The organism is Persicobacter psychrovividus, from assembly GCF_036492425.1.
In the GTDB taxonomy this organism is placed as follows: domain Bacteria; phylum Bacteroidota; class Bacteroidia; order Cytophagales; family Cyclobacteriaceae; genus Persicobacter; species Persicobacter psychrovividus.
In genome coordinates, this window is record NZ_AP025292.1 from 403,700 (window position 1) to 461,370 (window position 57,671).

At 44.6% G+C, this 57,671-nt stretch carries 44 protein-coding genes (2 of these 44 running past the window's edge); 23 read left to right on the forward strand and 21 right to left on the reverse strand.

The window, feature by feature from the left end; translation table 11 throughout:
- Nucleotides 1-1,040 carry the 3' portion of an adenosylhomocysteinase gene (gene ahcY / locus AABK40_RS01760; protein ID WP_332919722.1) on the forward strand. It extends 268 nt beyond the left edge of the window, so the window shows 1,040 of its 1,308 coding nt (coding positions 269-1,308); the start codon falls outside the window, past its left edge; its stop codon occupies nucleotides 1,038-1,040.
- A gap of 306 nt (nucleotides 1,041-1,346) precedes the next feature.
- Nucleotides 1,347-2,885 carry an MltF family protein gene (locus AABK40_RS01765; protein WP_332919721.1) on the forward strand — a complete coding sequence of 513 codons (1,539 nt, stop codon included), beginning with the start codon at nucleotides 1,347-1,349 and terminating at the stop codon, nucleotides 2,883-2,885.
- A 54-nt stretch (nucleotides 2,886-2,939) separates the two neighbouring features.
- On the opposite strand, the gene crtD is transcribed toward AABK40_RS01765, so the two are convergent.
- The 5 genes from crtD to AABK40_RS01790 all read right to left on the reverse strand — a co-directional run bounded on the left by crtD (nucleotide 2,940) and on the right by AABK40_RS01790 (nucleotide 7,736).
- Complete coding sequence (gene crtD, locus AABK40_RS01770; protein WP_338397482.1) at nucleotides 2,940-4,403, reverse strand: 1-hydroxycarotenoid 3,4-desaturase CrtD; 1,464 nt, start codon at nucleotides 4,401-4,403, stop codon at nucleotides 2,940-2,942.
- A 78-nt stretch (nucleotides 4,404-4,481) separates the two neighbouring features.
- The gene (locus AABK40_RS01775) at nucleotides 4,482-5,210 is read right to left on the reverse strand and encodes a CPBP family glutamic-type intramembrane protease (RefSeq protein WP_338397483.1); all 729 of its coding nucleotides are present in this window, start codon (nucleotides 5,208-5,210) and stop codon (nucleotides 4,482-4,484) included.
- A gap of 1 nt (nucleotide 5,211) precedes the next feature.
- The gene (gene rsmG, locus AABK40_RS01780; RefSeq protein WP_332919718.1) at nucleotides 5,212-5,847 is read right to left on the reverse strand and encodes a 16S rRNA (guanine(527)-N(7))-methyltransferase RsmG; all 636 of its coding nucleotides are present in this window, start codon (nucleotides 5,845-5,847) and stop codon (nucleotides 5,212-5,214) included.
- Between the two features lie 147 nt (nucleotides 5,848-5,994).
- Entirely contained in the window at nucleotides 5,995-6,609 is a 615-nt protein-coding gene (locus AABK40_RS01785) for an RNA polymerase sigma factor (protein WP_332919717.1), read from the reverse strand.
- Nucleotides 6,567-7,736, reverse strand: a complete 1,170-nt coding sequence (locus tag AABK40_RS01790; RefSeq protein WP_338397484.1) for a glycosyltransferase — start codon at nucleotides 7,734-7,736, stop codon at nucleotides 6,567-6,569. Before AABK40_RS01790 ends, AABK40_RS01785 begins: the two co-directional genes overlap by 43 nt.
- A 162-nt stretch (nucleotides 7,737-7,898) precedes the next feature.
- Here AABK40_RS01790 and tgt point away from each other — a divergent pair, with 162 nt between their 5' ends.
- From tgt to AABK40_RS01810, 4 genes are all read left to right on the forward strand, one after another.
- On the forward strand, nucleotides 7,899-9,029 hold the full coding sequence (gene tgt / locus AABK40_RS01795; RefSeq protein WP_332919715.1) for a tRNA guanosine(34) transglycosylase Tgt: 1,131 nt from the start codon (nucleotides 7,899-7,901) through the stop codon (nucleotides 9,027-9,029).
- A 78-nt stretch (nucleotides 9,030-9,107) separates the two neighbouring features.
- On the forward strand, nucleotides 9,108-10,184 hold the full coding sequence (locus AABK40_RS01800) for an LptF/LptG family permease (protein WP_338397485.1): 1,077 nt from the start codon (nucleotides 9,108-9,110) through the stop codon (nucleotides 10,182-10,184).
- Nucleotides 10,185-10,186: 2 nt separating this feature from the next.
- A complete protein-coding gene (locus AABK40_RS01805; protein ID WP_338397486.1) occupies nucleotides 10,187-11,125 on the forward strand; it encodes a DMT family transporter in 939 nt (312 codons plus the stop codon).
- A gap of 55 nt (nucleotides 11,126-11,180) precedes the next feature.
- A complete protein-coding gene (locus tag AABK40_RS01810) occupies nucleotides 11,181-11,717 on the forward strand; it encodes a DUF4269 domain-containing protein (RefSeq protein WP_338397487.1) in 537 nt (178 codons plus the stop codon).
- A 75-nt stretch (nucleotides 11,718-11,792) separates the two neighbouring features.
- Here the strand turns inward: AABK40_RS01810 and AABK40_RS01815 are convergent, their stop codons facing one another.
- Nucleotides 11,793-12,968, reverse strand: coding sequence for a BamA/TamA family outer membrane protein (locus AABK40_RS01815; RefSeq protein ID WP_338397488.1), 1,176 nt, complete (start codon nucleotides 12,966-12,968; stop codon nucleotides 11,793-11,795).
- Between the two features lie 206 nt (nucleotides 12,969-13,174).
- Between AABK40_RS01815 and AABK40_RS01820 the strand changes: the two genes are divergently transcribed.
- Nucleotides 13,175-13,534, forward strand: a complete 360-nt coding sequence (locus AABK40_RS01820) for a T9SS type A sorting domain-containing protein (RefSeq protein WP_332919710.1) — start codon at nucleotides 13,175-13,177, stop codon at nucleotides 13,532-13,534.
- Between the two features lie 54 nt (nucleotides 13,535-13,588).
- On the opposite strand, the gene AABK40_RS01825 is transcribed toward AABK40_RS01820, so the two are convergent.
- Complete coding sequence (locus tag AABK40_RS01825) at nucleotides 13,589-14,203, reverse strand: Ezrin/radixin/moesin family protein (protein WP_332919709.1); 615 nt, start codon at nucleotides 14,201-14,203, stop codon at nucleotides 13,589-13,591.
- 247 nt (nucleotides 14,204-14,450) lie between these two features.
- Entirely contained in the window at nucleotides 14,451-17,069 is a 2,619-nt protein-coding gene (gene clpB / locus AABK40_RS01830) for an ATP-dependent chaperone ClpB (protein WP_332919708.1), read from the reverse strand.
- Between the two features lie 402 nt (nucleotides 17,070-17,471).
- Between clpB and AABK40_RS01835 the strand changes: the two genes are divergently transcribed.
- The 6 genes from AABK40_RS01835 (at nucleotide 17,472) to AABK40_RS01860 (ending at nucleotide 23,821) form a co-directional block, all read left to right on the forward strand.
- On the forward strand, nucleotides 17,472-17,720 hold the full coding sequence (locus AABK40_RS01835; RefSeq protein ID WP_332919707.1) for a type B 50S ribosomal protein L31: 249 nt from the start codon (nucleotides 17,472-17,474) through the stop codon (nucleotides 17,718-17,720).
- Nucleotides 17,721-17,861: 141 nt separating this feature from the next.
- Entirely contained in the window at nucleotides 17,862-19,070 is a 1,209-nt protein-coding gene (locus AABK40_RS01840) for a GlmU family protein (protein WP_338397489.1), read from the forward strand.
- A 57-nt stretch (nucleotides 19,071-19,127) separates the two neighbouring features.
- Entirely contained in the window at nucleotides 19,128-20,249 is a 1,122-nt protein-coding gene (locus AABK40_RS01845; RefSeq protein ID WP_338397490.1) for a DNA polymerase III subunit, read from the forward strand.
- 40 nt (nucleotides 20,250-20,289) lie between these two features.
- Nucleotides 20,290-21,213: a hydroxymethylbilane synthase gene (hemC, locus tag AABK40_RS01850; RefSeq protein WP_338397491.1), complete on the forward strand. Its 924-nt coding sequence runs from the start codon at nucleotides 20,290-20,292 to the stop codon at nucleotides 21,211-21,213.
- 462 nt (nucleotides 21,214-21,675) lie between these two features.
- Nucleotides 21,676-23,073, forward strand: coding sequence for a group II intron reverse transcriptase/maturase (gene ltrA / locus AABK40_RS01855; protein WP_338397021.1), 1,398 nt, complete (start codon nucleotides 21,676-21,678; stop codon nucleotides 23,071-23,073).
- A 181-nt stretch (nucleotides 23,074-23,254) separates the two neighbouring features.
- Entirely contained in the window at nucleotides 23,255-23,821 is a 567-nt protein-coding gene (locus tag AABK40_RS01860; RefSeq protein WP_338397492.1) for a GNAT family N-acetyltransferase, read from the forward strand.
- Between the two features lie 10 nt (nucleotides 23,822-23,831).
- On the opposite strand, the gene AABK40_RS01865 is transcribed toward AABK40_RS01860, so the two are convergent.
- The 3 genes from AABK40_RS01865 to AABK40_RS01875 form a co-directional block, all read right to left on the reverse strand.
- Entirely contained in the window at nucleotides 23,832-24,704 is an 873-nt protein-coding gene (locus tag AABK40_RS01865) for a diacylglycerol/lipid kinase family protein (protein WP_332919702.1), read from the reverse strand.
- 106 nt (nucleotides 24,705-24,810) lie between these two features.
- Nucleotides 24,811-25,632 carry an enoyl-ACP reductase FabI gene (locus AABK40_RS01870; RefSeq protein ID WP_332919701.1) on the reverse strand — a complete coding sequence of 274 codons (822 nt, stop codon included), beginning with the start codon at nucleotides 25,630-25,632 and terminating at the stop codon, nucleotides 24,811-24,813.
- Between the two features lie 164 nt (nucleotides 25,633-25,796).
- Entirely contained in the window at nucleotides 25,797-27,032 is a 1,236-nt protein-coding gene (locus AABK40_RS01875) for a DnaJ domain-containing protein (RefSeq protein WP_332919700.1), read from the reverse strand.
- A gap of 202 nt (nucleotides 27,033-27,234) precedes the next feature.
- Between AABK40_RS01875 and AABK40_RS01880 the strand changes: the two genes are divergently transcribed.
- A complete protein-coding gene (locus tag AABK40_RS01880; protein WP_338397493.1) occupies nucleotides 27,235-29,409 on the forward strand; it encodes a S46 family peptidase in 2,175 nt (724 codons plus the stop codon).
- A gap of 254 nt (nucleotides 29,410-29,663) precedes the next feature.
- Here AABK40_RS01880 and AABK40_RS01885 read toward each other — a convergent pair whose 3' ends face one another.
- Together AABK40_RS01885 and AABK40_RS01890 are read right to left on the reverse strand one after the other, a co-directional pair.
- Complete coding sequence (locus tag AABK40_RS01885) at nucleotides 29,664-30,695, reverse strand: DUF481 domain-containing protein (RefSeq protein ID WP_332919698.1); 1,032 nt, start codon at nucleotides 30,693-30,695, stop codon at nucleotides 29,664-29,666.
- Nucleotides 30,696-30,791: 96 nt separating this feature from the next.
- Nucleotides 30,792-31,232, reverse strand: a complete 441-nt coding sequence (locus tag AABK40_RS01890) for an RrF2 family transcriptional regulator (protein WP_332919697.1) — start codon at nucleotides 31,230-31,232, stop codon at nucleotides 30,792-30,794.
- A 278-nt stretch (nucleotides 31,233-31,510) separates the two neighbouring features.
- On the opposite strand from AABK40_RS01890, the gene ric reads away from it, so the two are divergent.
- The 6 genes from ric (at nucleotide 31,511) to AABK40_RS01920 (ending at nucleotide 43,435) form a co-directional block, all read left to right on the forward strand.
- The gene (gene ric / locus AABK40_RS01895; protein WP_332919696.1) at nucleotides 31,511-32,230 is read left to right on the forward strand and encodes an iron-sulfur cluster repair di-iron protein; all 720 of its coding nucleotides are present in this window, start codon (nucleotides 31,511-31,513) and stop codon (nucleotides 32,228-32,230) included.
- Between the two features lie 345 nt (nucleotides 32,231-32,575).
- The gene (locus AABK40_RS01900; RefSeq protein WP_338397494.1) at nucleotides 32,576-34,864 is read left to right on the forward strand and encodes a nitric-oxide reductase large subunit; all 2,289 of its coding nucleotides are present in this window, start codon (nucleotides 32,576-32,578) and stop codon (nucleotides 34,862-34,864) included.
- A 344-nt stretch (nucleotides 34,865-35,208) separates the two neighbouring features.
- Entirely contained in the window at nucleotides 35,209-36,750 is a 1,542-nt protein-coding gene (locus tag AABK40_RS01905; protein WP_338397495.1) for a PepSY domain-containing protein, read from the forward strand.
- Nucleotides 36,751-37,057: 307 nt separating this feature from the next.
- The gene (gene ispE, locus AABK40_RS01910; protein WP_338398055.1) at nucleotides 37,058-37,879 is read left to right on the forward strand and encodes a 4-(cytidine 5'-diphospho)-2-C-methyl-D-erythritol kinase; all 822 of its coding nucleotides are present in this window, start codon (nucleotides 37,058-37,060) and stop codon (nucleotides 37,877-37,879) included.
- A 336-nt stretch (nucleotides 37,880-38,215) separates the two neighbouring features.
- Nucleotides 38,216-42,919, forward strand: coding sequence for a tetratricopeptide repeat protein (locus AABK40_RS01915; RefSeq protein ID WP_338397496.1), 4,704 nt, complete (start codon nucleotides 38,216-38,218; stop codon nucleotides 42,917-42,919).
- 69 nt (nucleotides 42,920-42,988) lie between these two features.
- Nucleotides 42,989-43,435 (forward strand): hypothetical protein, encoded by a 447-nt coding sequence (locus AABK40_RS01920; RefSeq protein ID WP_332919691.1) that lies wholly within the window; start codon nucleotides 42,989-42,991, stop codon nucleotides 43,433-43,435.
- Nucleotides 43,436-43,671: 236 nt separating this feature from the next.
- Here AABK40_RS01920 and AABK40_RS01925 read toward each other — a convergent pair whose 3' ends face one another.
- The 6 genes from AABK40_RS01925 to AABK40_RS01950 form a co-directional block, all read right to left on the reverse strand.
- The gene (locus tag AABK40_RS01925) at nucleotides 43,672-44,322 is read right to left on the reverse strand and encodes a hypothetical protein (RefSeq protein WP_338397497.1); all 651 of its coding nucleotides are present in this window, start codon (nucleotides 44,320-44,322) and stop codon (nucleotides 43,672-43,674) included.
- Between the two features lie 162 nt (nucleotides 44,323-44,484).
- Nucleotides 44,485-45,252, reverse strand: a complete 768-nt coding sequence (locus AABK40_RS01930) for a LytR/AlgR family response regulator transcription factor (RefSeq protein WP_338397498.1) — start codon at nucleotides 45,250-45,252, stop codon at nucleotides 44,485-44,487.
- On the reverse strand, nucleotides 45,245-46,294 hold the full coding sequence (locus tag AABK40_RS01935) for a sensor histidine kinase (RefSeq protein WP_338397499.1): 1,050 nt from the start codon (nucleotides 46,292-46,294) through the stop codon (nucleotides 45,245-45,247). Before AABK40_RS01935 ends, AABK40_RS01930 begins: the two co-directional genes overlap by 8 nt.
- Before the next feature lie 245 nt (nucleotides 46,295-46,539).
- On the reverse strand, nucleotides 46,540-47,955 hold the full coding sequence (locus AABK40_RS01940) for a TolC family protein (protein WP_338397500.1): 1,416 nt from the start codon (nucleotides 47,953-47,955) through the stop codon (nucleotides 46,540-46,542).
- Nucleotides 47,942-51,109 (reverse strand): efflux RND transporter permease subunit, encoded by a 3,168-nt coding sequence (locus AABK40_RS01945; RefSeq protein ID WP_338397501.1) that lies wholly within the window; start codon nucleotides 51,107-51,109, stop codon nucleotides 47,942-47,944. Before AABK40_RS01945 ends, AABK40_RS01940 begins: the two co-directional genes overlap by 14 nt.
- A 30-nt stretch (nucleotides 51,110-51,139) precedes the next feature.
- Nucleotides 51,140-52,258: an efflux RND transporter periplasmic adaptor subunit gene (locus tag AABK40_RS01950; protein ID WP_338397502.1), complete on the reverse strand. Its 1,119-nt coding sequence runs from the start codon at nucleotides 52,256-52,258 to the stop codon at nucleotides 51,140-51,142.
- A gap of 216 nt (nucleotides 52,259-52,474) precedes the next feature.
- On the opposite strand from AABK40_RS01950, the gene AABK40_RS01955 reads away from it, so the two are divergent.
- The 3 genes from AABK40_RS01955 to AABK40_RS01965 all read left to right on the forward strand — a co-directional run bounded on the left by AABK40_RS01955 (nucleotide 52,475) and on the right by AABK40_RS01965 (nucleotide 54,309).
- Complete coding sequence (locus tag AABK40_RS01955) at nucleotides 52,475-52,969, forward strand: hypothetical protein (RefSeq protein ID WP_332919684.1); 495 nt, start codon at nucleotides 52,475-52,477, stop codon at nucleotides 52,967-52,969.
- On the forward strand, nucleotides 52,947-53,822 hold the full coding sequence (locus AABK40_RS01960; RefSeq protein WP_338397503.1) for a DUF6048 family protein: 876 nt from the start codon (nucleotides 52,947-52,949) through the stop codon (nucleotides 53,820-53,822). The genes AABK40_RS01955 and AABK40_RS01960 overlap by 23 nt, the downstream gene beginning before the upstream one ends.
- 157 nt (nucleotides 53,823-53,979) lie before the next feature.
- Nucleotides 53,980-54,309 carry an MGMT family protein gene (locus tag AABK40_RS01965; protein WP_338397504.1) on the forward strand — a complete coding sequence of 110 codons (330 nt, stop codon included), beginning with the start codon at nucleotides 53,980-53,982 and terminating at the stop codon, nucleotides 54,307-54,309.
- A 142-nt stretch (nucleotides 54,310-54,451) separates the two neighbouring features.
- Here AABK40_RS01965 and AABK40_RS01970 read toward each other — a convergent pair whose 3' ends face one another.
- Complete coding sequence (locus tag AABK40_RS01970; protein ID WP_338397505.1) at nucleotides 54,452-56,917, reverse strand: TonB-dependent receptor; 2,466 nt, start codon at nucleotides 56,915-56,917, stop codon at nucleotides 54,452-54,454.
- A gap of 233 nt (nucleotides 56,918-57,150) precedes the next feature.
- A protein-coding gene (locus tag AABK40_RS01975; protein WP_332919680.1) for an arginine deiminase crosses the window boundary here: on the reverse strand, nucleotides 57,151-57,671 show its final stretch. It continues 700 nt past the right edge of the window; only the last 521 of its 1,221 coding nucleotides appear in the window; its start codon lies beyond the right edge, outside the window — the gene reads right to left on this strand; it ends in the stop codon at nucleotides 57,151-57,153.

The following is a 57,671-nucleotide window of genomic DNA, read 5'->3' on the forward strand; positions in this document are numbered from 1 at the left end:
CCGCAGCGATTGCAGCAGCTGGTATCCCTGTTTATGCCTGGAAAGGAATGAACGATGAGGAGTTCGACTGGTGTATTGAGCAAACTTTGACAGCCTTTGAAGGTGGCAAGCCGTTGAATTTGATTTTGGATGATGGAGGGGATTTGACCAATATGGTTTTTGATCGTTTCCCTGAATTCGTAAAAGATATTCGTGGTTTATCAGAAGAGACAACAACAGGTGTTCACCGCCTTTATGAGCGTGAGCGCATGGGTACATTGGTGATGCCTGCGATTAATGTGAATGATTCGGTAACGAAATCAAAATTTGATAACAAGTATGGTTGTCGTGAGTCGTTGGTGGATGGTATCCGCCGTGCAACTGATGTAATGATTGCTGGAAAAGTAGCCGTAGTTGCTGGTTTTGGTGATGTAGGTAAAGGTTCTGCAGAATCTTTGCGAGCAGCAGGTGCGCGTGTAATTGTTACTGAAATTGACCCAATCTGTGCATTGCAGGCCGCGATGGAAGGTTTCGAGGTGAAGAAAATGGACAATGCCGTAGGAGAAGCCGACATCGTTGTAACAACTACAGGTAATAAGGATATCGTGGTTGGTCGTCATTTCGAAGCGATGAAAGACAAAACGATCGTTTGTAACATTGGTCATTTCGATAATGAGATCGACATGGCTTGGTTGAACGGCAAATATGGTGATACCAAAGATACGATTAAGGATCAGGTGGATATGTACACTGTAAATGGCAAAAATATTATTATTCTTGCTGAAGGTCGTTTGGTGAATTTGGGTTGTGCAACTGGGCACCCATCTTTTGTAATGTCTAACTCATTCACTAACCAGACATTGGCTCAGATCGAGTTGTGGACCAATGGTGACGCCTATGAAAACAAAGTTTATACCTTGCCTAAGCATCTGGACGAAAAAGTAGCACGCTTGCACTTGGCTAAAATCGGTGTGGAGTTGGATACACTTTCAGAAGATCAGGCTTCTTATATTGGTGTAACTGTTGAAGGCCCATTCAAGCCAGAATATTATAGATATTAATACAAGTAGCGATCCAGCAGGATTGTGAAGGTTGTAAAAAAGAGCTCCAAATCGGGGCTCTTTTTTTATTTTTATAAGGATTTATATAAACTCTATAAGTTGGGGAATAGTTATAACTAAAATTTATATAATTAAAATAGCGGATTTCATCCATTAATCGCTCATTTCGTGTATGAATACACACCTACATGAATATTAATGGAAATAATTGAAATGTTTTTCCGTATACTTGCTCAAGTAATGAATGCGCGAGTTTCAAAGAATAATTTGGATTTAACCCATGTTGTTCACTTTTAAATTCAGCAGATGAAACGAGATCGTTTATTTGTGAGTATTCGAAAGCAAAATTATATGAATATTGCCCATTACATCAATAGTTCTTTTAATCGCGGTGCCCGATTTCTTTACGCAGCAGTAATGCTGAGTTTGATTCCTACGGCTTGTCGGCAGACGTCCACCAACACGATCAAGGCAGAAGTGCTCGAACATCAGTTGGTAACGCATACTCCGATGGTGGAAATCGATCTGAAAGAGATCAAAGACCGAGGATACCTGACGGCAATTCTTTATGGGAACCGTTCAAGTTACTACCTGTATAAAGGAACACCACGAGGTTATGAGTATGAATTGTTACAGAGCCTTTCCAAATCCCTTGATGTGGACCTGAAGGTGAAAATGACAGATTCATTTGCTTCGGCAATGAAATTGCTGAACGCAGGAGAAGGAGATGTCATTGCTCATAATCTTTCCCAGACCAACCGTCGCAAACTTCTGGTTAATTTTACAGATGCCCTGCGTGAAGAAGCACCTGCTTTGGTGCAGCGTAAAGTGGGTAGAAAAAATCCTGTGAGTCCAGAGCAGCCTACCGAATTTTTGGTGAAGCGAGTGGAGCTGGCCAACAAAACGGTTTATGTGGCAAAAAATACTGTTTATGCGAATATGCTGCATCGGTTGTCGCTGATCTGTAAAGCTCCTGTGGATGTTCAGGTCGTGGATAAGTCTACTGATGAACTGATCCGCGAGGTTGCCGAGGGGTTAATCGATTATACCATTGCAGATCAATATATCGCCAATTCCAAAGCCGTTTATTTTGGTAATTTGGATACGGAGATGGCGATTGATGAAGCACAACCTTTATCCTGGGCGGTGCGAAAAAATTCCCCTGAGCTATTGGCCGCTACCAACGACTGGCTGACGCAAATCAAACGTACCTTCCGTTTCAATGGTATTTATAATCGGTACTTCATGGATGAGAAACGCCTGAAGTTGCGTAATGATTCGGAGTTCTCATCACTGAATGGTGCCCGCCTGAGCCCTTATGACGAACTGATTCGTGAAGGGGCGGAAAATATCCGATGGGATTGGCGCCTGCTGGCAGCTCAGATTTATCAGGAGTCGCTCTTTAACCCACATGCAAAATCGTGGATGGGTGCCGAAGGGCTGATGCAGGTCATGCCAAATACGGCCAAATTCTTTGGGAAGGATTCAGAAAAACTTTATGATCCTCACCATAATATTGAAGCGGGAACAGAATACCTGAATTGGCTTAATAAATTTTGGGCAAAACGGGTAGAGAATCCTGAAGAGCGAATTAAGTTTATTCTGGCAAGTTATAATGCTGGGCAGGGCCATGTTTTGGATGCGCAGCGATTAGCAGAGAAATATGGTAAGGATACCAAAACATGGGATGATAATGTGGAGGTTTTCATGCTGAAGAAGTCTGAAGCGGAATACTACAAAGACCCTGTGGTGAAGTCGGGTTATTGCCGAGGTCGTGAGCCTGTTGCTTATGTGAAGAATATCATGAGCCGTTATGAATCTTACCAGCAGTTAATTCCAAGCTAAAAATATAATCCTTATAAAAAATAAGGCACCTGTTGATTCAGGTGCCTTATTTTTTTATTCAGACATAAATTCATGAGCTAATTTCCCACTGAGAATGGAGAGTGGAATGCCGCCTCCAGGGTGGACGCTCCCTCCGCAGAAATAGAGGTTTTTTATTTTGGAAGAATAGTTTGCATGGCGGAGGAAAGCCGAGAACTTATTGTTGGAGCTGTTGCCATAAAGCGCTCCTCCAAAGCTGCTTGTCCGCGCTTCAATCCGCCTTGGATCCAGGTAATCTTCTTCTACAATATGAGGGCGGATATCGGTCTGTAATAAACGACTGAGCTTATCGATAATGTTATTTCGGGCTTCATAAATCAACTGATTCCAATCTTGTCCTTCGTTGTGTGGGACATTAATCATCGTGAACCAGTTTTCACTTCCAATTGGGGCGTCTCCAGGGGTGTATTTTGAACTGATATTGACATAGATGGTCGGATCAGCATAGGTTTTTTTCTGATGGAAGATATGGTTGAACTCTTCTTTATAGTTTTTGCTGAAGAAAATATTGTGCACATCGAGCTCCTCAAAACTGCGATTTATTCCCCAATAGAAGATTAATGCAGAGCTTGATTTTGGCTGCTTCAGTAATCGCTCAGGAGCTGGAATTTGAGGGAGCAACTTTTGGTAGGTGTTCACCACATCCATATTGCTAATCACCTGATCAAAAAAATGCCTTTCATCATTACTGACAATACCAATGGCTTTTTTCTGCTGAACAATGATTTGAGTGACCTTTTGCTTAAAGTGAAAATGCACGCCCTTGCGTTGGGCAAGTTCAAATAACGATTGTGTGATGGAAATCATTCCCCCTTTTGGCGCATAAGCCCCTAAATGGTACTCCAGGTGTGGAATAATATTCATGGTTGCAGGAGTTTGATAAGGGTCGGAACCATTATAAGTGGCATAACGGTCAAAAAGCTGTACGAGTGCAGGGTGTTTATACAATGCAATATTGGCCTCATGCATGGTTTTCAGGAAGTTCAGCTTATGCATATTGGGGTAGGCGCAAAGGGCTTTCTTACTTAAAAATGTGCTTGCCCGATGGATACTTTTATACATGAACAGGTCGGCGAGCAAGTCATAAAGCTGAGCACTTTTGGCGAGTCCTTTCAATAGCCGGTCAGAAGGGATGTGGAGTTTGTCCGTAATTTCTTTGCCGAAAGCCTGTGGGTCAGCAAAGGCGGTAAGCTGAAGGCCATCTTCATAGAAGTATCGGCAGAGCTTCTCGAGGCGGTCATATTGGAAGTGGTCTGAGGGTTTTTCCCCCGCTAATTTAAAGAGGTCATCCACCAGTTCAGGAAGTGTAAAGAGCGAGGGGCCGGCATCGAACCGGTAGTTGCCAAGCCTAATTTCCGAAAGTTTACCACCAGGATAATCATTGCTTTCATACACATGAACGTCGTTGCCGTCAATAGCTGAGCGAATGGCAACAGAAAGTCCTGCGATTCCTGCGCCGATGATGCCTACTTTTTTCATAAGATGGTTGATGGGTGAGGTAGAATATAAAAAAAACTGCTCAGTTTAACACGAAGCAGTTTCCTTTATTTTTTAGTATCAGAACCAATGCAGCCAATATTCATTGGCAAAATAACCTACCAGCAGTAAGCTATTGTGGAGGCAGTGGAACAATATGGAGTATCGGATGCCGAACTTCAAGCGTACAAAACCCAGGAAGTAACCAGCGACAAGCTGTGGTAATACCATCAGTGGAATGGCCCATATTGGGATGTCCACGGCAATGAAATTCACCATATGTGCCAAGCCAAAGGAAATCACGGAGAACCAGAAAATCGCATTGCCATGCTTTTCCCATAATTGGTTTCGACGAACCCGGAAGTCAGAAAAATACAGGTAAAGGCCCACAGCAAATGCACCAATGATCACAAAGGAATAAGGCTTTGGGATGGACTGATACATGATGCCACTCATGAAGGTTACCCAGAGAATGAGAGAAGCATCCGCCCATTTAGGTCTTAAAAATAAGCGAAAGGCAACCTCCTCAAGGGTTGGCTGAATAAGGCCGGCAAATAAAAACACCAACAGCAGTGGATAGGTGTGTAACAGTTGCTCAATGGCATGTTTGTCCAAATTGGAGATCGCCCCACTGCTTTCCAGTAAGGAGATGATGCCCATCACCACGACCATCGGGATCCACATCAGTAGATAGGTGCGCAATGTGGCGGTGACTTTTGCCTGTGCGGGGGCTTCCACCTCTTGAACCGCACGGGGTTCTTTCCAGAAATTCAGCAGGCTGAAATCTTTCGATTGTTGAACCTGATCCATTTTATTCTACTTCGATGTAAATAACTTTTTTTGTTTCAAAGAAGGCTTCGCTGAAGAAATCGGGGATTTGATATTCATCGTACGGACGTCCAAGTTCCTTCATCTCCTCTGTCAGGTCTCCACCTTTAAGGTAAAGAATACCATTGAAAAGGGTATGCTTGGATTCCTCTTTAAAGTGGGTTCTGATCCAGTTAAAGAATGGCTTGATGCGTGTTACCGCACGGGAAACAACGAAGTCGTATTTGGTTTTTACCTTTTCAGCACGAACCTGCTCCGCCTTCACATTGGTTAGGCCGAGTGCTTTGGCAACATTCTGAACCACGGTGATTTTCTTTCCGATAGAATCGATCAGGTGAAAATTAGCCTCAGGGAACATAATGGCCAATGGAATACCGGGAAATCCTCCTCCTGTACCAACATCGAGCACGTCTGCGCCGGGGCGAAATGCCATTACTTTGGCAATCGCTAAAGAGTGCAATACGTGACGAACATAAAGCTCTTCAATGTCTTTGCGCGAAATAACGTTGATCTGAGCATTCCACTCGTAATAAAGGTCTTTCAGTTGTGTGAACTGTTCCTTTTGTTTCTCTGTAAGGTCAGGGAAATATTTGAAGATGATATCGACAGTGTGTTCCATACAATATTGAAATAAAAAGGAGAGTATTAAACTCTCCTTGGGGTCATATTTTCACAAAGGTAAACGATCCCTTTGGTCTGAACAAAATAACATCTAAAAAAGGCAGACATTAACAAATAATCTGCTTAACGATCAACTTATTGGGGCTTAAATATGGTGTTCGTTGCCTTTTACCAAGTCATACAGTAATTCGCGGGCACGGTGTAGCTGTGCTTTAATTGTGCCAAGCGGAGATTCAAGTTCTTTGGCGATTTCGTCATAAGAGAGCTCCTGGAAATAACGCAAACGCACCAGGCGCTGGTATTTTGGGGGCAGTTTGGTGACAAACATTTGTACCAATTCAATCTTTTGACTTTTGATGGCTTCCTCCTGTGGGTTCAGCGCACCATCGCGCACCTCAATACCCACCGTCTCTCCATTGTCATCCTTGTAAGTGGATTCAATGCTGAGGGTATCGAGTTTTTTCTTGCGAATAAAGTCAATCGCATTGTTGGTCGCTATACGGAACAACCAAGTGGAAAAGGTATAGTCTTTCTTAAACTTATGAAGGTTCTTGAAAGCCTTGGCGAAAGCTTCTATGGTCAAATCTTCGGCATCATCGACATTCCGAATCATCTTCAAAATGATATGATAAACCGGTTTCTTGTAGCGTTTCATTAGATCAGCATAAGCCTGCTGATCTCCTTGATCCACGGCAAGGTCGATTAATTTGAAATCCTCTAATGCTTTGGCTGAAAATTGCTTTTTAGGTGATGATTCCATTGAGTTTGTTTGGTGAATAGTGCTCGTAAACCAATGAGCACGTAATATATTACGTACAAATGGTCTAAAATTACCATGTTCATGTAAGAAATTTTTTCATCAAGTTTTTTTGATGCCAAGTAGTTACTGAATCCAATGATAAAAGTGGTTAGTAGCCAATAGCTTATCAAATAATAATCTAAGCCTAAAATTAGGATAAAAGGAATCAAAAACGCGTAAAATATTACTTTGCTCATGATCCAGCCCCCTAAAATCAGGCGATCTTTCCATTGATAATAATTTCCTGCCGAGAGGTGGCGTGTTTTCTGATGGATAAATTCTTGCCAGCTTGTTGCAGGTTTTGAAACCACAAAAGCATCAGGGTGAATTTCCCATCGGGTGTTATTTTTGTTTGCCCGTTCATTGACAAACAGGTCATCGTCACCACTCAGAACATGTTGATGCCGGTCAAATCCACCATGGTTTGTGAACGTTTTCTTGGTGTAGGCCAAATTTCGTCCAACGCCCATATATGGATTCCCCCACATTGCTATTGAAAGATAGGAAATCCCTGTCAAAAGTGTTTCGAATCTAATAAATAAATTCAAAAAACCCTGTTTATATTCATAAGGGCTGTAGCCTAAAACGAATTGAGGGCCTTCACAGAGGTGTTTCCCCATTTTTTGCAGCCAATGTGGGCTTTGTGGAATACAGTCTGCATCGGTAAAAATCAGTCGGTCGTACTGCGCATTGCGGATGCCTTGTTGGATCGCATACTTTTTTGGACTGATGCCCTCAGGGGTTTGGGGAATCGTGTAAACCCGTAAGTTGGGGAGCCATTTTTTGGCCTGTTGGAGTATTTCGCCTGTGCGGTCTGTGGATCGGTCATTGACAATCAACAACTCCCAGGCTTGCGGGTATTCCTGAACTTGCAGGGCCTTGAGCAGGGAAGGTAAATTGTGGGCTTCATTGTGAACCGCCACAACAACCGTTGCCCGAGGGTAGTTAGCCTTTTGGCGGAAAGCAAGAGGTTTCTGCCAGTATAACCGGCTGAAAATCCCAATATGATAGAGCCATTGCAGGAGCCCACAGGCAAACCAGAGGGTTAAAAAGAAAAAAAGCCACGGATTCCCACTCGTTTTTATCATAATATCTTTTAAAAAGCCGTAATTTTGCTCGGTTAAAGGGCGGTGCTTTGCGAGGTTGTAGGTTTTCAACCCTCAGGCAATGCCCAAATTACATTGTAAAAATAGAAAATTAGGGGAAACATTCAGCATGATTTCCCTTGATCCATCATAAAGCATAAACGCATGGAATTCGAATTACAAGCGCAAGATCCCAAGAGCAAGGCACGTGCAGGGGTGATCACCACAGATCATGGCAAGATTGAGACGCCAATCTTTATGCCCGTGGGCACTGCAGGAACGGTAAAGGCCGTTCATACCCGTGAGCTTAAAGAGGATGTAAATGCCCAGATTATCCTTGGAAATACCTACCACCTGTATCTTCGTCCGAAGCTCGACATTCTGGAGCAGGCGGGGGGCTTGCATAAATTCAATGGATGGGATCGCCCAATTCTTACCGATAGTGGTGGGTATCAGGTGTTCTCCCTTTCAGGAACGCGAAAAATCAAGGAAAATGGGGTAACCTTTAAATCTCATATTGATGGTTCAAAACATTTGTTTACCCCAGAAGGGGTGATGGATATTCAGCGCACGATCGGGGCTGATATCATGATGGCTTTTGATGAGTGTACGCCTTACCCATGTGATTTCCGCTATGCGAAAGATTCTATGGAAATGACGCACCGATGGCTGAAGCGTTGTATCAACCGTTTCGATAGTACTGACCCAAAATATGGTTATTCGCAAACGCTGTTCCCGATTGTTCAGGGATCGACCTATAAGGATCTTCGTGAGGCATCCGCTACCTTTATTGCTGAACAGAACCGCGAGGGGAATGCAATTGGTGGCTTGTCGGTAGGTGAGCCTGCTGAAGAAATGTACGCCACCACTGATTTGGTGACGGATATTCTGCCAAAAGACAAACCGCGTTACCTGATGGGAGTGGGTACGCCTGCCAATATCTTGGAAAGTATTGCTTTGGGAGTGGATATGCTGGATTGTGTAATGCCTACACGTAATGCCCGCAATGGTATGCTGTTTACTTCAGAAGGGATCATCAATATTAAAAATGAAAAGTGGAAAGACGATTTCTCTGCGATCGACCCTAATATTGGAGGGTACGTTTCAACGTTCTATTCCAAGGCTTATTTGCGCCACCTGGTAGTTGCCAAAGAATTACTGGCCAATCAGATTGCCTCTATTCAGAATTTGTCATTCTACTTGTGGTTGGTCAAGGAAGCCCGCGAGAAAATTAAGAGTGGTGAATTTGCAAGCTGGAAAAATGTGATGGTTGAAAAAGTGAGCCGTCGTTTATAATTGACGATTAACGTTAATTTTTCTTTTGAAAAAATCATTAGGTGGGCGTAATTGCCCACTTAAACTTTTTATAAGTATATGCTGAAAATTCTTGACCGCTATATTCTCAAAAAGTTCCTCACGTCTTATGTTTTCGTCGTGTTGGTGCTCGTGTCGGTGATCTGTATCCTCGATATGACAGAGAAGAACGATAAATTCCTTAAAAACCACCTCCCGGTAAGTGAGATCCTCTCTTATTACGGCGATTTTGCCCTTTATATGGGGAATTTTATTACCCCACTGATGGTCTTTATTACCACCGTGTTTGTGACCTCAAAATTGGCAAGCCATACCGAAATTATTGCCACCCTAAGTAGTGGTGTAACTTTCAAGCGGTTTATGGTGCCCTATTTTATTGGTGCGGGTTTATTGGCGAGTATCAGTTTTGTTGCGAATGGGTGGGTGATCCCGAATTCCAACAAGAGTCGTTTGGAGTTCGAGCGTGCGTACCTTGAGCGTCAGTATTATTTTGATGATCAGCATGTGCATATCAAGCTGTCACCGGATTCTTACCTCTATCTCAAATCGTATAACAACCATTCCAATACTGGTTACCGAGTCAGTTTAGAAACGATCGAGGGCAATGAGCTCAAAGAAAAGCTGACGGCCCGCCGGATGAAATGGAATCAGGAAAAGAAGGCCTGGACTTTGTTCAACTGGCAATTGCGAAAAATTGATGGCATGAGTGAGGTGGTCACCAAGGGGAATGAGCTCGATTCCGCCTTTAACCTCAAACCCAAGTATTTTGAGAATCAGGAAAAGGAGTATGAGGCCCTGACACTTCCCGAGCTGGACGCCGCCATCGCCGATTTGCAATCCCGGGGGACCGATACCTGGAAGCAGTATCAGATTGAAAAGCTGGTCAGGTACACTGCACCATTTGCAATTCTTATCCTGACCTTTATAGGCATTACCGTCTCTGCCAAAAAAGCCCGAGGGGGAACAGGTTTGCAGGTGGCCATCGGATTTGTACTTGCTTTTGTTTACATCATTTTCTTCATGTTTGGCAGAACCCTTGCCGAGAAAGGAGCAATGGAGCCACTGCTGGCCGTTTGGATACCCAACATTGTTTTCTCCGTCATCGGGATCTTCCTTTACCGTTCGGTGCCTAAATAACCATGGAACACTCCAACATCAAAGATTATCTATTGCTCCACTTCATTGTATTTGTGTGGGGCTTTACGGCTGTTTTAGGGAAACTGATTACCCTTCCAGCGGTTGAAATTGTATTTTACAGAACACTGGTAGCCTCGGTAACCATGTTGGCACTGCTTTACTATCGGAAACAACTCACGCCCCTGCTGAAGCGGGAAAAGTTAAAGCTTTTAGGGGCGGGCTTTCTGATCGGTTTCCACTGGATATTGTTTTTTGCCTCTTCGGAAGTTTCCACGGCATCCGTAACATTGGCGGGGGTTTCTACCTGCGCCTTCTGGACAAGCTTATTGGATCCCCTGGTCAATAAACGGAAAGTCGCCTGGTTTGAAGTAGGCCTTGGGCTGATCGTTTTGGCAGGTTTATATGTGATCTTCAGCTTCGAGTTCAATCATTTCTGGGGGCTGATCATGGCCGTTGGTGCTGCAATTGCCGCTTCCTTCTTTACCATCTTCAATGGGCAGTTTGTCGGAAAGCATAACGCATCGGTCATTACCTTTTATGAGATGGTCGGCGCCTGTGTTTTTACTGTGCTTTTTTTCCCTTTCTATGCGTTGTTTTTTGCGGAAGGCGGGCAGCTGCATTTAATCGGTACACCCATGGATGCCGTCTGGCTCTTGATTCTCTCTTTGGTATGTACCGTGTATGCCTATACCATTTCAGTGAAAGTGATGCGTACCGTTACCCCGTTTATGATGAACCTGACGGTGAATATGGAACCCATTTATGGGATTGCCTTGGCGGTTGTAATTTTGGGAGATGAAGAGAAAATGAGTCCTCAGTTTTACCTTGGAACAGCCATGATTTTGTTTTCGGTGGTGTGTTACCCACTGATCAAGTCAATCAGAAAACGAAAAGAAAAGCGCAAGGCGAAAAAGGCCGTGGAGGTAACCTTAAATTCGTAAGGATACTGTACCTGATTTTAAAGTGAGGAACCACTTAATAAGTCCATCAATCCACATGAATCAGCCGCGACAAGATTTTACTGATATCGAGTACCTCCGAAACGGCTCCTTACGGCAGCAGGAAGTTTTTCGGGTGCTTCAATCCGTAAATATCTTTGAAGATCTGCGGCTGTATCAGCCTGTTTTAACAGGTACTTTTCCCATCGGGATTGATATTAACAGCAGTGATCTTGACATTATTTGCTCCTGTGGGGATCATCAGCAATTTAGTCAGCAGCTTCAGCGGCTCTACGGCAGTTTTAAAGATTTCAGCTTAAAATCAAAGCTGTGGCAAGGACGCCCCACCACGATTGCTAATTTTGAATACAAGACCTATGCAATAGAGATTTTTGCACAGGCGGTGGCGACCGTCGAGCAGAACGCCTATCGGCACATGATCATTGAAAATCAAATATTACAGCGAAAAGGGGCTGACTTCAGGGCGGAAATCATTGCGCTCAAAAAAAGCGGACTCAAAACCGAACCCGCTTTCGCAAAACTTTTAGGGCTGAAGGGAGACCCCTATGAAGCCCTGTTAAAATTTCAAATTTAAGGATTTGATCAAATTTGCCCTGTGAAACATCAAATTGTGGCGGTTGATGTGGCGCTCTTTCCACTCATCAGCTCCCTAAAAAGCCTCCAAAATTGAAAGGTAAAGGCCTTTTTGTCCGCCAGAGCCAAAGCCAACATCTACCCTGACATTCATGCGGTCGGTTTTTGTGGCCTGAAATCGGATCCCCAAACCACCGACGGCTTGTAAATGCTGCAAGTCAAATTCTTCGACACGGTGGGCGGTCTGCCCCATACCTGCCCAGCTTGCACCACTGAATCGCCACCACAGATGTTTCCTGAACTCTATCTGCGTAAACCAGGCGTTGTTATCCAAAAACCGGTTAAAATGATCAATTCCCCGCAGGCGTTTGCTGCCACCAATACCGGCCATCATAAAGAAAGGGCGATCATGGTTGCTGACGTCAATACGGGCCTGAAAAGCAAGAATGTTTTTCTCGTTGGCACTACTCCAAAACTTCCTGATTTCAGCATTGAAAGTCAGGAATCGATAATCACTTAATCCGTTATTATAGCTGAGTGCCTGCAAGTTGAGCCAGTGCCCACTCGTAGGGTAAAAGTTATTGTTTCGGGTATCCCACCTGAAAACAGGGCCAAAGCCGAAAAGTAGCCCCCCTTCATGGCCAGGGGTATCGGCAGGCATTAGTTCCGGCTGTTCAATGTCAGTAACTTCCTGATGGCGGAAATTGAAGGCGAGGCCGAACATGATTTTTTGGTGAACCATATAGTTGAATTCCCCAAGATAATCGAAGGAATTGGAGGTGTAGCGGGTAAATTGCGTTGAGGAGGTGTTGCGGCCAATGCCATAAAACTCATCATTGGGCAATAGGGCAAGGTTCAGGTTTCCTTGCAAATTCCAGTGTTTCAGGTACACATCATAGCCCAGTTCAGCCTTCACCTGATTTTTAGTGGACCAGGTCAGTTGTGGCATCAGTAAAGTGGGGCGGTACCATTGGTTGTCGGTGTTTTGGTTTTTTATCTTGATGATCGACAGCCCGCCAAAGCGCATCCCATCCCGGGGGCTATAAGCAACCGCAGGGTAAGCGGCAATGGCATATTTCTCATCCTCATGAGAGAAATAATCGACCACATTTAACAACTTATCGATGGTTTTTACACCAGTATCCGCACTGCCAACATCACTTACCTCATTTGAAATATTTGATTGCGCCTGAAGGGTAGTCCCCAAATTCAATAGTAGAATTAGGGTAATGAAAAGAAATTTGATATTCATATTAGAAAAGAAATGACGGCCTGCAAAGGTGAATTTTAGGCAGTCAATAGGCCGTTTAGTTGCCTAAATGTTAATTTATGTGAAGATAAGGCCTTCGCAACGTATTTATTCGACAAAGCAGGCATTTTTTTACGTATAAATTAGCATATTTGTCTTGAGGAGAATTTTATGATTCTCTCATTTATATGGTTTAACCAAGAAGAAGAATGAATGGTCTAAAAGTACTTTTGCTGATGACCTTCGTGTTTTGGTGGTCTTTGAATGCTTCGGCACAAACAGACACCAAATTGCCGTTAGGTCTTCGCCCAGTGACAGAACATGTGGATGTTTACCCAAACCCCACCAATGATATTCTGCACGTAAAATTGGATAACGTGAATGTGAAGTCGCTTGAAATGCAGGTCTTCAACATTATTGGCAACAACATAAAAATTGATGCCGAAGAGGTGATTAAGAATCGGTACTACCGAATTAACACGCATGATTTTCAGCCGGGCTACTATTTGCTCGTATTAACCGACCCTAAAACGCGGTTTAATAAAGCAATTAGAATTAAGAAGGAATAAAAAAAGCAGTAACGAAAAATCGTACTGCTTTTTTTGGGTCTTTATTTTTTGAAATTAAATCGCGCCTTCCAACACATCTTTGATCGCCACTCGCTCGCCATCTTTGTAAGGGACAATCCAGGCATCTTTCACGCCCATCTCACGAAGGTACTTTTTGAAAGTATCTGCTTCCCAGTAATCGGTGAAATTTCCCAAAGTAAACTTCTGAGTACCATCGGAATCTGTTTCTCCAGAGAAGTTGCTGCTTTTGTCGAAGTATTTTGAAAGATCTTTGTTGGTGAAAGCACCAATCTGAACTTTAAATACCACACCTGGCGCAGTGCCAGCCTTTACAGGAGCAGCGGCTTGAGCGGTTTCAAAAGTGGAAAGTTTCTCTTTGATAGAAGAGATTTCCGCATCTTTATCACGCAGTTCGGTGGTCATTTCCATGATTTTTGAATCGCGGGAAGCGACTTCGTTTTCCAGGGAAGCCAATTTGGAGTCAGCCTGATCAGCATTTGCTTTCAGCTTTGCGTAATCTTCAGTCAATTGTTTGTATTGTTCAGGGCTTACGCGCTTGAGTTTTTTCTTCCACTCTTTCTTTTCTTTCTTAGAAAGTTGTGCTTGAGCATTTTGAGCCACAAAACACACGGATAATGTGATCGAAAAAAGAAGGACTAATTTTTTCATAGGTTGCAAAATATAAGTATACAGCTACGAATATAATCATATCACAGTAGAATCATAATTCATAATAATGATTTTTAAGGGTGATAATTGTGATTTTTTTAGCTGAGGGGCTTTGATGTCTATATTTTGGGCAAAAAAAAGGGTACGCAAGACGTACCCTTCATCGAAGATCTCTTATTTATTATAATAGAGAAAACTTGTAAACACAACCGCTTGATGTATAGCGAATATGATGCCTAATTTTCATTTATAGGTTTATTTCTGAGGGAGTTACATTTTCAAACTTCAGCTCAACACCATTTTCAAGAGAAATATTGACGATGCCCTGTGGCTGAATTGCCCCCGAAAGAATTTCTTTGGAAAGCGGATTCAGCAACTCTTTTTGCATCACCCTCTTCAGTGGTCGGGCACCAAATGCAGGGTCATAGCCCAACTCGCCAAGACGGTCAAGTACCTCGGTGGTGGCTTCAATCTCAATGTTATTCTCCCGCAATCGTCTTTTGATCTCCTCGAATTGAATAGCAACGATTTTACGGATATCCTTCCTGTTCAGCGGATGGAACATGATGGTCTCATCGATACGGTTCAGGAACTCCGGTCTGACCATTTTCTTCAGTAAATCCAAAACCTGCTTTTGCGTGTTCTCGATGGTTTCAAAATAGTTTTCATCATTGATCTGCGCAAAATTGTTCTGAATCACTTCCGCCCCCATATTGGTGGTCATGATAATGATGGTGTTCTTGAAGTTTGCTACCCGCCCTTTGTTGTCTGTCAGGCGGCCATCGTCCAATACTTGCAATAAAATATTGAAAACATCCGGATGCGCCTTTTCGATTTCATCGAGCAGAATAACAGCATATGGCCTGCGGCGTACCGCCTCGGTGAGTTGGCCACCTTCATCGTAACCCACATATCCCGGAGGCGCCCCAACCAAGCGCGAAACCGCATGTCGCTCCTGATATTCAGACATATCTATCCGCACCATGGCGTGCTCATCATCAAAGAGATACTCCGCCAGTGCTTTCGCCAGCTCTGTTTTTCCCACCCCAGTTGTACCCATAAATAGGAATGAACCGATCGGGCGTTTGGGATCCTGCAACCCTGCGCGGCTGCGGCGTACGGCATCAGAAATGGCAAGGATAGCCTCGTGCTGCCCGGCCACTTTTTTGCCCAGCTCCTGTTCGAGGCTCAGCAGTTTTTCCCGTTCACTTTGCAGCATTTTTGAAACCGGAATCCCCGTCCATTTGGCCACAATTTCGGCAATGTCCTCATTCGATACCTCTTCTTTGAGTAGGGTACTTTCATTTTCCATGGCTTCCACCGCCTTTTTCGCCTCTTCGAGTTTTTGGTTGGCTTCCAGCAATCGGCCATAGCGAATTTCAGCCACCTTAGCCAGATCGCCACTGCGCTCGGCCTGCTCGGCTTCATATTTCAGTCGTTCGATGTTTTCTTTTTCCGTCTGAATAGAAGTAATGACCGCCTTTTCGTTTTCCCACTTGGCCATCATATTGTTTCTGGCCTCTGACAGTTCAGCAATCGCCTTGTTGAGGTTCGCTTCTTTGTCCTTGTCTCCCTCACGTCGGATCGCTTCACGCTCAATTTCAAGTTGCATGATTTTACGCTGAAGTTCATCAAGCTCCTCGGGCATGGAGTCGATTTCAATCCTTAATTTCGAGGCGGCCTCGTCCATCAGGTCAATGGCTTTATCGGGAAGAAACCGTTCGGTAATATACCTACTTGAAAGCTCCACAGCAGCAATTACTGCATCATCTTTAATTCTCACCCCGTGGTGTAGCTCGTATTTTTCCTTAATTCCCCGAAGGATTGAAATGGCATCTTCCACGCTCGGCTCGTCAATCAGTACGGTCTGAAAACGACGTTCCAACGCCTTATCTTTCTCAATATACTTCTGATATTCTTTGGTGGTGGTCGCTCCGATGGTTCTGAGTTCCCCCCTTGCCAAAGCAGGCTTCAGCAGGTTGGCGGCATCCATTGCAGTATCGCCTCCGGCACCGGCGCCCACCAAAGTGTGGATCTCATCAATGAAAAGAATGATCTCTCCGTTGGAATCAGCAACCTCCTGAATCACGGCCTTCAGACGTTCCTCAAATTCTCCTTTATATTTGGCACCAGCGACCAAAAGCCCCATATCCAGGGCAATGATCTGTTTGCTTTTCAGATTTTCGGGCACATCGCCATCAACAATGCGCTTCGCCATCCCTTCGACAATGGCCGTTTTTCCCACACCAGGCTCACCGGTCAGCATGGGGTTGTTTTTTGTTCTTCTTGAAAGGATCTGAATGGCACGGCGGATTTCTTCATCACGCCCAATCACAGGATCAATTTTTCCTGCTTTTGCCAGCTCATTCAGATTTTTGGAATATTTTTCGAGCGATTTATATTTGGATTCAGCATTTTGGTCTTTCACTTTATTTCCTCCTCTCAGTTCAAGTAAAGCAGATTTCAGGGACTTGTCGGCCATACCAAGATCACGCATCAGCTGCCCCGTAGGGTTTTTCGCTGCCGCCAGGGATACCAGCAGGTGATCAACAGCCACGTATTCGTCCCCCCAATCTTTGATCATTTCGGTGGCCTTATTCAGTACTGCCTGTGCGTTGTTCGATAAATAAGGCTGTTGCCCCTGCACTTTGGCATAGCTGTTCATCAGTTGCTCCAGTCGCTGCTCCAGCTGTTCTTTATTAATCGATAACTTTTTCAGGACAAACTGCCCAACGTTATCATCGACCAATAAGATCGCCTTGAGCAGGTGCGAAGGCTCTATGGCCTGTTGCCCCATGGCTTGGGTAAGTTCCACGGCCTTTTGTAGCGCTTCCTGGGATTTAATGGTATATTGATTGAAATTCATAACATTGGATTTTTAATGATATGGTTGTTTTACGCTTAATGAAGCATCAATCTGTACGCCAATGTGATTGGGGCTGAAAAATTGTCTATCCTGCTGATATTTCGGCATAAATTGCGCAATTGTGTCGCTGACAATCATTTGCTCAGGTAATTTTGTCCGTACATTTTGGCGTAAAATATTGAAAGTATGACAGAAAAGACCTCCATCAAAGTTTTCCTTTGCGTAAAGTTTTATTAACTTTGTGGGCTATTGTAGATAATTGAGTGTGGAATATCTTGCTGATATTTTCCGTTTACTAATCAATTAAATCTCAGTAGGGTTGTGCCTTAGGAATAAGTTTCCTATTTTTGCACTCCTTTTGAAGTAGAATAAAGAATATATAAATATAAAATCATAAATATCATGAGAAAAGGTATCCATCCGGAATACAGAGACGTGGTTTTCCATGACCAGTCATCTGACTTCAAATTCTTGACTCGTTCCACTGTAGAGACTGCTGAGACAATCGTGTGGGAAGATGGTAAAGAGTATCCTTTGGTAAAAGTCGAGATCTCTTCTGCATCTCACCCATTCTACACAGGTAAAAATATCTTCGTTGATACTGCCGGTCGTGTGGATAAATTCTACCAAAAATACGGAAAGAAAAACTAATTCATTGGGCATTGCCCGACGAATATTCAAAGTCTCCTTGGTGTATATCAAGGAGACTTTTTTATTTTTGTGACTATTGAAAATGTGTGATGGTCCTGTAAACTAATGTGCAAAGGAAGTTTCAGGACAAAAATGTGTAATATGAACTTAATTCTATTTGATCAACCTGATCTTCGGACAGCGCTGAAGCCTTTTACCTATACCCGCCCAACGGCTGGTATTCGAATTGGTATTCTGACCATTGTCGAAAAGTGGGAGAAATCCCTCGATACTGAGAGCAGTTACCTTACGGCGACTTATTTACAGGAAAAGTTCCCTTTATGGGTTGCCGAGCAAAACAACCTGGTCATCAATGGGGCACTGTGTCCTAATCCTGCATTGCTGGAAGCGATCCAGGCTTTGGAAGCAGGGGAAAGCCTTGTGGCTGATGGGAAACTACTTGCAGGCCTTTATTCTGAAGCGCAATTGGGCGAATTCGATGGGGAGCATCCGGTAGATGCTGCGGCTGTTGTTCAGTGGGAGCAGGAGTACAATCTGATAGAAGAAGTATGGCATATCTACACGCGCAATGGCGCCGAGATTCAGCAGGATTTTGAACTGGTGACGGCTGGTCGTGAGTCGGTGGGCATTAATGATCCATTTACGGCTACCTATAATAAGGAGCAGATTTTTGTGGAGGAAGGCGCAGACATTAAGGCGGCCATTCTGAATGCTGAAAATGGGCCGATTTATATTGGTAAGGATGCTGTGGTGCAAGAGGGGGCGATTATCCGTGGGCCGTTTGCACTTTGTGAGCATGCGCAGGTGATGCTTGGCGGAAAGATGCGTGGCAACACAACGGCAGGACCTTGGTCGAAGCTTGGTGGCGAGGTGGATACCGCTGTGGTATTCGGCTATTCCAACAAAGGACATGAAGGTTATTTGGGCCATTCTGTGCTTGGAGAGTGGTGTAATTTAGGCGCAGATACCAACTCCTCAAACCTTAAAAATAACTATGCCCCATGTAAGCTGTGGTCTTTCAAGAAAGAAGGATTTGTGAACACTGGCGAGCAGTTTGTGGGCTTGATTATGGGGGACCACGCCAAGGCGGGGATCAATACCATGTTTAATACCGCCACCGTAGTTGGTGTGGGCAGTAACGTTTTTGGGGCAGGTTACCCAAGAAATTACATCCCTTCGTTTTCATGGGGTGGACACGGTGGATACAGCACTTTTCCGCTTCCCCGAGTAGTAGAGGTTGCTAAAAGAGTGATGGCACGCCGTGGTTTGGAGTTTTCAGAAGTAGATTTTAAAATTCTTGCACACGTTTTTCAGGAAACAAAAGTGCACAGAGTTTGGGAAAATAAATAAATTTGCAAATGATACGTGGCCTGCGGTGAAGGCCACGATTTTTAAATACAACGAACTATGCAATTTTCCACCATTATAGGACTTGATCGGATCAAGGAAAAATTATTACATGCTGTTCAGGAGAACCACCTGGCGCATGCCTTATTGTTTTCGGGCAATGCTGGTGGTGGGCAATTGTCTTTGGCCTTGGCAATGGCGACTTTCGTCAATTGTACCAATCAGCAGGAGTATGATGCCTGTGGGGAATGCCCTTCGTGTCAGAAAATGGCCAAGCTTGCACACCCTGATGTTCATTTTGCTTTTCCAGTAAGTGCAACCAAGGAAGTAAAAGGGAAAGATGCCATTAGTGCCAATTTCCTCCCGAGTTTCCGTGAATACCTGAAAGAAGATGCGCACCCGACGCTGCCTGCGTGGGTGGAATTTTTCGGTGGGGAAAACAAGCAGGCGAATATCTCTAAAGAGGAATCCCGCAGAATCATTAACGCTTTGGCTTTGAAAAGCTATGAAGGCGCCTATAAGGTGATGATTATCTGGTTGCCAGAAAAGATGCATATTACGGCCTCCAATGCCCTTTTGAAGATCATTGAAGAACCGCCAAAAAATACCCTGTTCTTTTTGGTAACCAATGAGGAACAACAGCTGATCGGGACGATCCGCTCGAGAACACAGCTGATTCGTGTGCCGAATTATTCACAGGAAGAGCTTTCGCAAATACTGATGCGCGACGGCGGTGCATCTGAAGACCTGGCAATTCAAATCAGCCAAACAACCAATACGGTACCTGAGGCGATGGCATTGCTGAAACAAGGCGATGCCGATGGCGAAGAAACCTTTCGGCAGTGGATGCGCCTGTGTTATGCCTGGGATTTTACATCGATTTCTGCAATGACCGACAGCTTTGCCAAATTCAGTCGGTTACGTCAGCAGGGAATGTTGCAATATGGTATGAGCATTATGCGCGCGGCACTTTTGTTTCATTATCAGGCCGCAGAATTACAAGGCATGACCACCGAAGGGCGGCAGTTTGTGGAGAAATTCAGCAAAGTAATGAGCGCTGAACAGGTGGAATGGATCAATAAACTGATCTCGGAGGCAGGTTATCACCTGGAGCGTAATGCGAGTCCGAAGATCACATTTTTTAATTTATCACTTCAGATCGCAAGTATTCTGAGGGGATAAGGCAATTTTTAAATCAAAGGTAACTAATAGAGAAGATTATATGAAAGTTCGTATCGGTACAAGAGGAAGCCAGCTGGCTTTGTGGCAAGCCTATTGGGTGCAGTCGCAATTGGAAAAGGGAGGATTGGAGACTGAGATTGTGAAGATTGAAACCAAGGGGGATAAAATTCTTGATGTTTCCATTCATAAGATTGGCTCCAAAGGTGTTTTTACCGAGGAAATCGAAGCACAACTGACCGACGGTCGGATTGATATTGCGGTGCACAGTGCCAAAGATATGCAGTCGGAATTGCCTGCAGGATTTGAGCTGATGGCTTTCAGTGAGCGCGAAACACCCAACGATGTGATTGTGAGCCACAACAAACAGCTGACTTTGGGTTCGGGAAAAAAATTCCGTCTGGGGACTTCCTCAAACCGTCGCGTAGCTACTTTACGTCGCCATTTTCCACATATCGAGATCGTACCCGTTCGTGGGAATCTTCAGCGCCGAATTCAGAAAATGGAAGAGGGGCATTGCGATGCTTTGCTGCTGGCTTACGCAGGAGTGCACCGTATGGAATATGATGATCTGATTGTTGAAAAGCTGCCGTTGGATATTTTCACGCCGGCAGTAGGGCAAGGTTCGGTGGCTATTGAGGCATCAACGACCCTGGATGCTGACTTGAAAAAACAGATCAGGGCTTGCTTGAACCACGAGCCTACGGAGAAATTATTACTTGCTGAACGGGCATTTTTGCGCCGTTTGCATGGTGGTTGTTCGGTGCCTGTGTATGGTTTGGCACAATGGGATGGCGATCAGGTGAAGCTGAAAGGTGGTATCATCGGCTTGCAGGGCGAGGTTCAGCTGGAAGCTGAAGGAGCTTGTGAAGCCGCAGTGGTGGAATCAATGGGATTAGCGGTTGCAGAAGAACTGATTGCACAAGGAGGTGATGAATTGCTGAAATCGATTCGTGAACAACTGTAATCAAAAAAATAAGTCGTTAAAAAAGGGGATTTCGTTGTGAAATCCCCTTTTTTATGTGCGCCGTGCATGGCGATTAACTAATCGGTGCAAGTCCGTAGTGGGGGTTAGTAGTGCCAACCACATAGCAGAAGGCAAGGGTGTATACCGTGAGGTATAATCTGAAGGAAGCCGTATGCAAATCTCTGGCCTGAGGGACACGAACATCATGAGGCAGTATTGTTTGGATAAGCTTGCATAACAAAGTAAAGTCCAAAACTACTCGGAAGGCAATGCTGTAAATGGTGCAGGTAGATGGGGAGAAAGTTAATCGTCTTACCGCGGGAGATCTCGCAGGGGTGTCTACTAATAGTAAAGGACACGTTCGAAAAAGGTTTACTGCGAGAAGTCAGCCGAAGTCATAGTAGCCGAGACCGACGGCGAAGGACTGAACTTTAATTAGAAATCATTACAGAAAGTTACCGAATGAAAGGTAGAAAGCAGAAAGTACAAAGAAATAGTAGCTTGTTCGGAAAAGCACCTGCGGAACAGGGGAAAGCCGAACGAGTGCCGACTTTTGTTTGGATAACTGAAGCGGATGATTTCACAGTTACACAGAGAAAGGAAGGATTGTTAGACAAAATCCTGTGCCCTTATAACTTGAACCGAGCTTATCAGCGAGTAGTAAAGAACAAAGGGAGCCATGGAATTGATGGAATGAAGGTCGGCGCTTTGGCGTCATATCTGCAAATTCATGGAAGGGAAATAGTACAATCCATACGTCAAGGGAACTACCGCCCGAACCCTGTCCGACGTGTAGAAATACCGAAGGACAATGGGAAGACACGCCCTTTGGGGATACCAACGGTAGTGGATCGTTGGGTACAACAGGCGATCAGCCAAGTTTTAGTTCCGATTTACGAGAAGGAATTTTCACCTCATAGCTATGGGTTTCGTCCTGGTCGCAGTCAGCATCAGGCGTTACTTCAAAGCCAAGAGATTTTATCAGAAGGCTATCGCTATGCGGTGGACTTAGATATGGAGAAGTTCTTTGACACGGTAAATCATAGTTATCTTATCACTTTACTGTCAGAACAAATCAAGGAAGGATCGGTGATTTCACTGATTCACAAATATTTGAATGCAGGTGTTGTGATCGGTCATAAGTTTGAGGCAAGCACCGACGGCGTACCGCAGGGAGGACCATTGAGCCCATTATTGAGCAATGTAATGCTTAATGTGTTGGATCAAGAACTGACCAAGCGGGGACACCGATTCGTGCGCTATGCTGATGATATGATTATCTTTAGTAAAGGTAGAAAAGGAGCGGAACGACTCAAAAGAACAGTTACCCGATTTATTGAAGGTAGGCTGTATTTGAGGGTAAACAAGGAGAAAACGCAAGTAGTACCAAGACGGCAAATCAAATTTTTGGGATACTCCTTCTACATGTGGAAGGGAAAAGCACGTTTTCGAGTTCAAGCCAAAAGTATCAATCGGCTAAAGGATAAAATGCGTGCTATCACCAATAAAAGTAATGGTCTGGGCTATCAAAGGCGGAAAACCCTGCTATCTCAAACGATAAAAGGGTGGATCAATTACTACAAATTTGCCGAGATGAAAACCATCATGCAACGACTCGACGAGTGGTTACGCCGACGAATTCGGGCATTTACTTGGAAGAATTGGAAGCGGGTAAGAACACGGTTCAAGGAACTAAAGCGACTGGGTGCCGATACATCGAAAGCCTGGGAACACGCCAACACAAGAAAAGGACATTGGCGGATCGCAAAGAGCCCTGTATTACACAAAACCCTGACTGATGAAGTGCTTCGAGAACAAGGCTACGTCTCTCTAAAGACATACTATCTCTCTGTACACTGAATTAAAGAACCGCCCTGTACGGATCCGTACGCAGGGTGGTGTGGGAGGTGCACTGGTGAAAGAGGAAATTTTCTTTCACCAGCCATCTACCCTATTGGACTTGCTGACCAGTTTATCCACTTATGGGTAGCCGTTGTGGATAAAGGCTTGTTATCCACAGTGTTCATTAGCTATTTTTGAAATGAAGGAACGGAAATCCAAATCGGTGGGTGGTTTATCCACAAAGCTGCATTCGCAACGCTTAAAATCAATCAATGATGCTCGTTTTTCTGAAGCATGGGCGCTTTATCAACGGAGTTTTCCACTTTCGGAGCGGCGGAAGATTGATTTACAGCAGGAAATTTTCAATGAAAGTCGTTTTTACTTCAATGTTTTCCACAATGGTGAACAACTTATCGGTTTATTGAATTGGTGGGCGTTTGAAGATTACCTGTTTGTCGATCATTTTTGTACAGATGAAAAATGCAGAGGAAAGGGACTGGGGGCGCAAATGATGAAACAGTTACAGTACAGCACAAAGAAACCACTCCTCCTTGAAGTGGAAGTTCCTGACAGTCCCATGAAAATCCGGCGGGTGCGCTTTTATCAACGGCTCGGTTTTCACCTCAATAAATATACTTATCAACAACCCCCTTTTCATGCACAGGGCGAATGCGTGGATTTACAGGTGATGTCTTACCCTGATCCGCTGTCGGCTGAAATGTACCAAAAGCTTACGACCGAAGGGCATCAACTGATTTATCCCTGATTGCTCCACTTCAGGGGCAACAGAGCATCTTGAGGTTATTTTTGTGTAACTGAATATCGAGTGGCAGTTGCAGTTCGCTTGCCTCACCATCAAGGTGAACAAATTCATTTTCCTGACAGCTGATTTCTACTGACGATACCTGAAAGGTGCTGTAAAAACGGCTCTTGTGGATCGTTTTTGAAAACAGTCGGTAGCCCATTGCAGGTGCGTACCAAAAAGGACAATCTTTAATAATAGACACATCCACCAAGCCATCCGATAAACTGGCGTGCGGAGCAATGTAGGCATCGTTGCCAAATTGTGAGGAGTTGGCAATACTGATCAGCAGGGCTTTTACTTCAAGCTGCTGACCTTCCCACTTGAGGAGGTAATTTTTTTTGTGGTAGGTAAAATAAGCCGAAAGGGTTTCTTTGATATAGGTGGCGAGTCCGCGGGTGGAGGCTTTGGCGAACTGATGGGCAACATAAGCATCAAAACCGATGCCTGCCACATTGATGAAAAACTGGCCATTGACCTCAATGGTGTCCACAGGGGTAACCTCAGCGGCAGCCATCCATTCAATCGCATGGGGCATGGTCATGGGAATGCCCAAGTGCCTTGCGAGTCCGTTGCCTGAACCTTTGGGTAAAATACCCAAGGGGGTGTCGCTTCCTGCCAGCACAGCGGCGACTTCATTCACCGTGCCATCTCCGCCCACTGCAATTACGGCGTCCACTTTTCCAATGGCTTTCCTGGCAATGAGGCTGGCATGTCCTGCATATTTGGTCTTTTTCCACTTACAGTTGATTTTGCCTTCCCAAGCCTTCTTGATCATTTTCTTCAGTCCATCAACTTTGCCTTTTCCGGCAATAGGGTTATAAATGATTAAGTAGTTGGGTTGCATAGTAAGTGGTTTTTTTGATCTTAGGACAAAGTAAAGGAAAAGAAAATAGAAGGCATAAAAAAACCAGCCACAATGTGACTGGTTCCTCTGTTTATCAAACGGAAAATTACTTCTGACGAGCTTTCGCCAAAGTTTCCATCATTTCTTGTGTGATACCTGTTGTCGAGAATCCACCATCGTGCATCAAGTTTTGCATCGTTACATATCTTGTGTAATCAGAGAATAACGACAAGATGTATTTCGCACAATCCTCAGAAGGCGCATTGCCCAGTGGAGAAAGCTGATCTGCAAAGTTGAAGAAATCATCGAAACCAGTGATTCCCTGACCAGCAGTTGTTACAGTTGGCGACTGAGAGATGGTGTTTACACGTACTTTTTTGGCCGCAAAACGAGCGCCATAACCACGAGCGATAGACTCCAGCAATGCTTTGGCATCGGCCATATCCGCATAGTGGGAGAAGCTACGCTGTGCAGCGATGTATGACAAACCAACGAATGAGCCCCACTCGTTCATAATGTCCATTTTCTCGGCCACTTGCAATACTTTGTGGTACGACATTGCCGAAATGTCCAGTGTTTTGTGGAACCAGTCGTAGTTCAACTCACCATAAGATTTCCCTTTACGGACATTCGGACTCATCCCGATAGAGTGCAATACGAAGTCAATCTTTCCGCCTAAAATCTCAGAAGCTTTAGTGAAAAGGTTTTCAATATCCTCTACACTTGTTGCATCTGCAGGAATGATTTCCGCATTACAAGCATCACCCAATTCTTTGATTTTTCCCATGCGCAAAGCAATAGGAGCATTGGTCAATACAAATTCAGCGCCTTCTTCTTTAGCCATTAGCGCAGTTTTCCATGCAATAGAATCCTCGTTAAGGGCACCAAAGATGATCCCTTTTTTTCCTTTTAGCAGATTAGTTGCCATTATTTAAATATTTTTAATTGATATCAGTTTCCAATTTGAAACCGCAATTTATAAATCTTCAGCAACAATTCGACGCTTTTTTTACATAATTGAAGTAGGAATTGAAGCAAAGCAGGAAAAAATGATCCCCAAGCTCCCCGTCAATTTGAGCGGTAATAACCAACTTATTGGCAGAACCGCGCCACCCATTCATTGGCCTGAAGCGACCCGTTTTTGATCGCCTGCCCCCAGGCATCGCAGGCTTGCTCGGGCTGGTCCATGGCAAAATAACAGTTTCCTAAAATATTGTAAGCTTCAGGGCGATTTGGGCGAAGTAAAATGGCCCAGTCACAGGCTTTTTTAGCCCGCTCAAAGTTGGAAAGCCGTGCCAAAACAACCGCCAAACCATAATGAGCGATATAATGACTTTCGGGAATATTCTCAGGCTTGATCACCAAAGCATAGGCTCGGCCATAATTGATGATATAGATATCGATCATGGCTTCGGTGGCGAGCGAATAGTATTTCAGTGCCCGTTCATTGTCATAAAGCTGATCAGCACAAAGCGAGGCCGCAGAGAGCAGCAGCGGAATATTGAACTGTTCTTTGTCCACCATATTTTCATAGAGCAATAGGGCTTGCTGAAATTTTCCTACGCCCACATAGGCATGTGCCAGTTGCTGATAAAATACCGCAGCATAATCGGCATGTTCCTTTACTACGCTCCAGTAGCGCACCGCTTCTTCATAATTTTCCATCATGTAAGCTTCTTCTCCTTTATCATAAAGATCCGCCAAAACCGCATTGCGGAAATTTTTGATATGCATACTCGAGTTCGGCAAGGCGATAATCGCTTGTAGGGAATCCATAGCCTCCTTGTAAGCGCCATGTTCAAAGAGTTTTTTGGCGACGTCAAACCTCATTTGCTCCTCCACCAACCGCTCCATTTCAATTTTCTGCTCATGCTTCATGTACCAGTAAGAGGGAACCCCTACAAAAAAAGCGATCACCAAAAAGAACAGCATGGCAATGGCTAAATTTACCAGCCTATTATTGCGGTATCTGTCCCAATAACTGGGCTCAGCAGGCCGAGCATGTGGGTTTTGCTCATAATATTCCTGCCGATACCGCTCGCGTTCTTCAAAAGATGTTCTTTTTCTGGGGTTGAAATCTTCAGGGGGTTCCTCAGTACTTTGCGGCATCTCAAACTGGTGCGTTATCAAGAAGTCGTAGGCGGCCTTCTGTTGTGGGTCGCCCAAAACCTGATAAGCTCTTGAGATTTGTTTGAAAGTCTCCTCGGCAAAGTCATTTCCAGGGTTTTTGTCGGGATGATACTTTACCGCCAACGTACGGTATGCCCGCTTGATATCGGAGGAAGATGCCGTGGCAGGAATGCCCAATATGTCGTAATAATTGATCAATTTATTATTATCTATAGCCGATGAATGAAAATAGGGTCGTTAAGAGAGTTTTACGATGGTAATTGATTTTCACTTTTTTGTTTTACGATATTTTTCTGTGAAATTTGTTAGATAATGCCGCTTATAGTACAATATAGGTTGGTGTTCTAAGGATAAACTAAATTTTTTATTATTTATTTTATAGTCAATCTTAATGATTAATATGAAGAGGTGGGCGCTTGCCCTGATTTTACCACTACTCCCGCTGATGGCCAAGGCGGATGAAGGCATGTGGCTTCCGCAATTGCTGAAAACATTGAACGAAGCCGATATGCAGGCACGTGGAATGAAAATGTCAGCAGATGATATTTACAGCGTGAACCACTCCAGCCTTAAAGATGCCGTAGTTTCCTTCGGTGGCTTTTGTACTGGGGAGTTGATTTCTCCTGAGGGTTTGATCCTGACCAACCACCACTGTGGTTATGGGCAAATTCAATCACATTCTTCTGTAGAAAACGATTTGCTGACCAATGGTTTCTGGGCGATGTCGAAAGAAGAAGAGCTGCCAAACCCAGGTTTGTTTGTTACTTTTATTGTCCGTATTGAAGATGTTACCAAAGAGGTACTCAAGGGGGCAACGCCTGAAATGACCGAAGATGAACGTCAGGAACTTGTGGCGGAAAATTCGGATGCCATCATCCAGAAAACCACTGCAGGAACACATTATGGCGCCAAGATCAAATCGATGTTCTATGGCAACGAGTACTATATGTTTGTGACAGAAACCTACGATGATGTTCGCCTTGTAGGTGCACCACCATCGGCTATTGGTAAATTCGGTGGCGATACCGACAACTGGATGTGGCCTCGCCATACAGGAGATTTTTCGATGTTCCGTGTATATTCAGCACCTGATGGCTCTCCTGCTGCTTACGCTAAGGAGAATGTGCCATTGAAGCCAAAGCACTTCTTGCCGATCAACCTTACAGGTGTTGAAGATGGCGATTTCACAATGGTTTTCGGTTTCCCAGGCCGTACACAGGAGTACCTGACGACCTACTCGATTAAGCCATTGGTGGAAACTACGAATCCGAACCGTATCAAAATTCGCGAAACAAAGCTTAACATTCTAAAGTCGGATATGAATAAGGACGACAAGGTTCGTATTCAGTATTCTGCAAAATATGCGCGTGTGGCGAATTACTACAAAAAATGGATTGGTGAAAACCGAGGCCTGAAAGTGACCAATGCTATTGCAGAGAAAGAGGCTTTGGAAACGAAATTCCAGCAGTGGGCAGATGCCAACCCTGCGCGTAAAGCACATTATGGTACCTTGCTGTCGAAATTTGAGCAAACTCACAAGGAAGAGCAGGATGTGATCTTGCCTTATAACTACATCCGTGAGGCAGCCTACGGAACGGAGATTCTGAGCCTTGCGGCACGTTTCCGTGGTTTGATTGATGCCCCAGCAAGCGAGCGCGAAAAACGCGTGGACGCCCTGAAAGCTTATGCGAAAAAATATTTCAAAGATTACAATGCACCAACAGATGAAAAAGTATTTGCTGCTTTGATGCGTTTGTATGCCGAGGATATCAGCGCCAACTATCAGCCAGAGATTTTACAGGCGATGAATAAGAAGTACAAAGCGAATTTTGAAAATTACGCAGCGCATTTCTTCGGAAAGTCGATATTGGATGATCAGCAAAAAGTAGAAGCTTTGTTGAATGACTTCAACGAGAAAAGCATGAAAACTTTACTGAAGGACCCTGCCATTAAGTTGGAGCGCGAGTTCCGTGATATTTACATAGGTAAGGTTGGTGATGTGATGCGCAATACTCAGAATGCTCTGGAGCGCCTGAACCGTTCGTACACTGCTGGCTTGCGTGAGATGTTGCCAAACAAAACTTTCTACCCTGATGCCAACAGTACCATGCGTGTTTCTTATGGCGTAGTAGATGGCTCGACACCTTACGATGGCATGCGTTATACTTCGCATACTTATCTGGATGGTGTGTTCCAGAAAGAAATGGCTGGAGCAGATGATTATGTAATTACGGATCGTATGCGCGAATTGTATGCGGATAAAAATTATGGCCGTTATGCTGAAAATGGCAAATTGCCCGTATGTTTTACCGCTTCCAACCATACGACTGGTGGGAATTCAGGTTCACCAGTTATTGATGGGGAAGGCCGCTTGATTGGGCTGAATTTTGACCGTTCGTGGGAATCAACGATGTCGGATATTAAATACGATAAAGACATTTGCCGAAATATTGCAGTAGATATTCGCTATGTATTGTGGGTGGTGGATGTGTACGCTGGGGCTTCTCATCTGGTAGATGAAATGACTTTGGTGGAAACAAAAACACCTGCAGCAGAAGAAGCGACAGCAGAGTAATTTACTGAAAATACCAATGAAAAAGGGACGCCATCAGGTGTCCCTTTTTTTATAAGTGCAGCTGATGGAGAAGGAGATAATTCGCGAACATCATCACAGGAAGATAAAAAGGTTTTTGAGGATTCCGTGTTTACGTTGAGGCGATCACAAAATACCTCTTCAGGAGACATGCCCATAAAAAGAGTTTTCGGAACAAACCTTGCAAAATTTTCAGGTAGGCTATTGGCTCCTTTTCAGCAATATGGTTATCAGCCTTAAAATTTCCATCCGAAGGTGGTATAATAGACGTAATCGACCGTTCCAGCCTCAGGACTCACAGGTTTGGAGTCGTAGTTGGTGGTATTTCCAGCTTTCAGCAGGAACCCTTTGGGCAAATCCCAAGAAATATCTACGGTGAAATCGACACGGTACCTGCCTGCGGTATTCAGGTTGGCATAAGAATCCACGGAAGAGTTGATAGAAAAATCTCCGAAGCCGAAAATGCTGAAGGCCGCGGAAAGTACTGCCTCGGCAGAATTGGCACTTGCAATACTGGGGTCAGAGTAGTTTTCGTTCGTCCAGGCCATACCTGTGGAAACCAGTAGATCCAGGGTGTGGGTACGGGCAAGATAGGTACCAATGCGGGCTTGTGTCGAGGTTCTCAGGCTGAGCTTTTGCTCATCGTTGGAAAGAAAAGTAACCCCTGCCCCAGTAAACCAGCTTTGGTAAAAGGTCCAGTTATAGGCTATCGAGCCATCTGTACGGTGGGTGGGTGTGGTTTCATCCTGAGAGTTATTGACCGTTTTTACATTGCCTTCCAGCGACCAGTTAATGGCCCTGTATTTGGCATTGGCCTGTGCGGTAAGTTGTTGGACATTCTTGGCTTTTGTAAAGGTGTAACCCAGCCCCAACCCCATTGAAAATCGATCGGAAAACTTGGTGTTCGCCGTCTGGATAGAAACCACACGGTTTCTGTGGGTGTTGAAGTAGTCGTTACTGCCTACTGGCCGAATAATAAAGGCGGTGGAATCCGAAGGGTCAGTTTCAAAGGTGGCGTAATACCGCTCTCCTCCCTTTAAATAAATACTGAACGGTCGATCGGTCTTGAAATACATAATATCATCCCAGTCGATTTTAAAATCTTCATCCCCGTAATCGGCATCAAAATAAATGGAATTTCGAACAAGCTTGCTCAGCTCGCCATGAATCTGATCTCCATTTTTTAAAATTAATTCATCACTTTGCCCGAAAGCGGTCCCGATGCCCAGAAATAAAAGGCATCCAATTATACTGTAAAATTTTTTCATTATTTGGTAGTCGTAAATGATTGGGCTCAATCAAATGAAATACCTTTTTTACAGCTGATTGTTTGAGTGTAATAATTAAGATGAAAAATTACATCATTAGCCTTCTTCGGGGTGAAAAAAGCTCAGGCCTTGTTCAAAATCATCGGAGAGTGTTTTGAGTTGTGTCTCGCGCAACATGGTATTAAACTGTGCCCGCACTTCTTTGTATTGGTGGTGCATCGGGCAGGGGTGTGCTTCGCTGCACTTCTTGAAACCCAATCCGCAACCTGTCATCAGTTCGTCCCCGTCGATATTGCTTACAATATCAAACAGGCTCACCTGTTGCTGTTCGGTGGTCATCGAAAAACCACCCTTGGGCCCTTTCACAGAATCTACAAGCCCTTTTTTACTCAAGGTCTGCAAAATTTTTCCCGTAAAAGCTTCTGGCGATTCAATCTCTTTTGCAATATCCTTGATGCCCAGCCGAATGCCCTGATTGGTCTTGGCACTTATATAGATCATGGCACGAATGCCGTAACTGCATGCTTTTGAAAACATTCTTTAAATTATTTTTTGCGATGGTTCAAGCGGGTTTTTCTCTTCCTTTTTCTTCAGGGCTGCCGATAAATATTTGCCGGGAATCCTAAAGTTTGAGGTCTCTATGAACTGAATAGCTGCTTTTATCAGCAAAGTTAACACGCTTTAAACCAAAATTGTAAACTGCTCATGCAAGGTAAGCATAAAAGATGAAAACGATAAAAGATTAAAAGACCTTTTTGTCTTTTAATAAAATTCCGCTACCTTTGTAACATCAAAAACAACAAAAGAACAAAACCATGGAATTTACTAAAGATCTAAAAGTAGGCGAGTTAGTGGCAGCGGATTACCGTACTGCTGATGTTTTCAAGCGTAACGGATTGGATTTCTGTTGTGGCGGCGGAATTTCTATTGAGCGTGCATGTGAGAAAAAAGGGCTTTCTGTTGAGCAATTAATGGAGGAGTTGGCTGAAGCTGTTCGTGAGAAATCGCAAAACGACATTGACTTCCGTTCATGGCCTTTGGATCTGATGGTTGATTACATTGAAAAAACACACCACCGCTATGTGCGCGAAAATGTGAAGATGATTGCTGAGTACTGCATGAAAATCGCAGAAGTTCACGGTCATGCAGCTACTGAGTTGTTGGCGGTTCGTGATGAGTTTTTGGCTTGTGGCGAAGCAATGACGACGCACATGATGAAAGAAGAGCAAGTGCTTTTCCCCTTCATTAAAGATTTGGTAAATGCGCAATCAACAGGTGCTACTTTGCCTGAAACTTGTTTCGGTTCGGTGGAAAACCCAATCGCACAAATGGAGCATGAGCATGATGCTGAAGGCGAACGTTTCCGTCGTATTGCTGCATTGACAGACAACTATAATGCTCCTGAGTGGGCATGTAACACTTACCGCATCGCTTTCGAGAAATTGAGAGAATTTGAAGCGGATTTGCACCGTCATGTGCATATCGAGAACAATATTTTGTTCCCTCGTGCCATTGAATTGGCAAAATCGCTATAAGCACTGAATATTCCTGTTGCAGGGGTGTAAATAGACATGTTCGGTTCAAGCGGCTCGCTTGGATCAAAATTGATTAAATAGTCCAAGCGGGATGCTTGAACTAATGAAGCGATAGTTTCATAGATCCCCCTCAGGCTATCGCGAGAGTCCCTCTCGTGATCTCATCAAAAAAAATCTGTGGAAATCGGTGTAATCTGTGGACAAATAAACATCTCAATCTATCGCGAGAGTCCCTCTCGTGATAATTTACCCCCTCAATAATCCCTATAAAAACAAAATCTATTGATTGACTTCAAGGATCACCTTTAATTAAGGAGGTGGTCTTTTTTTGCGCTTAATTTTAAAATGAAAAACAATTACAAGAAGTATTGGTGGGCATTTATCGCCGTGATGGTCGGTTCCTTTGCGGTACTTTTATTCTTCGGACGTGAGATCTACAAGCAGGCTCCTCCGATCCCTCAACAAGTGGTGGACGCACAAGGAAATGTGGTCATGTCCATGAAACAAATTCAGGACGGTCAGAATGTATGGCAGTCGATTGGTGGTCAGGACATCGGTTCGATCTGGGGTCATGGCGCTTATCAGGCACCTGACTGGAGTGCGGATTACCTGCACCGCGAGGCAATGTTTATCTTGGATAAATGGTCAAACGCCAAATTTGGTAAAAAATATGATGCTTTGTCGAAAGCAGATCAGGCGCCTTTGCAATTGCAATTGCAGGACATGATCCGCAAAAATACATACGATGCCGCTACCAAGAAATTGACGGTTCCAAGTGTTCGTGTGGAGGCTTTCAAGAGCATTTCTAAGCACTTCACCGATTTGTTCATGGGCGGAAAAGGCTTGCATGAATTGCGTCAGGCTTATGCTTTGAAAGAGCATACGATCTACGATGCTACTCGAATGGAAGATATGAATGCTTTCTTCTTCTGGACATCATGGGCATGTGTTACAGAGCGTTCAGCAGGTGGTGTTTCTTACTCCAATAACTGGCCACATGAGCCGTTGGTAGGCAACGAAGCGACTTCTTCTTTACTGATGTGGTCTTTATTTTCTGTGGTAATCCTGATTGCGGGTATCTTATTCCTGTCGTTTTTTCATGCAAAAGAAGAGGACGGTATGGAAGAGGAGCACGAGCTTCCTCAGCAGGATCCAATGTTTGGTTTGAAGCCAACGCCTTCGATGAAAGCAACCTTGAAATATTTCTGGGTAGTGGCAGCATTGTTTGTTTTACAAGTTGGAATGGGTGCATTGACAGCCCACTACGGTGTGGAAGGTCAGGCGTTCTTTGGCTTGGATTTGTCGGCGATCTTGCCGTATGCCGTAACGCGTTCATGGCACTTGCAGTTGGCCATTCTTTGGATCGCCACCTCATGGTTGGCAACAGGTTTGTTCATCGCTCCTGCAGTAGCTGGTTTTGAGCCTAAATTCCAAAAGTTAGGGGTTGATATTTTGTTCGTGGCTTTGTTCATCGTTGTGGGTGGATCAATGGCAGGACAGTGGTTCTCGATCATGCAGAAAATGGGCTTGACGGCTTCATTCTGGTTCGGTCACCAAGGATATGAGTACGTAGAGTTGGGTCGTTTCTGGCAGATTCTATTGTTCGCAGGTTTGGGGATCTGGCTGGTTTTGATGGGGCGTTGTTTGGTGCCTGCCATCAAAAATGCCAAAGAGAACAAATCCCTTCTGACGATGTTTTTGATCAGCTCAGCGGCTATTGGTTTATTTTATGGCGCAGGACTGATGTGGGGTCGCCACACCAACTTGTCGATGGCCGAATACTGGAGATGGTGGGTGGTTCACCTTTGGGTAGAAGGCTTCTTTGAAGTATTTGCTACCGTAGTGATCGCCTTCCTGTTTACCCGATTGGGCTTGGTGAAGGTTGAATCAGCAACCAAAGCGACGCTGGGATCAGCAACGATCTTCCTGTTCGGTGGTATCTTGGGAACTTTCCACCACTTGTATTTTACAGGTACACCTACGGGTGTGATGGCTGTTGGTGCTGCCTTCAGTGCTTTGGAAATTGCTCCCCTATCATTATTGGGCTTTGAAGCCTATTCTTATTACAAACAGGCGAAAAAAGGAAAGTGGTTGCAACGCTACAAGTGGCCAATCAACTACTTCATCTCGGTTGCCTTCTGGAACGGATTAGGTGCGGGTGTATTTGGTTTCTTGATTAACCCTCCGATCGCATTGTATTATATGCAAGGTTTGAACCTGACGCCTGTTCATGGTCATACGGCATTGTTCGGTGTTTATGGAATGTTAGGAATCGGTTTGACGTTGTTCTCGTTGCGTGCGATGGCACCTTCAATGGAATGGAGTGAGCGCCTAATGAAAAATATCTTCTGGTCGCTGAATATTGGCTTGTTGGCCATGACTGTCATTAGTATCCTGCCGATTGGTATTGCACAGACTTTTGCCGCAATGGATGTTGGTTTATGGTATGCTCGCTCTGCGGAGTTCCTGCAAAACCCAACTTTCCAAAGCATCCGCTGGTCACGTGTGTTTGGTGATGTGATCTTTACCTTCGGATTGTTGTCATTGGTTTACTTCATTTTCACTTTCAGCAAAAGCTATTTGACTGGAAAAACCGAAGCAGCCAAAACTGAAAAAGAAGAAGAATTAGTGTAAGCCTATTTTTTTGAAATATTAGGGGAAATTGACCACGGTTAGTTTCCCCTTTTTTATTCGCAGGAATGGCGCTTAGGCGCAGATTTTGCCTTTTGTTGAAGGGCTTACTCGGGTTTAAGCTTCTTGCATCTTTGGTTCAAGCATCCCGCTTGGATCAAAGATATTTACCAAGTTGGTCAGTCCAAGCGGGACGCTTGAACTGAGGTTAGGAAAAGGTAAGTATGCCAACAAAAATCATGGTAATCCTCCAAATCATGATCAAAAAAAATCTGTGGAAATCTGTGTAATCTGTGGACAATAAAAAAACACCTCATAGAAGAACAATCAGTGGATAATATTGAGTTATGAAACAATCATCAAAAATCGGAAAATGGCTTTATCAAAAAGCCAAAAGCTGGCATAAGTATCTGGGCGTCGGATTGTCGCTGTTCTTGATCTGGATGAGCGTTTCAGGCATTATCCTCAACCACCCTGAAGCCGTCGCTGATATCGGTGTGCCGAACGTTTTGGTGCCTGATCATTATCGACCTTATGAGTGGAACCGATCCGCCATGATCGATGCCCAATTCATCGGCAAGGACACCCTTTTCTTTGCAGGAAAACAAGGCATCTGGCGATCTGAAGATGGAGGGAAGCATTTTTATTCTGAAAGAAAACAAGGCTTCACCACTTCGCCCTTCGGACAAAAGACCAACGATCTGTTTTATCTTCCCCAACAAAACAAACTCTTTGCCTCCACCTATCAAGGGCTTTGGTGTCTGGATTTAAAACAAAACCAATGGCATCGGGTGGATTTGGGTAAATATCAGAACCACCATTTTGTCAAAATGATCCAACGACAAAATCAGCTGATATTGGTTGGCAACAGCGAATTGTTACAAAGCCCAATCGCTTTTCCTTTGGCATTTCATCCCCTATCCATCAAAACCAAAGAAGCACCTTTTGTCGATCTGATTTCTTACTTTTTCGCCTTGCATAGCGGTTGGCTGTTCGGCTTGGGCGGACGATTGTTCATGGATCTGATGGCATTGGTCTTGATCTTTCTATCGCTGACCGCCATTTATATTTTCTTAAGAAAAGGTAAGTATTTCCCTTTCCGAAAAACCAAGAAATCCGCTTGGCTCAAATGGTCGATTGACAACCACAAACAGGTGGGTGTCATCACTGTGATAATTATGTTGGCGATGGGCATTACGGGCATGTTTTTGCGTCCACCGCTATTGGTGGCATTGGTCGGGGGCAAGGTGAAAACAAGCGACATCCCGACCGTATTCCATAAAAATCCATGGTACAAAACCATCCATAATGCTACCTATGATCAGCAAACCGACCGACTGATCCTCGAAACCGCCAAAGGTATTTATACAGGAAAAGCAGACGGTTCAGGCCTTTTTACCCCACAAAACTGGAAAGCCAATGTCTTCGTGATGGGTGCCACCGTCATGGAAAAACGCCCCAACAACCATTACCTTTTGGGGTCATTCTACGGACTGAAAGACTACCACGAAGGCGACAGCATGGCGATAAATGTGCTCAATCACCGTTGGGAAAAACCATATTCGGGCGTCCAAAAACCCGATCATTTTATGGTAACAGGCTACTTCCAATCCCCCGACGGACAGCAATATTTCGCCACCCACTACCAAGGGCTGATGAATGTAAATCCTGTCGGAAAAGTCCCCTACAAAATGCCCCAAGCCCTGATCGATGACTACCAAATGCCCTTGTGGAATTACATGTTCGAGATGCACAACGGTCGCTTGTTTTCCTTCATCGTCGGCAAATACGAAATCCTGATCATCCCACTGACAGGCCTTTTGTTCTTTTTGCTGAACATCACGGGTGCCTATGAGTGGGGATATCGTTGGTGGAGGAAGAGGAGGTGATGGCGTCACAAAGGCGTTGCACAACTCAATTTTACATATTGATTTCCGATTAATATTTTTCCACGGGTTCTCACCCGAGGCTATTGGAAAAGCCCCTTCAGGGCTTATGTACCGAAGGTACATTTTCAGTAGCCTCGGGTATTTTACCCGTGGAAAATATGTCGCTTGCAATAGATGCATATGTTGATTGGCTATCACGAGAGGGACTCTCGCGATAGGAGGCATGACCAAAACCAAAGCAGTCCTTCTCCAAAAAAAAATCTGTGCAATCTGTGTAATCTGTGGACAAAAAAGTCAATATTTGACCATGATCTGTTATCCAAATGCAAAAATCAACCTCGGGCTGAACATCACATCCAAGCGCCCTGACGGTTTTCATAACATCTCCTCGGTTTTTCTGCCGATTCAATGGCAGGATGCACTTGAGATTGTACCCGCTAAAACGACCACTTTTCAATCTGCGGGGATTCCCATTCCTGGCAGTGCCGACAGTAACCTCTGCCTGAAGGCATATCAATTATTGGCCAAAGACCATCAGCTTCCGCCTGTTCAAATCATTTTACAGAAAATTATTCCCATTGGTGCAGGCTTGGGTGGAGGCTCTGCGGACGCCTCTTTTACCATCACGGAGCTGAACCGACAGTTTAATCTTGGGCTGACGATTGCAGAAATGGAACAGTATGCTGGGCAGTTGGGCAGTGATTGTCCTTTTTTTATTCAGAATAAGCCCGTACTTGCAGAAGGGACGGGAACGGATTTTCAGCCGATTGACTGTGATCTTGCTGACCACCCGATCTTGCTGGTGAATCCGAATATCCATATCGGGACAGCGGAGGCCTATTCAGGCGTTACCCCAAAGCCGTCTGAAATTGCGATTAAAAAAGTGGTGGAGGAATATCCGATGACGGAATGGAAGCACCACCTGAAGAATGATTTTGAGGACTCGATCTTCCCGAAATACCCTGAAATAGCCAAGATCAAGAAGCAGCTTTATGCTCTTGGTGCTGTTTATGCGTCTATGTCAGGCTCGGGAGCGACAGTTTACGGTATCTTCCCGAAGGGCGTGGAAATTGACCAATTTAAGGATCGGTTTTCTGATAGCTATTTGATTCACAGTACACTATTGTAATATTGATAAGTCCTTTCGAGGACTTTTTTTATTTCAGTCCCACACAGTATTTTATTTTGCGACAACTATTTTGCTTTTTGAAGTTTGATTTTACACCGCAATATGCCACAAGGGTCATTTGTTGCATTTTTGGTGGTGTTTATTCAGGAAAAATGCAAATGATACAAAGCCTTCGTGGCTGAATTTTTAGTCAATGTGCCTCATTTTTTCATAGAAGTAAGGAATAATTTCTATTTGGAGGGCTCTAATGTAATAGCATTTTAATTTTTTTAGTATTTTGTGGCATTGTATAAATACAAAGGACAGGCCACTGTGGCATCCCAACAAATTCAACCTATGAAAAAATTTTTACAGATTTTTCTCCTGACCGTCTGGGGAATAATGCAAAGCTTCAATTTGCAGGCATCTGAGTATCCAAATATTTTCTTGATTAAAACAATTGGCGCCAGTGGGCGGCAGGTGAATCAATTTACAGGTTTTTTTATTGATGATAAAGGAACAGCCATCAGTCGGGCAACGGGCTTTCATAAGGCCATGCGGGTGGAGGTTTACACCCTCGATGGGCAAAAGCACGAGATCGGTAAGGTCTTCGCTTATGATCCCGCCACAAGCATGATCAAGTTTTCGGTCAGCAAAGTGAATGGTGTTTCGGGCATAGGCATGGGGCAGGCAACGGCGCCCACGAAAGCAACGCTGGTTACTTTTAAGAATGATAGCACCCAAAGTACGCAAGCCGTAGGCATCGATCACCTTCAGTATTTTGAGGATTATGGACAATGGCTGACGGCGAAAGAATTTGTTCAGGCAGACGGCGCACCTTTGCTGGTTGATGGACAAGTTGTAGGGATGGTGGCAGACCATGTACTGACGGCCAAAACGGCCATTATCGATATCCAACGCCGATATTCGATGCAGAAAGTCAATCAGAAATTTAAAGACTGGTTACCGTCGTTTCGGGCGAGCAGGGCATTGCTTTTGGCGATGGAAGCCTACACGCAGCAAAATTTCAGCAAAGCCGCCGTTCAGTTTGGCAAGTGCAGCAATATAATGGGTAGTGAATTTACGGCTTACTATTATCAGGGGTTATCGAAGCAGGCCACTGATGATGCCTCGGGGGCACGTGTTGCGTATGGCAAAGCACTGAAAGAAAAACCTGATCATCAGGGGGCACTCTCAGCGCGAGGAATGATGGCCTATGCGACCAAAAATTATGATATGGCTATTGAAGATTTGGCCAAAGTACAATCCGATAAAACGCCTGAAATGCTGAAGGCACTGGGGATTTCCTACTACGAAGAGCAACTTTACCCACAAGCGATTGCCATTCTTGGAGAGGGCAATCCTGATGCAGAAGCTTTGTTTGTGCTCGGAAATGCCTACTTCAAACAGAAAGATTATGCCTCGGCGATTTCAAAATATGGGGCATCGATCAGTAAAGGCGAAAAAACAGCAGTGATCTTCAATAATCGGGGAAAGGCCATGTTGCTGACGGGGCAATATAAAACCTCGATCAAAGATTTTCAGCAGGCGATACAAATCGACCCGACCTATACCAAAGCATTTTTGAATAAAGCCGAAGCCACTTACGAATTGAAAGAATGGCAACGCACAGCCGATTTGGTGAAGAAGGCCGAAGCAATGGGCGCCAAAGATAAGCGGATTCCAAAGCTGAAAGGAGTCGCGGCTTATCATCTGAAAAATTATGAGCAGGCACTGAAATCACTCTCGCTGGCCATCGCTCAAGGAGAGAACGACACGGAGATTTTAATCATGAAAGGGGATGCGCAACTCGCACTTGGGCAAGCTTCAAAAGCGATTCAATCGTATTTGGTGGCCACCCAAAATGGCGCAGACAGTCAGCACCTTTCAGAACAGCAAGGCAAGGCATATTATGCGCTCAAGCAGTACAAGCCTGCCATTTCCGCCATGACCAAAGCACTGGGGCAGGGAAGCACCGCCACAGAAACTTATGAGATCATGGGCTTGTCGCTTTACCAAAGTAAGCAACTTTCTGCTGCGATAGAACCCCTAAGCAAGGCGGTTGAAAAGCAGAGTGAAACAGCGGAAGTTTATCAGGCCTTATCGAAGGCGATGCTCGCGACCAAGGTGGCATCGGCGCAGGTAAAGCCTATTTTATTGAAAGCGGAAGAAATGCAGGTGGCAGATGCCTCCATGCGGGTAAGCCTCGGACAACTGTTTTTGGAAGAGCAGCAACCACAAAAGGCAGTCACTTATTTTGAGAAAGCGAAGGAAAGTGGTGCTGAAGACGGTACACTTTTTATGGCTTGGGGAAAGGCGAAATATTTGCTGAAAGATTATGCAGGGGCACTTACTTTGCTCAAGCAAGCCAAAGCCAAGGGCGTTTCGACGGTCGAGATGTTTGAATATACTGGTTTGGCGAATTATGAACTTGAGGATTACAAACAGGCTACGGTAGCATTAAAGGCGGTGGAGAAAAATGGCAATGCCTCGGAAGTGGTGTTGGATAAGCTGGCAGAATCAGCCTATAAAAGTGGCGATATGCGAACTGCAGTAACTGTTTTTCCGAAATCAGGACAAGTGAAAACGGCTCAGGGAGCGGTGCAGTATGGTTTGGCACTGGTTTCGATCAAAAATTATGATCAGGCCTTTATTCAACTTTACAAGGCAGAGGCTATGGGCGCCAAAGATGCGGAACTTTATGAGAAAAGAGCATTGTTGCACGCACGCAAAAAACAGCAAGAAGAAGCTTTGGCCGATTTCGATAAAGCGGTAGCCCTTGGTGCCTCAGGCAAAGAATTACAGATGTCGCGCGGACGTTTGGCCGTAAAGCTGAAGGACAACCCCAAAGCGGTAGAGGCTTTCTCAGCCGTAATTTCAGAAGACCCTGAAGATGCCAAAGCATACCTGTTGCGTGGTACGGCATATTTCCGTCAGCAAAAATATACCCAGGCAAAATCTGACCTTGAAAAAGCCAAAAGCATGAGCGAAGGCATGACACCCCTTTACGATATGTTAGGCATATTGAGTTATGAAACCAAGGATGTCGCTGGGGCTAAGGAGAACTTCAGCAAGGCGATTGCTCAACAGAGTAAAAATAAAGAGGTGTATGGCTATATGGCTGCTTTGCAGTTGCTGGAGAAAAAATACGCAGAGGCGGTCAAGAATTTTGAAGAAGCCCGCCGACTGGGCTTTGAGGCCGAATCTCTTGAGGGAGATATGGGCTTGTGTTATTTCAATCTGGGAAAAATTGCCCCAGCTCTTGATCATCTGAATCGGGCGGTAGCGCAGGCTCCCGACCATCAGGAGTACTTGCAAGCCAGAGCTCAGGCCTATTTCAAGTCGCAACAATATGCCAATGCGGTGAAGGATTTTGCAAAAATTTCAGCACTGACCCCTGAGATGAAATTTCAGTGGGGACACAGCTTGCTGAATACCAAAGAATATGCTCAGGCAGAAAATGTGCTGACGCAGGCAAAAAACAGCAACTACAATCAGGAACAGCTGTTTTTAGACTTGGGAACAGCAAAATCCTATCTCAACAAAATGCCTGAGGCTATCGCCATGTTTAGCGAGGCCATCAAGAAGAACCCTAAAAGTGGCTTGGCATTGCGTGGGCGTGGAATGGCCTATTATCGTGCGAAAGAATATGAAAAAGCCCTTGCCGACTTTAAAGGGATGGAAGCGACAGGCGAAAGAAGCAAGCAAACCAACGCCCTGATTGGTACGGCAAGCTTCCGACTCGGAAAGTATGAACAGGCTTTTGATCGCCTTGATCTTGCGATAACGCAGGGGGTAAAAGATCAGGAAGTGTACATTGGTAGAGGGGTATGTCTGTATCAGCAAAAACAATATGAAGAAGCGATTCGCGATTTGGAGAAAGGACTGAAAGGCCACGATGACCTCTTGGGGATAGAAACGATGGCAAATTCAAAAATGCTGATGCAAAACCCCAAAGGAGCAAAAGCCGATTTGGAGAAAGCCATACAGCTGGGCAGTAAAAATGCGATGGTGTATTATCATCTTGGAATGGTGCAGTACGACGACCGCGATTGGCGTGGGGCACTCAAATCACTCAACAAAGCGGTAGCATTGCAGGCGACTTACCCCGAAGCTTTGCAAGTACGGGGCGATAGTAAATTTAGACTGAAAGATTACAATGGGGCTTTGGTAGATTACAATCAGGCACTTACACAGGGGAGCACAGATCCTAAATTGATGAATAACCGTGGTAAGGCCTTGTTCCTTACAGGAAATAAGGAGGAAGCGATTAAGGCTTACACTGAAGCCCTTGCCAAAGAACCTGATTATCCGAAGGCGCTGGAAAACCGTGGGGTGGCTTATTTCTTATCAGAAGATTACGAAAAAGCCTTGCCCGATCTGAGTGCTTATGAAAAGCTGTCGGAGAAAATGGAGGAAGAAATTCTCTATTATTTGGGAGAGTGTTTTTATCATAAAGGGGAGTTTTCCATAGCGGTGAGTTATTACGAACGCACCAACAATAAAGTGAATGAGCCAACACTTTATGCGCATCTGGGAGAAGCCCGCCTGAATAATGGCGAGTATGAGCAGGCGGTGAAATCTTTGAGCGACGCAGTGAACAAGGGCATCAAGACGGGGGAAATCTACCGTTACCGATCGACCGCTTTTGTGTATCTGGAGCTGTATGAAGAGGCATTGAAAGACCTCACAAGTGCCATTGAACTTTCGCCAGAAGATCCGAACGTTTACTATAACCGCGCCCTGATTTACGAACAAAAAGGGGAATACCGAAAGGCGATCAAGGATTATAATTCAGCGATTCAGCTGAATCCCAACGATGCCGAGATGTTCTTTAACCGCGCAGGTTTGCTGGCCGAGGAAAATGACTTGGTAGGAGCTGTTCAGGATCTGGATATTGCAATTAAACTTGACGACAGCAAAGCGACCTATTTCCGAGTGCGGGGTAATGTCAAAAAACAATTGGAGAACCTTGATGGCGCCTGCGAGGATTGGACAAAAGCCAAGGAGATGGGCGATAAGAAGGCAGGCTTCAAGGTGAAGCAGTATTGTAAGAAGTAATAAAATGTAGGGTCAGGCCTATGTGCCTGACCTGAACATGTTTTTCAAGTATTTTTTAATATTATACCCATGAAGAATGAATTTTCAACCGATAAATTTTCTTTAAATAAAGAGGGATTCCATTTACTCAGAAATAAATTTAAGTATAAAAGCTTCAAAGTGAATGAATTGTCCAATGTTACTATAAAACGAGGCTTTGACTTGAGTAATTGGCTATTTGTAGGATTGTTTGGGATTGCACTATTTGGAGGAGGCCTTTATTCTTCCTTCAGGATTTACACCGATTTAATTTTAGGAGACCAAAGATATTACATCGAATTCCTGTTATTTCCTCTATTTTTCTTTTTGCTTGGAGGGTATTCGGTATTTATTGCTCTTAGGAGATCGAAAGTTGTAACCCTTAAACTTGGGAATAAAATGTATTATTTCTCTCTAAGGGAAATTGATGAAAAAGGTGAAATGGAGGACTTTATCCAATATTTGGATCAAATAAAAAAACGCCCTATAATGGCTTAACATTGGTTTTAGCCTCTACCTACACCAACCATAATTTGGGGTATTTTTTTCATCGGGTTAAAACCCGAAGCTATCACAAAATGTACCTTCGGCACACAAGGCCTGAAAGGCCTTTTCATAAAAGACATGGAATTTATTCCATGGTAAAAAAAGGCGTGAGCAAATTATATTTGGTTTGATAATTAGCGAACATAGTTGTACAACAGCTCCTAATAGGTCAAATTATCCTTAATATTTTAATACTGATATAAAAATTGACCCAAAGCGTCTTTATCAAAGCCATTAACAGGAAGGTTTTCTGTATCAACATTAGAAACATCTACTGACCTTTCCACTCTGAAATCATTGGGATTCAATTGGTCATATTTTATTAGTACTTTTTTAGGAAAGCCAATCTCTTTTTCACTCCGAAACTCATCAGTCAATAAGTAGTACTGACCATTGAGCTGATAAGAAAAGAGTACAGTTTTATTAATTCCTCCAAACCACAAGAATTTATAATCTAAGCCTCCTTGTTCTTCTATCCTTGTATGGGCTATGGTGTATCTATACTCCTCCGTGAAGGAATATTTTTTTATGGTATCAGCGATGGGTTGTTTGAAAAAGAGAAGCAGAAAAACACACCAGCTGTACCACGTTTTATAAAAATAGCCAAAGTCAAATCGGTTTGCCCTTTTATGTAAATCATAAGCTTGATAAACACGATCTACCTCAGGCTCAAATGAAGAGCAAGTATCGCCCTCAATTTTAGGTAAAGAATCCTTACCACAATACACCCCTGTTTGAAGGTTTTGTTTACGATATTGACATAATCGACAATAGTTCAATTTTAGGTTTTTAGAAAGTAAGTGTTCTTCTCTTTCGATAGGTTGATGATTTGAAGGCATGATTTAAATATAAAAACTAATAATACATTAATTTATATTTTAATCTTGATCTATCAAATATTCAGTCCTTTTAAATGATTCTCCTACTATTCTTGGTTATATCGTTTAACATTGCCTTTAACACTCTGAACATTATTTTAGGTCAGGCACGCAGGCCAGACCCTACTGATTCAACCACTGTTTGAATTTACTCGCTCGCTCGGCGGACACCAAAACTTCGCTTTCGGGCTCAGGGCTTAGGTGCAACTTCAGCTTGCTTTTGGAGTAGGCAATTGCCTCCTGCACATTATCAATACAGACAATGAATTTTCGGTTGGCACGGAAAAAGCGCATTGGGTCGAGCTGTTGTTCCAATTGCTCCAAAGTATAATTCACATCGTAGGTTTGTCCGCTATGGGTGCGCAGAAACACAGCCTTGCTTTCGGCGAAGAAATAGGCGACTTCTTCGGTTTTCACCGCACGGATGTTCTGTCGGTAATAAACCATGAAACGCTCCTTGTACTGATTTTTCGCTTGCTCGGCAATGATTTTCCCCAAAGCATGATAGTCGATGCCCTGCACCTGTTCACTTTGCTTGAATACCTTTTTGTATTTCTCAATCGCCGTGGCCAGCTCTTCCCTGTTGATCGGTTTGAGCAGGTAATCCACCGCATTTTGTTTGAAGGCATTGAGCGCATACTGATCGTAAGCGGTGGTAAAGATGATCGGCGTTTCGATCTCTATTTTTTCAAAAATACTGAAGCTGTTGCCGTCGGTCAGGTGGATGTCCATGAAGATCAGATCCACCGAATTTTCACTCAAAAAATCGATGCTTTCCTGACAGGATTCCAGCATATCGACCACTTCGGCCTCGGGCATCAGGCGTTCGACAAGCGCTTTCAATTTACGGGCGGAGGGCATTTCGTCCTCGACGATCAAAACTCTAATCATGGTCAGCTTCAATTAATGGTATTCGTGCAATAAATGCTTTATTTTCTAATTTAAAAGTGGGAGCAGTTGTATTGAGCAGGTTAAATTTTTCGGTCAGGTTTCTCAGCCCCGTTTTAGTGGAATACACATCCTCCATTTTGGGCTGATGGTTATTGGATACCGATAACAGCCCGTCTTGATGGCTGATTCGGATATGTAGTGGGTTTTGCTTCGAAACCTCATTGTGCTTAATGGCATTTTCCACCAAAACCTGCAAGGTCAGCGGAGGCAAGAACCGTTGATTCACTGCCGACATGTCATCAATACGATATTCAAAACCACATTCAAAACGACTTTTGAACAAGTAAAGGTAAGCATCAATGAAATCCAGTTCCTCCTCCACCGTTACCAAATCCCGATCATTGATCTGCAAAACGTAACGATAGACTTTCGAAAAGTCCTGAATGAAATCATCGGCTTTATCAACATCCTCATAAATCAGCGAGGATAAAACACTCAGGTTGTTGAACAGAAAATGATGATCCAGCTGTTGCTTCAGTGCCGAGTAGGCGGAATTGATTCGCTCCTTTTCCATGATGGCAATCTTGACATTCATGTTGGCATGGTTCTCATAAAGCAGGATCAATTCGACCACGCAAACAAAGAGGGTGTTCATGATCACGGGCATGATGAAACTGAGCTCAAGTGGCATATTGGGAGGTAAGAAATTGCGCACAGCAGCCGTTGTTCGGTCATTGAAATAATAGGCCATGATTGCCCCCATACAAAACACCACCATGGTGTCCAGGAAAAAACGAAAGATCCAGCTTTTTTCCCAGGGGAATTTTTTGTTGAAAACCTTGAGGATATAATGAATTACCGAAACAGCAAGGAAGGTTTCGACCGCAAGCAGGACGATCCTTTTTGAGGCATGATCCTGAATTTGTTCGAAGGTTTTGAAGCCAAACAGGTACATTAGGCCTGTCGAGATCAGGATCATCAGTGTCCCCACTAAAGGGATAATAAACAGCTTGAAGTTTAATTTGGGAAACTTGATTTGCATAGATGGCAAGGTTAGTTTTTATCCACAGATTTCGGAGGTTTCCATAGATTTTTTTTCGACCTGATGAGTAGAGACGTTCGGAAGAACGACTGATTTTTGATGATGGAGGGGCGTAGGCAGGAGCCTACGACCGGTCTCCATTTTTAATTCAAGCGTCCGGCTTAGACTAAAATTGATAAATGACTTTGATCCAAGCGAGGCGCTTGAACCAAAGTCAGGGCGAGTATTACACCCGCCCCTCGAACTTAATTAGCGGGATCATTCAAGATCAAGCCTGAAAGCTGAAGCAGATAAAACTCCGATACTTTGGCCTGAAATTGTGCGTCGCTGAATTGGTTGGCAACATTCAACAGGTTTTCCTGTGCTGTCCTGAACTCAATAGAGGTTGATCTGCCCAGGGCAAACATCTCTTTGGTAGATTCAAAATTGAGTCTGGCCTGTTTCAAGCTTGTGCGCTGCAATTCAACGATTCGTTTTTTATAGGTATAATCAGTGTAAGCGTTCGCAATATCTCGTTCGATTTGCGCTTCGGTCTGGCGTTGTCTTTCTTTTTCAGTGGCCAGGTCAATTTTAGCATTTTGCTCTGCAATGCGTTGCTGGCGCCCATTAAAGATATTAAAGCTGGCCGATAGCCCTGTGGAGAACCCTCTGTTCTGGTTGTAAATCACCTGGCTGGCCTCGTTGTCGGTACGGTTATAGCCATAGGATCCGTAGGCTGAAATGCTCGGCATTTTGCGGGCACGGGTGATTTTCATGTCCAGTTCCGAAATTTCGGTCTGTTGCAATTGTGCCACAATACTGGCATTGTACGTCATGGCTGCGGTGGTAACATAATCGGCGGTCAGGTCGTCGCGATACGTAACCGAATCATTCACTTCGTAACTGTTATTCACCCCAATACCCATCACTACATTCAGGTTTTTCAGGCTCATCAGCAGTTGCTGTTCCGTTTGCAGCAGCAGGGTGCTGTCGCTGTTCATGTCCACTTCAGCATTCAATAAATCGAGCTGATTGGCCTGCCCATACGTCTTCTGATCAACCGCCTTTTGATATCTTTCCTTAGAAATATCGAGTGACTGTTGTGCCAAGTTGTAGTTTTGCTGAGCCCGACAAACCTCGTAATATTGTTCGGCGACCTGCACGATCGTCATTTCCATTTGCTGACGGTAAAGGGTTTCCTGCAATTCGCTCGCCCCCTCCAGTTTTTTGTAAGTATATACATTACCGAATCCATCAAAAATGGTGTAATCCATACGAATGCTCGCATTGTAGCTGATGGATTCCGCACCGTCAATCACCATAATATCGCCTGGGGTTGGTGTGTCATCGGGCGCCGCACCGCCACCTGCACCGCCACCTGTGCTTCCTCCGCTGCCTGTTCCGCCACCCATATTCATGAACTGAATTTCGGTATCATTTACACTGAAATCTCCTCCGCCTGAAGCCGAAACAGATGGCAGCAGCCCAGCATTCCCAATATGGTGACTGTTCTGTGCCTTGTCGGCTTCCGCACGGGCAATCTTGATGTCATAGTTGTTGGTCATGGCCGTTTCAATGGCCTTGGCAAGGTCAATCTTTTCTGGTAATTCGATTTCCTGCGCCCATGTTGCCGAGCCTAAAAATAGGCTCAGGCAAAGGCTGATATATTTAAACCTCTTCATATTCGTATTCCATTTCTTTAATCGCATTTTCAACTTCTTCATTGGTTACCGGGCGCCCCTTTTTAATACTGGACACTTTCACTTTCAGCTTATTGACAATCAAAAGCATGGAAGGCAACAGCAGTAGGGTGGTGGTGGTGGCCATGATCATTCCATAGGCCAACGATAAGGCCACAGGAATCAGAAACTGTGCCTGCAGGCTGGTTTCAAATACCATAGGCGCCATACCCACAACCGTGGTCAGGGTGGTCAGGATAATCGGGCGGAAACGTGAAATTCCTGCCTCGTAAAGTGCTTCTTCGTAGCCCATGCCTTCTTTAAGGTTGATGTTCAGGGCATTGATAAGCACCAGCCCATCGTTGATCATCACCCCGACAAGGGCGATCATTCCCATACCCGACATCATGGAGATGGCAAAACCATGCACCCAGTGCCCAAGTACTACACCGACAAAACTCAGCGGGATCATGGCATACACCAGCAACGACTGACTAACGGAACGGAGGGTCAGGATGACCAGTGAAAGCATGGCCAGTAAAATAATTGGCATGACGTATTTTGCCGACTTGGCCATTTTTTCCGTTTCTCTTTTTTGCCCATCGTAGTCGGCAGAAATTCCTGGGTATTTTGCGAACAGCGGTTTCAATATTTGCTGATCCACCTTTTTGAGAATGTCTGGCAGCGATGCTTTAGGGTCGGTTTGGTTGGCCTGAATTTGTACCTCGCGATCATAGCTCAAATGGCGAATGCTCGATACTCCATTCACCACCTTGATGGTGGCCAAAGAAGACAAGGGGTAAGCAGAGCCATCCGCAAGGCGGATTTTTATCTGTTCGAGCTGTGAGAAATCTGCTCGGCTGTTTTCAGGGTATTTTACCCAAACTTTCACCTCGTCTTTCCCGCGCTGTAAACGCTGGGCTTCCCGTCCGAAGAAGGCATCGCGCACCTGGCCGATCACTTCCTGTTCTGTAACGCCGAGTAAGTAGGCTTTTTCCGAAAGTTCAATCTCAAGCTCGCGGTTACCCACGGGTGTAATGTCGGAAATGTCGGTAAGCTCGGGCATCTTGTTGAGTTCCCTTTTCAGGATTTCCTTGGCTTCCTGCAGGTCGTCATTGTTTTCCCCAACGAGCGAAATCATGACGGCCTTACCGAAGGGGCTGAAGCTCTCATAAGTGAGGGTTTCTGCTCCAGGGATTTCCCCGACCTGCTGCCTGATTTTGGTGATGACCTCCGAGCCACTGCCATTCCTGATGGCGGCATCAAGCAAGGTGATGGAAATCGAGGCGTCGTTTCCTGCACCATTAAATTGCTGGAAGACGGTTTTGATGATGTTTTGCTCCTGTGGCTGGTCGGCACGCATTTCTTCATTGACCTGCCAAATGGCCGCATTGATTTTGTCCAATGCATTTTGGGTGATCTGTTCATCAGTACCCGTTGGCATGGTCAGGTTAATGGTGAAGTCATCTCCTTCCACTTCAGGAAAGAAAGTACTCGGTACCCATTTAGTAGCCACCAGCGTTACGGAGATGATGAACATGGCCGTGAAGGTCGCGAAAGTGATGGCTTTATACTGAATAGAAGCCCGAAGAAGCGGTGCATAATAGCGATCGCGGATCTTGATCATTCCTGTTTCCGCCCAGCTCATGTGCTTTTGCCATTTGCTGACTTTCTCCCCCTTTTTCAGGGCTTTGGAGTGCGCCATATGCGCGGGCAGAATAATCAGCCCCTCAATGAGTGATACAAAAAGAATACTGATTACAATGACGGCGACTTCAGAGAACATTTCGCCCATCCGACCATCGAGAAATACGAAGGACGAGAAGGCAAGCATGGTCGTGATGACCCCAGAGATTACCGCAGGCATCACTTCAAAAGTCCCCTCTACGGCAGCGCGTACAGGCGTTTTTCCCATTTGCCAGTGTCGGTAGATATTTTCGGCCACCACAATGGCGTCATCGACAAGAATACCGAGCACGAGAATGAGGGCGAAAAGCGACATCATGTTGATGGTTACCGTGGTGGCAGGCAAGATGATGAACATTCCCATGATCGAGAAAGGAATACCGACCGCTACCCAAAAGGCAATGCGGGGATTCAGGAATAATGACAGGAAGATCAGTACGAGAACAATCCCCACCACGCCATTGTCCACAAGCAGGTCAATACGTTGCTGAAGAATCACACTCATGTCTTTGTTAATCTCTCCCTGCAACAAATGCTGGCTGGCGTTGTATTCGTCAAGGTAATTTTTTACCGTTTCTGAAGCACCGACGATGTCCTCTTCGAAAGTGGTATTGATCACCACCAAAAAGGCCTCTTTGCCATTGTAGAGCACTCTTGAAGGGCTGTCTTCCCACTGGTCTTTGATCTGTGCCACATCCTTCAGGCGGATCACTCCGCCAGCATCGGTTTTACGCACCACAATATTTTCCAGTCCCTGACTGTTGTATTCTTTGTTACGCATCCTGATGAAAAATTCCTCTTCACCATCTTTGATGCTCCCGCCAGTCATGACCAGATTGGCGGCGGTAACAGCCATGGCCACTTCCTGAAAAGTCAGGTTGTAGGCTTCCATGGCAGGCTCATTAAGAAACACCCCAATTTCTTCTTCTGGGTAACCTCCGAGGGTCACCTTGGAAATGCCGTCCATCCGAAGGAGATCCCTTTCCATTTTCTGCGCCTCACTTTTCAGCGTAGCGAGCGGAACGTTCTCCTGTCCTTTGGGGAAGACCACAAAGTTGATGGCGAAGTTGGTATCATCGTGTTTATAGGAAACCACCGACTCCACATCTTTGGGGAAGGAGGCGATTTTCTCCACCGCATTTTTTACATCCGTAAGGGCTTTGTCCATATCGGTACCCGTTTCCATCTCGATGGTTACCGTTCCCATATTTTCACGGGAGATGGAGGTGATGCGCTCCATATTCGAGATCCCTTTGATCTCTTCTTCAATTTTTAAAATAGCGCCTTCTTCAATTTCTTCGGGTGAAGCCCCTGGGTACAGAATGTCCACATATACATTCCGTGTCGGGAAATTGGGGAAGAAATTACGCTGTATGGTTGAGAGGGCAAACATTCCAAAAAGGAAGGTCAGCACCATGACCAAATTCACCGCAAGGGGGAATTTGATAAAATAGGAAATTAATTTTTTCATGACTCTTGAGGTAGAAGAAAGATTGGAGGCTTAAGATTTTTTGGCGATATGAACAGGCATCCCCTCATAAGCACTCTTGATGACCGTCTTGAGTAGGGCAGTGCCTTCATCCACCCCCTGGATAATGGCGATCGGGCCTTCAGTAGCCAGAACTGTAACCTGCTGGCGGTGGAGTTTTCCATCTTTGATCGCCCAGATTTTTTGGTTGTTGTCGATCATTTTTCGGTCGATACTCATGGCGTGTTTGAAAGGAGCGCCTTTAATTTCAGCATTCAGGAACATTCCTTCGCGCAAAGAAGCCCCACTGGTGCGGATAAATACCTTCACCGACTGGGAGGCCTGATCGATGTCGCCACTGATGCGGATCACCTGCCCCGACCATTCGCCGTCGATTTCCGTAGAGGACAGTTTTGCTTTCGTTCCAATCTTTATTTGCGCCATTTCTTTAAGGGGAACAGTAACCTCAAGGTCAAAGCTTTTGGAGGAGATCATTGTCCCCAGTTCAGTACCTGACCGTACGGCGGTTCCTGCTTCAATTTTGGAGTCCGTTACCACGCCGTCGAAGGGTGCGTAGATGGTATATTTATCGAGCTTTTCTTCAGAAGATTTGATGTTGTAATAGTTCGAATAAATGCCTTTTCCTGTCAGGAAGAAGCGCAATTGCTCGGAATCTGTCGCGGGCAGTTGCGGAAGTTTATGGTGGATATTTAAATCAGAAAGATACTGATGCCATAATGGGTAAGCCTCAGGGTAGTCGGTCTTCAGGTCTGGAAGCACTCCTGTGGCAAGGGTAATGAATTCCGACTTCTGCGCCAGCAAACTCATCTTGTATTCCTGCTGATCAATGGCTAAAACCACTTGCCCTTTTCGATAGGTCGCCCCTTGCTTAAATTTATTGGCTGAAGACAACAGCTGCCCATCGGCCTGTGCAAAAATCTCATAACGGTGGGTGGCCCTTAGTTTGCCAGTGGCATGGGTGGTTTGCTGAATGTCGCCGAGCTGAGGATATTCGGCCTCCACAGCTGTGGAGATGCTTTGGGAGGTAATTACTTTACTTTTTTCGGCTCTGGAAGGGAGGGTTTTGGCGATTCCAACGGCCATCAGGATAATGGCTGCGGCGAGAGAGATCGATAGGATGCGTTTTTTCATATTGATGTGGTTTTTATTTCATTCTAATAGCGTAGTGCAAAACAAGAATAAAAATCACATATTAATAAATAAAAAAGGATCGGTAGTGGAATTTTAGGGATCAAGGGGGAAAATCGACCACTAAAGGGAAAGGCAGTTTTCTTGGCGGAATAAATATCAATGCTTATTGATCGGAAAAGGCTTTTGATTAACTTTGTTCATTACAAGATATAAATTATGAAAAAAAGCCTTCCGTTTTTTTTATTGCTTTTTGTGATTGTTGGTTTGGGGATGAGTAGCTGTAATAACTGCTCGGATTGTGGCCCCGAACAGATCAATCCTACCGTAAATGTGCGTTTTAAGAATTTTGCCGACTCTTCAGAGGTGAAGGTGAAAGTGATTGCCCGTGCAAAAGGTGGGGAAAAAGAACTCGCTCCCCTGGATTCTATCACGTCCTTCAGCTTGCCTTTGGATATGAATAATACCCGTGCCAGTTTCGATTTGGATATATCTGTGGGAGGAAAAACATCGCCCAGCGGTACCTACGAAATGGAGTTGGGCTACGATACGGCCAGTGTGGTCGATATCCGAAATGTGATTCGTGTGGAGGCCAGTAACGTGCAACTGTTGGACCAGAACCGATTTGAAAATGTTACGGTAACGTGCGAAAACGATTCAAGTACCTGTTTGAGTGAAAAAACAAATATCGATGTCTATTTCAGAGTATTTTAAGATAAGCCTTTTATTGGTCCTGATGAGTATGGGCACGAAGGCATTTGCTCAGGAGCAGGACAGCGTTCGGGTGGTGGATACTTCAATGTATGAGCGGGATTCGGTACGGATGACGCCCAAGATTTTGATCGATATTCCCATTGTGGACCGTACCGATGAGTTCAAAACCCTGAGCCGCAAGGAACGCCGTGAGTTGGAACGTGCCCGCCGTGACAGTTTGCCGATTACCGTATTGCCACCGATTTCAAATCTTGAACTGATGGTAAACTACTCGGACCCTATATTGGGGCTGCTGAACAATGGAACAAGGCTTGAGGGCGGTGGTGCCATTACATTCTTTGAATATTTTGTGGCAACGGCAGAATTTGGAATGCAGGATTTTATGCTTGATGGTGAGGCTTATAAGAACGTAACAAACTATCATACCAATGGGCAATACTATCGTTTTGGTGCCGATTTCAAGATTCCTGTAAAAGAAAAAAGTTCTATCAGAATTGGTGGGCGCTATGGCATGAGTAATTTTTCCGATGCCGGAACTGCAACCATTACAGGCGACCTGTTTGATGATTACACTAAGCAGTTTGCTCGCAATAACTTGACCGCGACCTGGTATGAGGTGAATATTTCTTCGGAAACCAACCTGTGGAAAGGGATGTTTATGGGCTTCAGTTTCAGGTACCGAAAAATGCTCGACTTTGACAATAACTATGATATTCCTGTGCGGTATGTTTCGGGTTTTGGCTTTGCCAATGAAAGCTCGCTGGCCTTCAACCTGTTTTTAGGCTATCGTATTCCTGTACTCCCAATTCGTTACCGAGACCGCCATACGAGGAAGATTATTGAGGATTTTTAATCACCTAATGATTATCCTGAGAGGGCAGTGGCTTGGGCAAGCCATTTGAACTAAAAAATACTACGATCAGTGTAGAGAAAAAATAAACAAAGCCTGCATGTCAAGTTTTTAGCTTGCTCTGCAGGCTTTTTTATTGTTCACTTTATTATCTTCCCCTATGGAAAAAGATTTCTTTGAACGCGTTTACGAGGTAGTAAAATTGATTCCAGAGGGAAGGGTAAGCAGCTATGGCGCCATCGCTCAATATTTGGGGGCGAAGCGGTCGGCAAGGGTCGTTGGTTGGGCGATGAATAATGCTCACGACAAGCCTGATATTCCTGCGCATCGGGTGGTGAATCGACAGGGGTTATTGACCGGAAAACACCATTTTGGTGAGCCCAATATCATGCAGGAACGCTTGGAGGCTGAAGGGGTGAAAGTAGCCGAGTCGCAGATTGTGGATTTTAAAGCCCACTTTTGGGACCCTGTGGTGGAGCTTGAGTTGTGATCATTTATCAAAAAGATGATTTCTACAACGTAGGGACGCTGCATGTAACGTCCGTACCGATAGGTACAAAAATATACGACAGTACAAAAAAAGGTCGTAGACAGAAGCCTACGACCAGTATTATGTGTAGTTAAATCAAGCTTTAAAATTCGATAATCACACCAATGGAAGGCACCAATGTGCCGTTGGTCTGCGGAATAAAATCAGGGACAAAGCTTCCTGGATTATTCGGGTCGGGAATGGTGCTGTTTGGGTTATTTGGGTTCGGGATGTCGTTACCAAAATCGTTCGGATCCCTGACCAGTTCACCGTTACCATCCTCCAAAGCGGTTAGTGCAGCTTGCGATTCCTGACTGAAAGCATAGGCATTCTGAATATCGAGGTAGAAGTTCAGGCTCCAGTTGTCGAAGAAATATTTCTTGTCGATTCTCACATCAAGCTGATGGAAATTTCCTGCACGCTGTGTGTTGAGCTGATTTTCATAATCTTTGATCCCGACACGGTTTTCGAGCCAGTAGTCTCTTTTCATACTTGCCTCCACATTGTAAGGCGTAAAAGGGCTTCCCCCAGAAAATAGCCATCGGGCACCAATTTCCCAGTTTCTTTTCAGTTGCTTTCCTGCCGTAAGGCTGACAATATTTTGGTTATCCCATGAAGAAGGTACAAACTGATTGTTGGCATCGGTGTATTCTGAACGCACCCAGGTGTAGGCGAGTAAACCATAGAAGCCGTTGTGAAATTTTTGTTGCGCGAGAAATTCAAAACCATAGGCACGGCCCTTGGCTGTAGAAGTTACAGGCTCGTCGCCAATCACTCCGAAATCGGCACCGAGGTTAGCCAAAGCGACCTGCTGACGAATTGAAAATGGGGAGTTGCTGTATTTTTTATAGAATCCTTCTGCGGTAAATCGTAAGTTTTTATCGTCGATGCGGTACTCGAGCCCACCCACCAAATGCTCGGCCTTAATGTACTTTAGCCCATCGTTTTGATTGACCAGATTCCCCTCTTCCCGATAGCCAAGCGTAGTATAAGAAGGCAACTGATAATAGATGCCCGTATTGAAATTAACACTGACCTTTTGTGTCAGGGCATAAGAGGCTGAAAAGCGAGGCGAAAGCTGTTCAAGAAGGTTGCTCATTCCATCGGTGTAGTTGTTGGCATCAGCCCTGAAGCCGAGTGAAAGAGAGAGTCTTTCATCAAAAAAGCCTTTGGTTACCTGCCCGAATACATTCCATTTCACCAGGTCGAGTTCACTTGAATAATTGATCGGGATCGTTTTGTCGGCGACAGCTGAATAGGCGAGGAAAGAGCTTCGGTTGGTGTACCGGGCAAATTCAGACCCCACCCCATAATTAATTGCCCAGCCGTTTACTTTTCGGTAATCTTCGAGGCGTAATTTGTTTTCAGCCTCAGTGGACAGGTAATCGAGGGTTTTGGGCTGACTTTCATCGTTGTTTAAATGTTTGTAAGAGGTATTTTTAAGCATATTCCGACTCAATACCGCTGTGAATACCCCATTGTCATGGAAGTGTTCGAACTTAGAACCGATAGCGTATGTCCATTGGTTTTGGATCGGGATTTGGTCGTAGGTGTATTTGTTGGCGCGGTAATTCTCATCCGTCGTATCTTCGAGGACTTTATCGTTCAGCGAAAAATCATCTAAAGAGCCCAGACTTACGAAGGTAAGCTGATTTTTATTGTTGAATTTATGTTTGACTTTGGCCTGATAGTCATTGTAAGTAGGGAGGAAAGGCAAGCCCAACACGGAAAACAGAAACTGCAAATAGGATCTTCTTGCACTGAGGATGAAGGTGGTGTTTTCTGCCAGTGGACCTTCGAGTGTTACCCCAAGATCGCTGGCGCCCACAATTCCATTGAAGGTAAGTTGATCGTCGCGGCCATCTTTTTGCTCAAATTCAAATACAGAACTCAAAGCATTGCCGCGGTTGGCAGGAAATGCACCACTGTAAAATTCTACCTCACGAATAAAATCCACATTAATAATGCCCACAGGTCCACCTGAGGCTCCTTGTGTTGCAAAGTGGTTGATGTTTGGAATCTCGATACCGTCCAGGTAAAAGCGGTTTTCATTCGGTGCCCCTCCACGAATCAGAATGTCGTTCCTGAAAGAGGCGGAAGATGCTACCCCAGGCAAGGACTGCACCACTTTACTGATGTCGCGGTTACCTCCAGGGTTTCTTTTAATTTCATTGGTGCCAATGGTTCTCAGCGATAGCGGGGACTCCATTTTTCGCTCAAAGCCCTTAGCGGTAACCTCCACGCCTTCAAGCTGTGTAGCGTCTTCTGTCAGGGGGAATTTTACAATGGCTGGCCGCGAGTTGGTAACTTCGACCTCAAAAATGACTTTCGGCTTGTAGCCAACATAGCTCACCTCAAGGTTAAACAAACCAGGCGTCAGGGCAGTGAATTCAAATTTCCCGTTGATGTCAGTTACAACACCAGTAGTGGTGCCCTGAATAACCACGTTCGCAAAGGGAATAGGCTCGTTGGTGAGCTGATTGAATACTTCTCCTCGGATAATACCGTTTTGCGCTTGGCTGATAAAGCTGACAAAAAATAGCAGGATAGAAAACAGTAGGGATTTCATGATGGTATGAAGTCAGAAAATAGCGTTGATGTTGTTTTAGGTTATTTAAGTTTACGTGTAAGGTAAATTTAGTTGAGTATTTATCAATAATATTTTAACTATTTTTATCAATGAGCTGATAGAGTTTAGTTATGTCTAATTAATCGACCGAAAAAGTTAAACAAAAAAAAGAGCGCCATTACCCTTAATGGGGCTGGTGCTCTTTAGTAATATTTTATCAACAGATCGTTGTGTTAGCGCAATGGTTGGCGCTCGAGTGGCATAGTCATACAACGCGGGCCACCAAGCCCTCTTGAAAGTTCTGAGGATTTGATCTCCAGGACTTCTACACCAGCTTCTTTCAATGCCCTGTTGGTATACTTGTTTCGGTCATAAGTAATGACACGGCGCGGGCCAATGGCAAAAACATTAGCACCATCATACCACTGCTCGCGGGAAGCGTATTCAGGGTAACCTTGTGCAGTGCCAATCACTTCAAGATGTGGGATTTCCTGTTTCAGCAGGTCGATAATGGATTTGTTGACCACCTCTTCTTCGAGAATCACCTCCCCGTTACTGTCTACCCCTTTTTGGCGGTAGATGTAGGTGGTCAGGTTCATTTCCATCGCATCAGGATAAGTAACGATCAGGTTTTCATCAATCATGGTGAATACCGTATCGAGGTGCATGAAATTGCGTCGTGCAGGCAGGTGTACCTCATATACCCGCTCCACATTGCTGTTCGCCAGGGCATGTTTCGCCACTTGCTTGATCG

What these genes read in the sequence shown, in the direction of transcription:
- AABK40_RS01765 (WP_332919721.1), top strand. Translation starts at nt 1,347, where the DNA reads ATGAAACGAGATCGTTTATTTGTGAGTATTCGAAAGCAAAATTATATG.
- crtD (WP_338397482.1), bottom strand. Translation starts at nt 4,403, where the DNA reads ATGAAAAAAGTAGGCATCATCGGCGCAGGAATCGCAGGACTTTCTGTT.
- AABK40_RS01775 (WP_338397483.1), bottom strand. Translation starts at nt 5,210, where the DNA reads ATGGATCAGGTTCAACAATCGAAAGATTTCAGCCTGCTGAATTTCTGG.
- rsmG (WP_332919718.1), bottom strand. Translation starts at nt 5,847, where the DNA reads ATGGAACACACTGTCGATATCATCTTCAAATATTTCCCTGACCTTACA.
- AABK40_RS01785 (WP_332919717.1), bottom strand. Translation starts at nt 6,609, where the DNA reads ATGGAATCATCACCTAAAAAGCAATTTTCAGCCAAAGCATTAGAGGAT.
- AABK40_RS01790 (WP_338397484.1), bottom strand. Translation starts at nt 7,736, where the DNA reads ATGATAAAAACGAGTGGGAATCCGTGGCTTTTTTTCTTTTTAACCCTC.
- tgt (WP_332919715.1), top strand. Translation starts at nt 7,899, where the DNA reads ATGGAATTCGAATTACAAGCGCAAGATCCCAAGAGCAAGGCACGTGCA.
- AABK40_RS01800 (WP_338397485.1), top strand. Translation starts at nt 9,108, where the DNA reads ATGCTGAAAATTCTTGACCGCTATATTCTCAAAAAGTTCCTCACGTCT.
- AABK40_RS01805 (WP_338397486.1), top strand. Translation starts at nt 10,187, where the DNA reads ATGGAACACTCCAACATCAAAGATTATCTATTGCTCCACTTCATTGTA.
- AABK40_RS01810 (WP_338397487.1), top strand. Translation starts at nt 11,181, where the DNA reads ATGAATCAGCCGCGACAAGATTTTACTGATATCGAGTACCTCCGAAAC.
- AABK40_RS01815 (WP_338397488.1), bottom strand. Translation starts at nt 12,968, where the DNA reads ATGAATATCAAATTTCTTTTCATTACCCTAATTCTACTATTGAATTTG.
- AABK40_RS01820 (WP_332919710.1), top strand. Translation starts at nt 13,175, where the DNA reads ATGAATGGTCTAAAAGTACTTTTGCTGATGACCTTCGTGTTTTGGTGG.
- AABK40_RS01825 (WP_332919709.1), bottom strand. Translation starts at nt 14,203, where the DNA reads ATGAAAAAATTAGTCCTTCTTTTTTCGATCACATTATCCGTGTGTTTT.
- clpB (WP_332919708.1), bottom strand. Translation starts at nt 17,069, where the DNA reads ATGAATTTCAATCAATATACCATTAAATCCCAGGAAGCGCTACAAAAG.
- AABK40_RS01835 (WP_332919707.1), top strand. Translation starts at nt 17,472, where the DNA reads ATGAGAAAAGGTATCCATCCGGAATACAGAGACGTGGTTTTCCATGAC.
- AABK40_RS01840 (WP_338397489.1), top strand. Translation starts at nt 17,862, where the DNA reads ATGAACTTAATTCTATTTGATCAACCTGATCTTCGGACAGCGCTGAAG.
- AABK40_RS01845 (WP_338397490.1), top strand. Translation starts at nt 19,128, where the DNA reads ATGCAATTTTCCACCATTATAGGACTTGATCGGATCAAGGAAAAATTA.
- hemC (WP_338397491.1), top strand. Translation starts at nt 20,290, where the DNA reads ATGAAAGTTCGTATCGGTACAAGAGGAAGCCAGCTGGCTTTGTGGCAA.
- ltrA (WP_338397021.1), top strand. Translation starts at nt 21,676, where the DNA reads ATGAAAGGTAGAAAGCAGAAAGTACAAAGAAATAGTAGCTTGTTCGGA.
- AABK40_RS01860 (WP_338397492.1), top strand. Translation starts at nt 23,255, where the DNA reads ATGAAGGAACGGAAATCCAAATCGGTGGGTGGTTTATCCACAAAGCTG.
- AABK40_RS01865 (WP_332919702.1), bottom strand. Translation starts at nt 24,704, where the DNA reads ATGCAACCCAACTACTTAATCATTTATAACCCTATTGCCGGAAAAGGC.
- AABK40_RS01870 (WP_332919701.1), bottom strand. Translation starts at nt 25,632, where the DNA reads ATGGCAACTAATCTGCTAAAAGGAAAAAAAGGGATCATCTTTGGTGCC.
- AABK40_RS01880 (WP_338397493.1), top strand. Translation starts at nt 27,235, where the DNA reads ATGAAGAGGTGGGCGCTTGCCCTGATTTTACCACTACTCCCGCTGATG.
- AABK40_RS01885 (WP_332919698.1), bottom strand. Translation starts at nt 30,695, where the DNA reads ATGAAAAAATTTTACAGTATAATTGGATGCCTTTTATTTCTGGGCATC.
- AABK40_RS01890 (WP_332919697.1), bottom strand. Translation starts at nt 31,232, where the DNA reads ATGTTTTCAAAAGCATGCAGTTACGGCATTCGTGCCATGATCTATATA.
- ric (WP_332919696.1), top strand. Translation starts at nt 31,511, where the DNA reads ATGGAATTTACTAAAGATCTAAAAGTAGGCGAGTTAGTGGCAGCGGAT.
- AABK40_RS01900 (WP_338397494.1), top strand. Translation starts at nt 32,576, where the DNA reads ATGAAAAACAATTACAAGAAGTATTGGTGGGCATTTATCGCCGTGATG.
- AABK40_RS01905 (WP_338397495.1), top strand. Translation starts at nt 35,209, where the DNA reads ATGAAACAATCATCAAAAATCGGAAAATGGCTTTATCAAAAAGCCAAA.
- ispE (WP_338398055.1), top strand. Translation starts at nt 37,058, where the DNA reads ATGATCTGTTATCCAAATGCAAAAATCAACCTCGGGCTGAACATCACA.
- AABK40_RS01915 (WP_338397496.1), top strand. Translation starts at nt 38,216, where the DNA reads ATGAAAAAATTTTTACAGATTTTTCTCCTGACCGTCTGGGGAATAATG.
- AABK40_RS01920 (WP_332919691.1), top strand. Translation starts at nt 42,989, where the DNA reads ATGAAGAATGAATTTTCAACCGATAAATTTTCTTTAAATAAAGAGGGA.
- AABK40_RS01925 (WP_338397497.1), bottom strand. Translation starts at nt 44,322, where the DNA reads ATGCCTTCAAATCATCAACCTATCGAAAGAGAAGAACACTTACTTTCT.
- AABK40_RS01930 (WP_338397498.1), bottom strand. Translation starts at nt 45,252, where the DNA reads ATGATTAGAGTTTTGATCGTCGAGGACGAAATGCCCTCCGCCCGTAAA.
- AABK40_RS01935 (WP_338397499.1), bottom strand. Translation starts at nt 46,294, where the DNA reads ATGCAAATCAAGTTTCCCAAATTAAACTTCAAGCTGTTTATTATCCCT.
- AABK40_RS01940 (WP_338397500.1), bottom strand. Translation starts at nt 47,955, where the DNA reads ATGAAGAGGTTTAAATATATCAGCCTTTGCCTGAGCCTATTTTTAGGC.
- AABK40_RS01945 (WP_338397501.1), bottom strand. Translation starts at nt 51,109, where the DNA reads ATGAAAAAATTAATTTCCTATTTTATCAAATTCCCCCTTGCGGTGAAT.
- AABK40_RS01950 (WP_338397502.1), bottom strand. Translation starts at nt 52,258, where the DNA reads ATGAAAAAACGCATCCTATCGATCTCTCTCGCCGCAGCCATTATCCTG.
- AABK40_RS01955 (WP_332919684.1), top strand. Translation starts at nt 52,475, where the DNA reads ATGAAAAAAAGCCTTCCGTTTTTTTTATTGCTTTTTGTGATTGTTGGT.
- AABK40_RS01960 (WP_338397503.1), top strand. Translation starts at nt 52,947, where the DNA reads ATGTCTATTTCAGAGTATTTTAAGATAAGCCTTTTATTGGTCCTGATG.
- AABK40_RS01965 (WP_338397504.1), top strand. Translation starts at nt 53,980, where the DNA reads ATGGAAAAAGATTTCTTTGAACGCGTTTACGAGGTAGTAAAATTGATT.
- AABK40_RS01970 (WP_338397505.1), bottom strand. Translation starts at nt 56,917, where the DNA reads ATGAAATCCCTACTGTTTTCTATCCTGCTATTTTTTGTCAGCTTTATC.